This window comes from Lysobacter firmicutimachus, from assembly GCF_037027445.1.
Lineage (GTDB): Bacteria > Pseudomonadota > Gammaproteobacteria > Xanthomonadales > Xanthomonadaceae > Lysobacter > Lysobacter firmicutimachus.
Genome location: NZ_JBANDL010000002.1, coordinates 3899293 through 3955880 on the forward strand (window position 1 = coordinate 3899293; position 56588 = coordinate 3955880).

Annotated in this window: 49 protein-coding genes, 1 pseudogene and 1 riboswitch (1 of these 51 running past the window's edge); of the genes and pseudogenes, 23 read left to right on the forward strand and 27 right to left on the reverse strand. The window is 70.1% G+C overall.

What is annotated here, in order from left to right; all coding sequences use genetic code 11:
* From V2J18_RS16870 to V2J18_RS16895, 6 genes are all read right to left on the reverse strand, one after another.
* Nucleotides 1-549 carry the start of an MFS transporter gene (locus V2J18_RS16870; protein ID WP_336132399.1) on the reverse strand. 627 nt of this gene lie to the left of the window's left edge, so 549 of the gene's 1176 nt are visible here — the first part of the coding sequence; its start codon is at nucleotides 547-549; the stop codon falls past the left edge of the window.
* A 437-nt stretch (nucleotides 550-986) separates the two neighbouring features.
* A complete protein-coding gene (locus V2J18_RS16875) occupies nucleotides 987-1337 on the reverse strand; it encodes a DUF1304 domain-containing protein (RefSeq protein WP_064749793.1) in 351 nt (116 codons plus the stop codon).
* A 112-nt stretch (nucleotides 1338-1449) separates the two neighbouring features.
* Nucleotides 1450-2574 (reverse strand): NAD-dependent epimerase/dehydratase family protein, encoded by a 1125-nt coding sequence (locus tag V2J18_RS16880; RefSeq protein ID WP_336132400.1) that lies wholly within the window; start codon nucleotides 2572-2574, stop codon nucleotides 1450-1452.
* The gene (locus V2J18_RS16885; protein WP_336132401.1) at nucleotides 2571-3923 is read right to left on the reverse strand and encodes an NTP/NDP exchange transporter; all 1353 of its coding nucleotides are present in this window, start codon (nucleotides 3921-3923) and stop codon (nucleotides 2571-2573) included. Before V2J18_RS16885 ends, V2J18_RS16880 begins: the two co-directional genes overlap by 4 nt.
* Nucleotides 3924-4143: 220 nt before the next feature.
* Nucleotides 4144-5079: a metallophosphoesterase gene (locus V2J18_RS16890; RefSeq protein ID WP_336132402.1), complete on the reverse strand. Its 936-nt coding sequence runs from the start codon at nucleotides 5077-5079 to the stop codon at nucleotides 4144-4146.
* On the reverse strand, nucleotides 5076-6458 hold the full coding sequence (locus V2J18_RS16895) for an NTP/NDP exchange transporter (RefSeq protein WP_336132403.1): 1383 nt from the start codon (nucleotides 6456-6458) through the stop codon (nucleotides 5076-5078). Before V2J18_RS16895 ends, V2J18_RS16890 begins: the two co-directional genes overlap by 4 nt.
* Before the next feature lie 284 nt (nucleotides 6459-6742).
* Here V2J18_RS16895 and V2J18_RS16900 point away from each other — a divergent pair, with 284 nt between their 5' ends.
* Both V2J18_RS16900 and V2J18_RS16905 read left to right on the forward strand, forming a co-directional pair.
* A complete protein-coding gene (locus V2J18_RS16900; RefSeq protein WP_064749789.1) occupies nucleotides 6743-8335 on the forward strand; it encodes a GMC family oxidoreductase in 1593 nt (530 codons plus the stop codon).
* 298 nt (nucleotides 8336-8633) lie between these two features.
* Nucleotides 8634-10034, forward strand: a complete 1401-nt coding sequence (locus V2J18_RS16905) for a serine hydrolase domain-containing protein (protein WP_064749788.1) — start codon at nucleotides 8634-8636, stop codon at nucleotides 10032-10034.
* Between the two features lie 77 nt (nucleotides 10035-10111).
* On the opposite strand, the gene V2J18_RS16910 is transcribed toward V2J18_RS16905, so the two are convergent.
* Nucleotides 10112-10645, reverse strand: coding sequence for an SRPBCC family protein (locus tag V2J18_RS16910; RefSeq protein WP_064749787.1), 534 nt, complete (start codon nucleotides 10643-10645; stop codon nucleotides 10112-10114).
* A gap of 480 nt (nucleotides 10646-11125) precedes the next feature.
* Nucleotides 11126-11554: a hypothetical protein gene (locus V2J18_RS16915; RefSeq protein WP_336132404.1), complete on the reverse strand. Its 429-nt coding sequence runs from the start codon at nucleotides 11552-11554 to the stop codon at nucleotides 11126-11128.
* A 177-nt stretch (nucleotides 11555-11731) separates the two neighbouring features.
* Between V2J18_RS16915 and V2J18_RS16920 the strand changes: the two genes are divergently transcribed.
* Complete coding sequence (locus tag V2J18_RS16920; RefSeq protein ID WP_141233601.1) at nucleotides 11732-12019, forward strand: hypothetical protein; 288 nt, start codon at nucleotides 11732-11734, stop codon at nucleotides 12017-12019.
* Between the two features lie 117 nt (nucleotides 12020-12136).
* Nucleotides 12137-12664 (forward strand): hypothetical protein, encoded by a 528-nt coding sequence (locus tag V2J18_RS16925; RefSeq protein ID WP_336132405.1) that lies wholly within the window; start codon nucleotides 12137-12139, stop codon nucleotides 12662-12664.
* A 345-nt stretch (nucleotides 12665-13009) separates the two neighbouring features.
* Here the strand turns inward: V2J18_RS16925 and gcvH are convergent, their stop codons facing one another.
* The 6 genes from gcvH to V2J18_RS16955 form a co-directional block, all read right to left on the reverse strand.
* A complete protein-coding gene (gene gcvH, locus V2J18_RS16930; RefSeq protein ID WP_064749785.1) occupies nucleotides 13010-13405 on the reverse strand; it encodes a glycine cleavage system protein GcvH in 396 nt (131 codons plus the stop codon).
* Between the two features lie 90 nt (nucleotides 13406-13495).
* Nucleotides 13496-14131, reverse strand: a complete 636-nt coding sequence (locus tag V2J18_RS16935) for a 2-hydroxychromene-2-carboxylate isomerase (protein ID WP_064749784.1) — start codon at nucleotides 14129-14131, stop codon at nucleotides 13496-13498.
* Nucleotides 14132-14147: 16 nt separating this feature from the next.
* Nucleotides 14148-15269, reverse strand: a complete 1122-nt coding sequence (gcvT, locus tag V2J18_RS16940; protein ID WP_336132406.1) for a glycine cleavage system aminomethyltransferase GcvT — start codon at nucleotides 15267-15269, stop codon at nucleotides 14148-14150.
* 133 nt (nucleotides 15270-15402) lie between these two features.
* Nucleotides 15403-15981 carry a hypothetical protein gene (locus V2J18_RS16945; RefSeq protein WP_336132407.1) on the reverse strand — a complete coding sequence of 193 codons (579 nt, stop codon included), beginning with the start codon at nucleotides 15979-15981 and terminating at the stop codon, nucleotides 15403-15405.
* Nucleotides 15978-16424 (reverse strand): NfeD family protein, encoded by a 447-nt coding sequence (locus V2J18_RS16950; protein WP_064749781.1) that lies wholly within the window; start codon nucleotides 16422-16424, stop codon nucleotides 15978-15980. The genes V2J18_RS16945 and V2J18_RS16950 overlap by 4 nt, the downstream gene beginning before the upstream one ends.
* Nucleotide 16425: 1 nt before the next feature.
* Nucleotides 16426-17382 carry an SPFH domain-containing protein gene (locus tag V2J18_RS16955; RefSeq protein ID WP_064749779.1) on the reverse strand — a complete coding sequence of 319 codons (957 nt, stop codon included), beginning with the start codon at nucleotides 17380-17382 and terminating at the stop codon, nucleotides 16426-16428.
* Nucleotides 17383-17471: 89 nt separating this feature from the next.
* On the opposite strand from V2J18_RS16955, the gene V2J18_RS16960 reads away from it, so the two are divergent.
* The 3 genes from V2J18_RS16960 to V2J18_RS16970 all read left to right on the forward strand — a co-directional run bounded on the left by V2J18_RS16960 (nucleotide 17472) and on the right by V2J18_RS16970 (nucleotide 20399).
* Nucleotides 17472-18116, forward strand: coding sequence for an RNA polymerase sigma factor (locus V2J18_RS16960; RefSeq protein WP_064749777.1), 645 nt, complete (start codon nucleotides 17472-17474; stop codon nucleotides 18114-18116).
* Nucleotides 18109-19029 (forward strand): hypothetical protein, encoded by a 921-nt coding sequence (locus V2J18_RS16965; RefSeq protein WP_336132408.1) that lies wholly within the window; start codon nucleotides 18109-18111, stop codon nucleotides 19027-19029. The genes V2J18_RS16960 and V2J18_RS16965 overlap by 8 nt, the downstream gene beginning before the upstream one ends.
* A 164-nt stretch (nucleotides 19030-19193) precedes the next feature.
* Nucleotides 19194-20399, forward strand: a complete 1206-nt coding sequence (locus V2J18_RS16970) for a PDZ domain-containing protein (RefSeq protein ID WP_064747718.1) — start codon at nucleotides 19194-19196, stop codon at nucleotides 20397-20399.
* A 106-nt stretch (nucleotides 20400-20505) separates the two neighbouring features.
* On the opposite strand, the gene V2J18_RS16975 is transcribed toward V2J18_RS16970, so the two are convergent.
* From V2J18_RS16975 to V2J18_RS16995, 5 genes are all read right to left on the reverse strand, one after another.
* Nucleotides 20506-21399, reverse strand: a complete 894-nt coding sequence (locus tag V2J18_RS16975; RefSeq protein ID WP_186442571.1) for a DUF6607 family protein — start codon at nucleotides 21397-21399, stop codon at nucleotides 20506-20508.
* Between the two features lie 113 nt (nucleotides 21400-21512).
* Complete coding sequence (locus V2J18_RS16980) at nucleotides 21513-22088, reverse strand: hypothetical protein (RefSeq protein ID WP_064747720.1); 576 nt, start codon at nucleotides 22086-22088, stop codon at nucleotides 21513-21515.
* A gap of 3 nt (nucleotides 22089-22091) precedes the next feature.
* The gene (locus tag V2J18_RS16985) at nucleotides 22092-24389 is read right to left on the reverse strand and encodes a TonB-dependent hemoglobin/transferrin/lactoferrin family receptor (RefSeq protein ID WP_425606047.1); all 2298 of its coding nucleotides are present in this window, start codon (nucleotides 24387-24389) and stop codon (nucleotides 22092-22094) included.
* 380 nt (nucleotides 24390-24769) lie between these two features.
* Nucleotides 24770-25021 carry a hemin uptake protein HemP gene (gene hemP, locus V2J18_RS16990; RefSeq protein ID WP_064747721.1) on the reverse strand — a complete coding sequence of 84 codons (252 nt, stop codon included), beginning with the start codon at nucleotides 25019-25021 and terminating at the stop codon, nucleotides 24770-24772.
* A 153-nt stretch (nucleotides 25022-25174) separates the two neighbouring features.
* Entirely contained in the window at nucleotides 25175-26146 is a 972-nt protein-coding gene (locus tag V2J18_RS16995; RefSeq protein ID WP_064747785.1) for an aldo/keto reductase, read from the reverse strand.
* Nucleotides 26147-26214: 68 nt separating this feature from the next.
* Here V2J18_RS16995 and V2J18_RS17000 point away from each other — a divergent pair, with 68 nt between their 5' ends.
* The 11 genes from V2J18_RS17000 (at nucleotide 26215) to V2J18_RS17050 (ending at nucleotide 38726) form a co-directional block, all read left to right on the forward strand.
* Complete coding sequence (locus V2J18_RS17000; RefSeq protein WP_064747722.1) at nucleotides 26215-27171, forward strand: hypothetical protein; 957 nt, start codon at nucleotides 26215-26217, stop codon at nucleotides 27169-27171.
* A 690-nt stretch (nucleotides 27172-27861) separates the two neighbouring features.
* Nucleotides 27862-28452, forward strand: coding sequence for a TMEM165/GDT1 family protein (locus tag V2J18_RS17005; protein ID WP_064747723.1), 591 nt, complete (start codon nucleotides 27862-27864; stop codon nucleotides 28450-28452).
* Nucleotides 28453-28519: 67 nt separating this feature from the next.
* Complete coding sequence (locus tag V2J18_RS17010) at nucleotides 28520-29656, forward strand: GGDEF domain-containing protein (protein ID WP_064747724.1); 1137 nt, start codon at nucleotides 28520-28522, stop codon at nucleotides 29654-29656.
* 245 nt (nucleotides 29657-29901) lie between these two features.
* Nucleotides 29902-31200 (forward strand): NupC/NupG family nucleoside CNT transporter, encoded by a 1299-nt coding sequence (locus V2J18_RS17015; RefSeq protein ID WP_336132409.1) that lies wholly within the window; start codon nucleotides 29902-29904, stop codon nucleotides 31198-31200.
* Between the two features lie 4 nt (nucleotides 31201-31204).
* Nucleotides 31205-32182, forward strand: coding sequence for a ribokinase (locus tag V2J18_RS17020; RefSeq protein WP_336132410.1), 978 nt, complete (start codon nucleotides 31205-31207; stop codon nucleotides 32180-32182).
* 366 nt (nucleotides 32183-32548) lie between these two features.
* On the forward strand, nucleotides 32549-34669 hold the full coding sequence (locus V2J18_RS17025; protein WP_336132411.1) for a TonB-dependent receptor: 2121 nt from the start codon (nucleotides 32549-32551) through the stop codon (nucleotides 34667-34669).
* Between the two features lie 25 nt (nucleotides 34670-34694).
* Entirely contained in the window at nucleotides 34695-35801 is a 1107-nt protein-coding gene (locus V2J18_RS17030) for a PepSY-associated TM helix domain-containing protein (RefSeq protein WP_336132412.1), read from the forward strand.
* Nucleotides 35802-36041: 240 nt separating this feature from the next.
* Complete coding sequence (locus tag V2J18_RS17035) at nucleotides 36042-36179, forward strand: hypothetical protein (RefSeq protein ID WP_336132413.1); 138 nt, start codon at nucleotides 36042-36044, stop codon at nucleotides 36177-36179.
* Nucleotides 36180-36389: 210 nt separating this feature from the next.
* Nucleotides 36390-36725 carry a YegP family protein gene (locus V2J18_RS17040; RefSeq protein WP_336132414.1) on the forward strand — a complete coding sequence of 112 codons (336 nt, stop codon included), beginning with the start codon at nucleotides 36390-36392 and terminating at the stop codon, nucleotides 36723-36725.
* 161 nt (nucleotides 36726-36886) lie between these two features.
* A complete protein-coding gene (dusB, locus tag V2J18_RS17045; protein ID WP_336132415.1) occupies nucleotides 36887-37885 on the forward strand; it encodes a tRNA dihydrouridine synthase DusB in 999 nt (332 codons plus the stop codon).
* A gap of 7 nt (nucleotides 37886-37892) precedes the next feature.
* Nucleotides 37893-38726 (forward strand): class I SAM-dependent methyltransferase, encoded by an 834-nt coding sequence (locus V2J18_RS17050; protein WP_064747732.1) that lies wholly within the window; start codon nucleotides 37893-37895, stop codon nucleotides 38724-38726.
* A gap of 13 nt (nucleotides 38727-38739) precedes the next feature.
* On the opposite strand, the gene V2J18_RS17055 is transcribed toward V2J18_RS17050, so the two are convergent.
* Complete coding sequence (locus V2J18_RS17055) at nucleotides 38740-39798, reverse strand: metal-dependent hydrolase (protein ID WP_064747733.1); 1059 nt, start codon at nucleotides 39796-39798, stop codon at nucleotides 38740-38742.
* 117 nt (nucleotides 39799-39915) lie between these two features.
* Between V2J18_RS17055 and V2J18_RS17060 the strand changes: the two genes are divergently transcribed.
* Entirely contained in the window at nucleotides 39916-40629 is a 714-nt protein-coding gene (locus V2J18_RS17060) for an aspartate/glutamate racemase family protein (RefSeq protein WP_064747734.1), read from the forward strand.
* 78 nt (nucleotides 40630-40707) lie between these two features.
* On the opposite strand, the gene V2J18_RS17065 is transcribed toward V2J18_RS17060, so the two are convergent.
* Nucleotides 40708-41535, reverse strand: coding sequence for a UDP-2,3-diacylglucosamine diphosphatase (locus tag V2J18_RS17065; RefSeq protein ID WP_064747735.1), 828 nt, complete (start codon nucleotides 41533-41535; stop codon nucleotides 40708-40710).
* Nucleotides 41532-43298 (reverse strand): bifunctional ornithine lipid synthase OlsF, encoded by a 1767-nt coding sequence (olsF, locus tag V2J18_RS17070; RefSeq protein WP_064747736.1) that lies wholly within the window; start codon nucleotides 43296-43298, stop codon nucleotides 41532-41534. Before olsF ends, V2J18_RS17065 begins: the two co-directional genes overlap by 4 nt.
* 279 nt (nucleotides 43299-43577) lie before the next feature.
* Here olsF and metK point away from each other — a divergent pair, with 279 nt between their 5' ends.
* On the forward strand, nucleotides 43578-44804 hold the full coding sequence (gene metK, locus V2J18_RS17075) for a methionine adenosyltransferase (RefSeq protein ID WP_064747737.1): 1227 nt from the start codon (nucleotides 43578-43580) through the stop codon (nucleotides 44802-44804).
* Nucleotides 44805-44883: 79 nt separating this feature from the next.
* Here metK and V2J18_RS17080 read toward each other — a convergent pair whose 3' ends face one another.
* Together V2J18_RS17080 and V2J18_RS17085 are read right to left on the reverse strand one after the other, a co-directional pair.
* The gene (locus V2J18_RS17080) at nucleotides 44884-45807 is read right to left on the reverse strand and encodes an XVIPCD domain-containing protein (RefSeq protein ID WP_336132416.1); all 924 of its coding nucleotides are present in this window, start codon (nucleotides 45805-45807) and stop codon (nucleotides 44884-44886) included.
* A 55-nt stretch (nucleotides 45808-45862) separates the two neighbouring features.
* Nucleotides 45863-46813, reverse strand: a complete 951-nt coding sequence (locus V2J18_RS17085; protein WP_336132417.1) for an XVIPCD domain-containing protein — start codon at nucleotides 46811-46813, stop codon at nucleotides 45863-45865.
* A gap of 197 nt (nucleotides 46814-47010) precedes the next feature.
* Here V2J18_RS17085 and bchE point away from each other — a divergent pair, with 197 nt between their 5' ends.
* The gene (gene bchE / locus V2J18_RS17090) at nucleotides 47011-48558 is read left to right on the forward strand and encodes a magnesium-protoporphyrin IX monomethyl ester anaerobic oxidative cyclase (RefSeq protein ID WP_336132418.1); all 1548 of its coding nucleotides are present in this window, start codon (nucleotides 47011-47013) and stop codon (nucleotides 48556-48558) included.
* A 56-nt stretch (nucleotides 48559-48614) separates the two neighbouring features.
* Here bchE and V2J18_RS17095 read toward each other — a convergent pair whose 3' ends face one another.
* Both V2J18_RS17095 and V2J18_RS17100 read right to left on the reverse strand, forming a co-directional pair.
* The gene (locus tag V2J18_RS17095) at nucleotides 48615-50276 is read right to left on the reverse strand and encodes a LysM peptidoglycan-binding domain-containing protein (RefSeq protein ID WP_336132419.1); all 1662 of its coding nucleotides are present in this window, start codon (nucleotides 50274-50276) and stop codon (nucleotides 48615-48617) included.
* A gap of 413 nt (nucleotides 50277-50689) precedes the next feature.
* Entirely contained in the window at nucleotides 50690-53200 is a 2511-nt protein-coding gene (locus tag V2J18_RS17100; RefSeq protein WP_186442570.1) for a S9 family peptidase, read from the reverse strand.
* A gap of 292 nt (nucleotides 53201-53492) precedes the next feature.
* Nucleotides 53493-53570: riboswitch (S-adenosyl-L-homocysteine riboswitch) on the forward strand.
* Between the two features lie 72 nt (nucleotides 53571-53642).
* On the opposite strand from V2J18_RS17100, the gene ahcY reads away from it, so the two are divergent.
* Nucleotides 53643-55088 carry an adenosylhomocysteinase gene (ahcY, locus tag V2J18_RS17105; RefSeq protein WP_064747742.1) on the forward strand — a complete coding sequence of 482 codons (1446 nt, stop codon included), beginning with the start codon at nucleotides 53643-53645 and terminating at the stop codon, nucleotides 55086-55088.
* Between the two features lie 295 nt (nucleotides 55089-55383).
* A complete protein-coding gene (locus V2J18_RS17110) occupies nucleotides 55384-55776 on the forward strand; it encodes a DUF1801 domain-containing protein (protein ID WP_336132420.1) in 393 nt (130 codons plus the stop codon).
* Nucleotides 55777-55869: 93 nt separating this feature from the next.
* Here V2J18_RS17110 and V2J18_RS17115 read toward each other — a convergent pair.
* Nucleotides 55870-56091: pseudogene (locus tag V2J18_RS17115) on the reverse strand (XVIPCD domain-containing protein); the annotation flags it as partial.
* Between the last annotated feature and the right edge of the window lie 497 nt (nucleotides 56092-56588).

The window sequence follows — 56588 nt, forward strand, 5'->3', positions numbered from 1 at the left end:
GTTGCGGTGGTCGGGCAGGAAGGCGAACAGCATCGCCGCCTTGACCAGCGAGGCGATCGCCAGGGCGACGAAGGCGGCGCGCCAGCCGAAGGCGTCGGCGATCAGGGTGCCGGTCGGCACGCCGATCACGGTCGCGCATATGACCCCGAACGAGATCACCGAGATCGCACGGCCGGCGCGCTCCTGCCCCGCCAGGTCGACCGCGGTCTCGCTGGCCAGGGCCCAGAACACCGGCACGCCGAGCGCGGGAATCAGCCGCGCCAAGGCCATCACGCCCAGGTTGGGCGCCATCGCCGCGATCGCATTGGACGCGGCGAACAGCAACAGCACCACGATGAACAAACGCTTGCGTTCGAAGCGCGAAAAATACGCGGTCAGGAACGGACCGCTGGCGGCGACCGCGAACGCGAACAAGGTCACCAGCAAGCCGGCCTGCGACACGCTGACGCCGAGATCGCGCGCCAGCGGCGGCAGCAGGCCGACCAGGATGAATTCGGTGGTCAGCACCGTGAACCCGGCGGCCGAAAGCAGTAGCAGGGGAAGAAGCACGACAGACTCCGCGAGACGAATACCGGAAGACGAAAGCGCGCGCGACAGCGGCGCAGGGCCGCGACGCGGACGCCAAATCGGGAAGGAGGAGACGGACGCCGCACCGCGAGCCGGTGCATGCGGGTCAATCTAGCGGGCGGCGGCAGGCCGATAAACCGCGTCGCATGCAGCCTCATCGTTCCGCAGCGCGAACGGCGGCCGCCGGCCTTGCGAACTGCGCACTTAGCGCGTTTGCGACGATTCGGGACTGTTTATCCCGCGATGCGGGCTGGTGCCGCCGGCTCGATTCGGTCAGTCTGGCCGATGCCTGCGCGGTCGTGGATCGCGCCCAAGCACCGTATCGACGCAGCGCGCAGCGAAGCCCGGTGCGGACAGCGGGAAAGGTCCGTGGCCGGGGCGATCAGCGCAGTCGCGCCGCACGACGCCCCCGGTGCCGGCTACAGCAGCCACAATGCCGCCAGCGCGGCCAGCGCCGGTACCGCCTGCACGTAGAAGATGCGCCGGCTGACCGTCGCCGCGCCGTAAACGCCGGCGACCACCACGCAGGCCAGGAAGAAGGTCGCCACGTCGGTCCGCGCGCAGGCCAGGCCCCAGACCAGGCCCGCCACCAGGAAGCCGTTGTACAGCCCCTGGTTCGCCGCCAGCACCCGGGTCAGCTCGGCCTTTTCCGGCGTGTTGCGGAACACCTTCATGCCCAGCGGCTTGGTCCACAGAAACATTTCCAGCACCAGGAAGTACAGGTGCAGCAGCGCGACCAGGGCGATCAGGGCGATGGCGATCCAGGGCATGGCGCGGTCCTAGGCGGGAATCCACGCCAGCATAGGGCAGAAGAGAAGAAGGCCGATAGCGGACCGGAAGCGGCGCAGCGGCCGCCGCCCACCGAGCCGCTTTCGCCATCGCCTACGTCGTCCGGGCATGCCAGGCCTTGAGCACCTCGGCCTCGCGCTCGGGCGCGATGCCCGCCTTGGGCTTGGCGCGGCGCTCGGCCGGCAATTGCCGCCAGTAGGCCAACGTATCGCGGACGGTGTCGCGCAAGGGTCGATGACGCAAGCCGGCGGCCTGGGCCTTGGCCACCGAGGTGCGGCCGAAGCCGGCGTATTCGCCGCGCGCCGGAATCCACGCCGGCATGTCCTGCCACGGCGAGACCTTCTGCGCTTCGAGGAAATCCGCCGGCACCCAGGTCAGGCTCGACTTGGCCCCGGCCGCGCGCCGCGACTCGTCCAACACCGCGCCCATGGTCAACGCGCCCGGTGCGGCGTCGGCGTTGTAGATGCCGAAGCGACGGCGCTCGATCGTGGTCAGCAGGAACTCGGCCAGGTCGCGCACATCGATGAACTGGGTCGGGTCCTCGGCGCTGCCGGGCGCGAGGATCTCGCCGCCGCGGTCGGCGCGCGCCGGCCAATAAGTAAACCGATCGGTGCGGTCGCCCGGGCCGACGATGAGGCCAGGGCGGACGATGGTGGTGCGCCCCGGCGCCTCGCGTTCGGCCGCCGCTTCGCACAGCGCCTTGAGCCCGCCGTAGGTCTCGCCGGTCACCTCGCTCACGTTCGGATCGGCGAGCTGGGCCAAGGGCGAATTCTCGTCCGCCGGCAGGTCGTTGCGCGCGTAGACCGAGATCGTCGACACCAGCAGGTACTGGCCGATGCGCGGCGCCAGCAGGCCGGCCGAACGGGTCACGTCGGCCGGCAGATAGGCCGATGTGTCCAACACCGCATCCCAGCGGCGCTCGCCCTCCAGCGCCTTCATGTCGGTCTTGCGGTCGCCGTGCAGTTGTTCGATGTCGCTGAACTCTGCGCCGGCGAATTTCTCCGGCGCGGTCTTGCCGCGATTGAACAAGGTCAGCGTGTGGCCGCGACGGCGCGCCGCCTCGACGAAATGCGGGCCGAGGAAACCGGTGCCGCCGAGCACCAGCAAGCTCAGCGGTTGGGTCTTGGCCTTGATCGCGGCGCGCGCATAAGCCGGCAACGCCAGCAGGCCGGCGGCGGCCGCGCCGGCGGCGAGAAAATCGCGGCGGCGGGTAGTCATGTCTCACCTCGCAAAGGTTGGGCGGAAGTAGGCAGGGCCGAGACGGAGGCCGCCTCGCCGAGACCGCGGCGCGCGCGCAGGATCGCGCAGACGCCGCCGAGCATGCCGGCCGCGGCGATCGCGCCGGCGGCGAACACCGTGGCGGTGCCGGCCGCGGCCACCGCCTTGTGGATCCAGACGAAAGCCAGGTCGGTGCCGCGGAACACCGCGGTGTCGATCACCGCCTTGCCCTGGTAGCGGGAGGGCCGGTCGACCCGGGTGTACAAGGTCTCGCGCGCCGGCTTGGCCAGGGCGAACTCGCCGGCCCGCTGCGCCACCTGCACGATGGCGACCATTACCGGCAACGGCGAGGCCAGCAGCAGGCCGAAGCCGAGCAGCAACACCAGCGCCGGCAACAGCAAGGCCGGCGCCGGCCCGAAACGACCGAGCAGCCAGCGCGTGAGCAGCAATTGGGTCAGGATCGCGAGCAGGTTGACCGCGCTGTCGATGCGGGCGAAGTACGCGGTCGCCGCAGCCGGGTCGGGATAGAACTCGCGCGCGATCGCGGCCTGCTGGTTGTACAGCAGGGTCGCCGCGCCGACGCTGAAGAACAGGGTGATCGCCATCGCCCGCAACAGCGGCCGCTGCCAGACCAGGCGCAGGCCGGCCCAGACCGAGCCGCCCATCGCCGCTTCGCCGCTGGCCAGGCCGTGCCGGCGCTCGCGCCGGATCGCCCAGCCGCGCAGGCGCACGATGCACAACACGCACACCGACAGCAGCGCCGCTGATACCAACAGCAGATGGGCCACGCCGATGACCCCGACCAGGGCCTGGGTCAGCAACGGTCCCAGCACCGCGCCGGCGGTGCCGCCGGCGCCGATATAGCCGTACAGCCGCCGCGCCTGATGCTCGTCGAACACATCGGCCATGTAGCTCCAGAACACGGTCACCGCGAACAGGTTGAACACCGCGATCCAGACGAAGAACAGCATGCCGCGTCCGGACGCCTGGGTTTGGAACGCCCAGTGGAAACCGAGCAGGCAGACGATGAAGAACAGATACACCAGCGGCAGGAACACCCGCCGCGGGAAACGCCCCACCAAGGCGCCGTAGACCGGCTGCAACAGCAGCATGACGGCGAAGGTGCAGGTGAACAAAACCTGCAGCACGAAGTCCTTCAGCGCCCACCCGTGCGCCTGCGCCCAGTCGATCCAGGCCGCGGGAAACACCGCCGTCGCGTCCGCCGACGCGCCCATCGCGTCGCGCACCGGCCGCAGCACGTAGTACCCGCACAGCAGGCAGAAGAAGTACAACAACGCCCACCACAACGGCGAGGCGGAGGTCTCGCGCAGGCGCGCGGACGCGCTCATGCGAACGCATCCTGCGATGGCGAATTCCCGCCGGCGACGTGCGCAGCCGCGCACGCGCGCGGCGCCGCGGCCTCGCGCATTCCGGTCCTCCCGTTACCCTTCGCTCACGCTAGCGCCGGCATCGCGGACGGCCATCTGCGGATGGTCATCCCGACCTTCGGCACGGGGGCGCGACCGCCGCCACGCTTTGTCCGGCGCAACGCCGCCGCCGGACCGGGCGTCAGCGCGCGCCGGGAACGGCGCCGACCGGCGCGGGCCCGGCGCGGCGGGAAGCGCTGATCGGATGCGGCGACCGCGACGCGGCGCGCAAGGTCAGTCGGGAAATCTCCGGCGGCACACCGAAGCGCACCGGCAGGATGCTGGTGCCGATGCCGGTAGTGACGAACAGATGCTTGCCGTGCTCGATCAGATGACCGGCGGCATAGCGCTGATCGGCCGGCAGCACCGGCGTGCCGATCCAGGGCAGTTTGACCTGGCCGCCGTGAGTGTGGCCGGCCAGGGTCAAGGCGGCGCGCGGCGGAATGTCGGGGAAGATGTCCGGATTGTGAGTCAGGGCCAGCGCCGGCGCGTCGTCGCTCACGCCCGAGAAGGCGCGCACCACGTCGTGGCGGGTCTCCCATTTGTCGCCGATCCCGACCACCCACAAGCGGCAGCCGCCGAGTTCGGTGGCGCGCGCCTGGTCCTCCAGCACGATCACCCCGGCCGACTCCAACGCCGCGCGCACCCTGTGCCCGTCCTTCCACCAATCGTGGTTGCCGAGCACCGCATAGACCGGCTTGCGCGCGGTCAACGGCTTGAGGTGCGGCGCCATCTGCTCGGCGGAGACATAGGTGCCGCCGAGCACGCTGAGGATCACGTAGTCGCCGGCCATCAGCACTGCGCGCGAGTCGCTGGCGATGAGGCGGTTCACCAGGCGGTCGAGCCGGTCCAGGCCGTTGTGCGGCGAGCCGGTGTGGATGTCGGCGACCACGTCGACGCGCAACCCGTCGCACTGCGGGCTCCAGTGCGGCAGGCGCAACTCGTAGCCGCGTTCGACCAGTTGCCGCGGCTCCCAGAAGAATCCCCAGCTCAGGCAGCCGACCGCGATCAACACCGTGCCGACGAACAACCGTTGCAGCCACGGCTGGCGCGGCCAGGGCCGCCAACCGCGGTTCATGCGCGCGGCCCGGATTCGGCGGCGGCGCCGCGCTGGACCCAGCGCGCCAGGTTCCAGCCGATCAAGCCGGCGCCGGCGGCGACCGTGGCGCTGATGCCGGCCAACCCGGCGACGCCGACGCCGGCGCTGCGCAAGGCCACCATCGCGGTCGCCACGGCCACGTCGCCGAAGCGCCAGGCCGCGGTGTCGACCGCATTCTTGCCCTTGTAGCGCAGGGTGCGCGCGGCGCTGGCGAACAGGCTTTCGCGCGCCGGGTTGGCCATGCCGTAAGCCAGTCCGCGGCTGACGATCAGGGCCAGCGCCACCGCCGGCATCGAGCCGAGCATCGTCGCCAGCGCCTCCGGCAGCCACGAAAGGGCTGCGCCGAACGCGGGGAAGGCCCGCGCCAGCGGCGCATGAGGATCGGCCGCCAGGGCCACGGTCAGCAGCGCCGCGACCGTGACCAGCGACCAGGCGCCGATCACCGTCGCCGCGCCGCGCCGCGCCAGCAGCCACGGCGTGATCAGCAACTGGGTCGCCAGCGCCAGCAGGTTGGTCATCAGGTCCAGGTCGGCGGCGAAACGGGTGCGCGCGACCGCATCGACGAAGGTCGCCTTGGAGTAGTCCACGACCAGGCCGTAGTTGACCGTGCCGATCCAGTCGCCGAGCAGCAGCAGGATCGCCATCGAGCGCATGAACGGATTGGCGAACACCTGCTTGAGGCCGTCGAACATGCCGCCGCCGATCGCCGCGTCGTGCGCGGCCTCGTGCCGGCGCGCGCCGTGCACGCGCGCCCAGCGCCCGAGCAGGCCGACGAACAGCAAGGACGAAGCCAGCAGCCCCGCCGAGACCAGCAGCAGCGGCGCCACGCCGATGCGCTCGACCAGCACCCGGGTCAGTGCCGGACCGGCCAGCGAACCGACCGTGCCGGCCACCGCGATCAGCGGGAACAGCCGCCGCGCCTGGCCCTCGTTCCAGATGTCGGTCATGAAGCTCCAGAACACCGACACCACGAACAGGTTGAACACGCTGATCCAGACGAAGAACAGCGTACCCAGCGCGCGCGGGCTCAACGGTCCGTGCTCGGCGAACAGCGGCACGAAGCCGAGCAGGCAGGCGATGAAGAAGCCGTACACCAGCGGCACCACGATCCGGCGCGGATAGCGCGAGACCAGGCCGGAGAACACCGGGGTCAGCGCCAGGGTGGCGATCAGGGTCGCGGCGTAGAACCACGGCAGCTGGGTCGAGCCGACCGCAGCGCTGAGTTGGTCGCGCAGCGGCCGGATCACGTAGTACGCGGTCAGCACGCAGAAGAAATACCCCAGCGAGAACGCGACCGCGGTCCATTCTCCGGTGTGGACGCGCCCCGGCCGCAGGCTGGCGTCTTGGACTGCCGACATTCCGTCGCTCCGTGAGGGCGCCGGCTCGCGGCCGGCGCTTCGGGGGTGATCGGCGTGGGTCGGCGCGGCGCAAACCGGGCCGGACCGCATCGCCGTCGGCGGGCCGGTCGCCGCCGGTCCTCCATTGGCCGGCACGGTAGCCGAACGGCTCGAGGACCGCCACCTCCGCGGCTGGCGGCAAGCCTGGCCGCATCGCCCGACGCGCATTGGGAGCATTTGCTCTAGTTTTGCCGCTTACGGTCGCGGCACGGCGCCGCGCACGGCGCACAACGGCCTCAGATCCCGTGTCCCAAGAGTTCGACTACATCGTCATCGGCGCCGGCTCGGCCGGCTGCGTGCTCGCCAACCGGCTCAGCGAAGACCCCGATACACGCGTGCTGCTGATCGAGGCCGGCCCGCGCGACCGCCATCCGTTCCTGCACATGCCCGCCGGCCTGGCCAAACTGGTCGACAAGAAAGGCGTGAACTGGAGCTACGACACCGCGCCGGAGCCGCAGTTGAACGGCCGCAGCTTGTGGTGGCCGCGCGGCAAGGTGCTCGGCGGCTCCAGCTCGATCAACGCCATGTGCTACATCCGCGGCGTGCCCGGCGACTACGACGACTGGGCCGCGGCCGGCGCCGACGGCTGGGACTGGAACGCGGTGCTGCCGTTCTTCCGCCGCAGCGAACGCAACAGCCGCGGCGACGATGCCCTGCACGGCAGCCTCGGCCCGCTGTACGTCTCCGACCTGCGCTACACCAATCCCCTGTCGTCGGTGTTCATCGAAGCCGGCGTCCAGGCCGGCTATGCGCGCAACAAGGACTTCAACGGCCCCGAGCAGCAGGGCTTTGGCTTTTACCAGGTCACCCAGAAGAACGGCGCGCGCTGCTCCAGCGCGGTCGCCTACCTCGACCCGGCGCGCGAGCGGCGCAACCTGCACATCGTCACCGGCGCCCTGGTCAGCCGCATCACCTTCGAACGCGGTCGCGCCACCGGCGTGGTCTACAGCGCCGGCGGCCGCGCCTACCATCAGCGCGCCGCGCGCGAGGTGCTGCTCAGCGGCGGCGCGATCAATTCGCCGCAGTTGCTGATGCTGTCCGGCATCGGCCCGGCGGCGGAGCTGCGCCGGCACGGCATCGAGGTCGTGCACGACGCGCCGCAGGTCGGACAGAACCTGCAGGACCATCTCGACGTCTGCACCCTGCAGCATTCGACCCAGCGCATCACCTACGACCGGGTCAGCGACGTACGCATCGCCTTCGACTACTACCTGCGCGGCCACCGCGGCCCGGGCAGCAGCAACATCGCCGAGGCCGGCGGTTTCGTGCGCTCGGCGCTGGCGCCGGACGCGCGCGCCGACGTGCAATTCCATTTCGTGCCGGCGATGCTCGACGACCACGGCCGCCGCCGCCTCGCCGGCGACGGCTACACCGCCCACGCCTGCTTCCTGCGTCCGCGCAGCCGCGGCGCGATCTCGCTGGCCAGCGCCAGCGCCGGCGACAAACCGCGCATCCAGGCCAACTACCTCAGCGACCCGGAAGGCTTCGACCTGAAGATGATGGTCGAATGCGCCAAGCTCTCGCGCGAGCTGTTCGCACAGAAGGCCTTCGATCCCTACCGCGGCGCGCCGATCTTTCCCAAGCGCAGCGACCTCAGCGACGCCGAGTTGGTCGAGTTCGTGCGCGCCAAGGCCGAAACCGTGTATCACCCGGTCGGCACCTGCCGCATGGGCCGCGACGACGCGGCCGTGGTCGATCCGCAGCTGCGCGTGCGCGGCGTGGAGGGCCTGCGGGTGATCGACGCTTCGGTGATGCCCAGCCTGATCGGCGGCAACACCAACGCGCCGACGATGATGATCGCCGAGCGCGCCTCCGACCTGATCCGCGGGCGCCTGTAAGCCCCCGCGACGAGGATGTCTGCGTGTCGGCGCCCCGCCCGGGCGGGCGCGCCGGCTCCGTTCCGGCGGCTTTCGCGCACCGGCTTTGACGCAGCGCCGCATGCCGGCGCCGTCCGCGTCGTCGGCGCCGCCGCAACGACCCTTCGTCGGCGTTTTTCGCACGTCGGTAAGCGCGCGCGCCGCCGTTCGCCAGCCCGGCCATTAATCCCTGAAAAAACAGAAACCTGAACACGCTTGTTGTTCAACTCCCTTAGATCGGAGCTAGAATCGGCCATCCGATCCATGCAGGCGCCGAGCGATGAAACACGACTCCTCCCGACGCTCATTCACCCCCTGGCGCCTCGGCACCCTCGCCGCCCTGCTCACTCTGACCCTCGGGTCCAGTGCGCAGACCTCGCTGCGCTGGGGCAACGGCCAGGATCCGGCGACCTCGGTCGTGCGCAGCCAAGGCGCCGACGGCACGACTCAACCGGGCCAGTTCTCCGCCGCGCGCAGCGTTGGCAGCGCCCGCGCTCTGCCGCTGGCCGCGGGCTTCGACGTGCAACAGTTCGAATCCATGGCCCAGGCGCTGGTCGCCGACCAACGCATCCCCGGCATGGCGATGGCGATCGTGCACAACGGCCAGATCCTCAGCGCGCGCGGCTACGGCATCACCGATGTGCGCAACGCCGAACCGATCGACGCCCACACCGTGTTCCGCTTGGCCTCGCTGTCGAAGAGCTTCGCCGGCACCCTGACCGGCCTGCTGGTCAACGACGGCACCCTGCGCTGGGACAGCAAGCTGGTCGACTACATGCCCAGCTTCCAGTTGGTCGATCCCAACGCCGCGCGCACCGTCACCGTCGCCGACGTGCTCAGCCACCGCGTCGGCCTGAGCCACAACACCTACGACCGCGACCTCGAGAACTACGCCGACTACCGCAGCCTGACCCAGAAGCTGGCCTATGCGCCGATGACCTGCCAGCCGGGCACTTGCTACGGCTACCAGAACATCGCTTTCAGCCTGATCGGCGACGTGGTCTTCGCCGCCACCGGCGACTTCTACAGCCAGGAAGTGCAGCGCCGCCTGTTCAAGCCGCTGGGCATGAACGACGCCAGCCTCGGCCTGGAAGGCATCACCGCCAGCGCGCGCTGGGCCAAGCCGCACGTGCGCGGCCGAGGCGGCTGGGCGTCGCTGACGCCGAAGCCGACCTATTACCAGTTGCCGCCGGCCGCCGGCGTCAACGCCAGCGCCAGCGATATGGCGCAGTGGCTGATCGCCCAGACCGGCCATCGCCCCGACGTGCTGCCGCTGCCGCTGCTGGCGACCCTGCATCAGCCGCTGGTCGACACCCCGAGCGAGATCCGCGGCTCCAGCTGGCGCCGCCAGCGCATCGGCTCGGCCAGCTACGCGCTGGGCTGGCGCGTGTTCGACTACGCCGGCCACCGGGTGGTGTTCCATGCCGGCGCGGTGCAGGGCTATCGCGGCATGGTCGCGCTGCTGCCCGAACGCGATCTCGGCTTCGCGGTGCTGTGGAACAGCGAAAGCGCGCTGCCCACCGGCCTGCTGCCGACCATGCTCGACCGCGCCATCGGCATGCCGGCGCAGCGCTGGCTCGATGTCGACGGCTTCGACGAAACCCTGCTGTACGCCTCCGAAGGCGCGCCCAAGGACCCCAGCGGCAGCAACGCACAGAAGTCGACCGCCGCGCCGCAGTAACGTCCCGGCGCCCCGTCCGGTCGCCCCACGGGCCGCGGCCATGCCGCGGCCCGTTGCGTTTTCGCCGCCCGCCCGGATCAGTGCGGGCCGTCTTCCAGGGTCTGCTTGAGCTTGAGCAAGCCCTTCTCGTAGTCCTTGCCCACCATCGAATCCATCGCCAGGCCGAACCAGCGCGAGACCAGGTTGTAGCCGTGCTGGCTGTCCAGCGACCAGGTCACCCGAGTGCCGGCGCCCTCCTCTTGCAGGTCGAAACGCGCCGTCGCCTCGGTGCCGCCGAAGTCCAGCGCGTTGACGATCCGGCTCGGCGGGACCGACTCGACGATGCGTTGGCTGCCGCTGCCGACCTTCTCGCCCTGCCACGACATCGCCGCGCCGACGCCGGCCTGCGGGCCGCTGTAGGCGTACTTCGCGGTCGGCTCCAACTCGTACCAGGGCGACCACTCGTTGAAGCGCTGGAAGGAATTGAGCATGGCGTGGACTTCGCCCGGCGGGCGCTCGATCAGGATCGAGCGTTCGACGTGACTGCTGGCGGGCAACAGGAAGCCGCCGGCCACGAACGCCAGACCGAGCAACAGCAGCAGGTACAGCGCTCCCTTCAACAAGGCCTTCATCGCGGCTCCCCCGTGTGGTTGGACTTCGGCCGATCGCGACCGGCGATCCCGACGGCCTCTCGACGACCGATCCTAACCGCTGCCGCGACGAGCCGTCGTCGTCGTCCGGATTCGGCCGACGAGAGGTCGATGGCGACAGGCCGCGCCCTACGCAGCACATTTCCTTCGCAGCCGCCGGCACCGAGATCGGTAGCCGCGTCCCCGGTCCGCCGAACGGCCCCTGCACCGCCGGGCGGCACCACCGATGCGGCGAGCGCCACGGCCGTGGTCGCCGTCGGCCTGGGCGAGGAGGCATGTGCGCGGGTCATCGTCCGGCATGCGTCCGCGGCCGGGAGCCGCAACGCGCCCGGTCCGACGCGAACGCTCACCGAGCCTCACGCGCGATGCGCGGACGTTCGCGTTCGCGGCGCCCATAAAAAAACTCTCCCCCCGCCTGGGCTGCGGGGAGAGAGCTGGATTACGGCGTATCGGGGTTTCTTATTAGATCAGCGGCGCCGGGGTGGCCGGCAGAGCAGCCGAAGACTTCGCCTTGCGGGCGCGCTTGGCGGCCTTCTTCGGGGCCTTCTTGGCGGCCTTCTTAGCCGTCTTCTTGGCGGCCTTCTTGGCGGTCTTCTTGGCGGTCTTCTTGGTCGCCTTCTTAGCCGCCTTCTTGGCGGTCTTCTTGGTCGCCTTCTTAGCCGCCTTCTTGGCGGTCTTCTTGGCAGCCTTCTTGGCCGTCTTCTTGGCGGCCTTCTTGGCGGTCTTCTTGGCGGCGGCCTTGCGGACGGTCTTCTTCACGGCCTTCTTGGCGGCCTTCTTGGCGGTCTTCTTGGTGGCCTTCTTGGCGACCTTCTTCGCGCCAGCCTTCTTGGCGACCTTCTTCGTCGCTTTCTTGGCGGCGGACTTCTTAGCGGCTTTCTTAACGGCCATGGGATGGCTCCTCGTCAGTGGTGATCAGGGATTGATCAGTGGTAGTGCGTTAGGCCCAGTGGAAAGGGACTCTGTGAAGACAGAGCCGCGGGAGTCGGACCCGCGTGCAGCCGCCGACGCGCGATGCGCGCCGGAACGGATCGGGGATCGCGTCCGGCCGCGGGTGCGGCGGGAGCGATGGCGCGTGCGCCGGGACGGCGGACGAAAGCGGCCGCCAGACGGGGCGGCCAAACAAAAACCCGGCCCGCCGAGAGCGAACCGGGTTGCAGGGAGCAGGACGCCAGCGATGTCATCGGGAATGTGGATGTCATCGGCGAAGAGAGTGCGGTCAACATTTCTGCAGAGGAAGCGAACCCTGCGTCCACCGTTTTGATTGTCCGGGCGGAGGTTCGATTTGTGCTGCGTGTTGTCGCGCTGGGTTTTCTCACTCTCGTCTGCAGGAAACGTCTGCTGGGCGAAACCTAATCACGCTTTTTCGCACTGTCAACAACCCCGCCGATTTTTCCTTCCGGCGGTCCCGCCTCGACGCCGTCCCGAACGCGTCGTCGGCGCGCGCGACAAATCCATGCGCGAATCCGGATCGTGCGTGGAAGTTTTTTTTCGATCGCGCTGAAAGCCAAGCCTGGCGCGGGTTTCAGCGCACTCGACGAAATCGCGCCGAAGATTTTCGCAAGCACGCATCGCATCCGTCGCGCACTGCGAAGACGCGTTCGGCGGTCGTCGGAGGAAGAAAAAATTCCTTCCGCTCGCCCGGTCCGATTTCGCGTCGCACAAGCCGATTTGCGCGAAACTGCGCGAACCTTTTTTCTGCCGCTCGGCACCGGCTCGTTCGCCCTCGTGCGAATCGGCCGCGCGACTCGCGCATGCGCGAGCGAGCGCGCGCCGGTCGACGCCGGCGCGCGTGCCGCCGACCCCGCGCGCGGCGGCCGCATTCCCGCGCATCGCGGCCGCACCGGCGGTAACGAAAAAATCCCCGGGAAAAACGTGTTTTCTTCGTGCGCAGGAGCGGACCGCGCGAACCCGACCGGGATGCGGTGCGGTGCCGTCGACGAGGGCCGCGCGGCGCGATCGCCGCGCCGAAGCGAAGACGCGCCGAGGCGGAGCCCGTGAACGCCGCGTGTGCTGCCGCGCGGGCGCGGCCGACGACCGTTCGTCGGCGCGGCGATCGGGCGAGCGGCGAGCGGGTGCGCCGGAACGCACGGCGCACGCGGCGCCGCACACCGGCGCGACGACGCACGCGGCCGCGGACATCGGGCGCAAACGGGATGGGACGGATGCGGAATGCGCGGCGGTGCATGCGCGCCGCACCGGCCGGCGACGGCGAACCCGCCGCTGCGCGGTCCGCCGAGCGGACGCGGCGACCGCAAACGAAACGGGGAGCGCCGTGCCGGCCGCTGGGCGGCCGCAGTGCGCTCCCCGTGATGCCTGGCGTCGCCCGAGGGCGACGGCGGCGGATCAGTGGTCGTCGTCTTCGAGCAGTTCGGCGTAGTCGTCCGGGCCGAGCAGTTCGTTGAGCTGGTCCGGCTCCTCGATCGCGACGGTGAGGATCCAGCCTTCGCCGTAAGCGTCCTCGTTGATGGTCTCGGGCTTGTCGGCCAGCGCCGAGTTGACCGCGGTCACGGTGCCGGTGACCGGCGAGTAGACGTCCGAAGCCGCCTTGACCGACTCGACCACGGCGCAGGCGTTGCCGGCTTCGAGGCGGTCGCCGACATTGGGCAGCTCGACGTAGACCAGGTCGCCGAGCAGGCGCTGGGCGTGGTCGGAGATGCCGATGGTGACTTTGCCGTCGCCTTCGGCGCGGGCCCACTCGTGGGACTTCATGAACTTCAGATCGCCGGGAATTTCACTCATGGCTGGCCTCGAACGTGACGGGAGCGGCTGGTTGATGGCGCGTAGTTTAACGATGCGGAGTCGACATGCGACAGGGGCGGCGCCGGCGCCTCAGCGCGCCCCGCCGGCGAAGTCGCAGCGGAAAGGCGCGCGACCGCTGCGCAGCGCCTCGCCCAGGGCCTCGACGCGATCCTGGCCCCAGAACGGTTCGCCGCGTAGCACATATCCGGGCAGACCCGGCAGGTCGGCGGCGATCGCCGCCTCGGTATTGCGCCGGTACCGTTCGTCGGCCGCCTCGGCGTCCGCGGCGGCGAGCACCGCCGCCGCGTCGTGTCCGTGCGCGCGCAGCAGCGCGGCGACGGTGTCGCGGTCGGCGAGGTCGCGGTCCTCGGCCCAGACCGCGCGGAACGCGGCGTCCATGTAACCGGCCGGATCGGCGCCGGCCTCGCACAGGGCGATCGCGCAGCGATCGGCCAACGACGGGTCGACCGGAAAATGTTTGGGCGCCAGATTCAGCGTCAGCCCGCGCTCGGCCCGCGCGCGCTGCAGCTCGTACAGGCGGTAACGCTGGCGCGCCGGCGCGCGTTGCCCCAGGGGCAGGCCGCCGTTGGCGGCGAACAGTTCGAAGATCCGCACCGGCCGGTAGACCAGGCGCGCGCCATGCTCGCGCGCCACCGCCTGCACCGCGGCATGGCCGAGGTAGGCGTAAGGCGAGAGCAGGCTGAAGTAGTAGTCGATCTCGATCACGTCCGCCGCCTCCGGCTCAGCCGAGCACGCCGTCCTGCGGCTGGCCGTCGCGCACGAACGGGAACTTGACCACCCGCACCGGCACTTCCTTGCCGCGGATGTCGACCCGCAGGTTGCCGGCTGCGCCGAGCGGGATCTCGCCGGCCGGCACGCGGGCGAAGGCGATCGACTTGTTCAGGGTCGGCGAGAAGGTGCCGGAGAGGATCTCGCCCTCGCCGTGCGGGGTCAGCACCTTCTGACCGTGACGCAGCACACCCTTCTCGTCCATCACCAGGCCGATCATCTGCCGCGCCGCGCCGCTGGCCTTGAGCTGCTCCAGCGGCGCGCGGCCGATGAAGTCGCGGCCTTCGTCCAGGACCACGGTCCAGGCCAGCGCGGCTTCGTACGGAGACACCGCGTCGTCCATGTCCTGGCCGTACAGATTCATGCCGGCTTCCAGCCGCAGGGTATCGCGCGCGCCCAGGCCGGCCGGCTTCACGCCGGCGGCGAGCAGCGCATCCCACAGCGCCACCGCGCGGTCTTCCGGCACCACCACTTCGAAGCCATCCTCGCCGGTATAGCCGGTGCGGGCGACGAACAGCTCGATGCCGTCGGCAGTGCGGGCGTTGCCGGCGACGAACTTGCCGAGCTTGCCGATCCGCGCGCGGTCTTCCTCGCGCAGCAGGCCGATCACCTTGTCGCGCGCATTCGGCCCCTGCACCGCGATCATCGCCAGCTCGGGCCGCTCGCTCGCTTCCACGCCGAAGGCCTTGGCCTGTTCGCCGATCCACGCCAGATCCTTCTCGCGGGTGGCCGCATTGACCACCAGGCGGAAATAGCTTTCGTCGAGGAAGTACACGATCAGGTCGTCGATCACCCCGCCCTGCGGATTGAGCATGCAGGTGTACAGGGCCTTGCCCGACTTCTGCAGCTTGTCGACCGAGTTGGCCACCAACCGGCGCAGGAACTCGCGCACGCGCTCGCCGCGCAAGTCGACCACGGTCATGTGGCTGACGTCGAACATGCCGGCATCGCGGCGCACCTGATGGTGTTCCTCGATCTGCGATCCGTAGTTGATCGGCATGTCCCAGCCGCCGAAATCCACCATCTTGGCGCCGAGTGCGCGGTGGGCGTCGTTGAGGATGGTCATCTGGCTCATGGGGCGCGGCCTGCTGGGTCGGGGGGATGGAGCCGCCGATTATCCCAGAAGCGCGCGTCTTGCGCGTTCCCCGCGATTGAGTACGCAGGCGCATGGAACCTGCGATGCGGCGCCGTCCGTCGTGCCGCGCGGCTCACTCGCCGTCGAGGCCCTCGTTGTAGCACTGCACCTGGCGCGGATCGAGATCGACGAAACGGCCGCTGACGCGGTCCAGGCGCACCGCCCAACGCACCGCGGCGAAGGTCTCGCGCGCCTGCGCGTCCTCGACGGCGGTATCGACGATGGCGATCACGCCGGCGTCGGCGGCGCCATCGACGGTGCAGGTCGAAATCGACACCCGCTCGCCGCGCAACAGCTTCGGGTAGGGCACCACGTCGGTGATCTTCCAGCGCGCCTCGTTGCCGTTGTGGCCGGCCAGTTCGGCGGCGTAGAGGCGCACCGAGCGGTCGTCGGCGTCGTCGATGGTGCCGATGCTGCGTGCGCAGATCTGCTCGGCGTTGCTGCCGGAGCCGACGCAACCGCCGGTGTTGGAACGGAAGCCCTCCGGGAACGGCGGCACCACCCGGCCGATCCAGCCCGCCCAGCCGGTCGGGTGGGTCGGCTCGACGCCGCGCGCCGGCGACGGCTTTTGCGGGTCGTGCGGCGCGGCGCCGACGGCGCCGGCCGCCAGACTCAGCAGCGCGGCGACCGCGATGGCGCGCACTGCGTTCATTCGCGGTCCGCCGCCTCGACCTGCAGGGTCATGCCGTCGGTGCCGATTACCCGCACCGGCGTGCCGGCAGCGAGGTCGGGGCCGCTGACGTCCCAGAATGCATCGGCGATCTGCACCCGGCCCACGCCCTGCACGATCGCCCGCTCCAGCGGCACCACCCGCCCGACCAACTGTTCGGCGCGGCGGTTCAACAGCGGCTGGTCGCTGGCGCGCTCGCGGCCGCGGAACCAGGTCCGGTAGACCTGGATCGAGACGAAACTGAGCACCACGAACGCGGCCACCTGGGCCAGCACGGTCAATCCCGGAAACAGCAGCACCAGGCCGAACACCGCGGCCGCGGCGAGGCCGAGCCAGAGCATGAACGCACCGGGCGCCAGCGCTTCGGCCGCGAACAGCAGCAGCGCGATCGCGGCCCAGGCGATGGTCTGCCAACTCCAGGCCATCTCAGCCTCCCGAACGCGGCGGCACGCCGGGGCCGCGCGTCTGCGCCTGCCGGTCCAGCGCGTCCTTGGCCAATTCGGCGATGCCGGCCAGCGAGCCGATCACCCCGGCCGACTCCATCGGCATCATCACGAACTTCTGATTCGGCGCCTCGGCCAGCGACTTGAAGGCCTCGATGTATTTCTGCGCGACGAAATAATTGATCGCCTGCACGTTGCCGCGCGAGATCGCGTCCGAGACCAGCTGGGTCGCCTTGGCCTCGGCCTCGGCCAAGCGCTCGCGCGCCTCGGCCTCGCGGTAGGCGGCCTCGCGCTTGCCCTCGGCGGCCAGGATCGCGGCCTGCTTGTCGCCCTCGGCGCGCAGGATCTCGGATTGGCGGTGGCCTTCGGCTTCGAGGATGTTGGCGCGCTTCTCGCGCTCGGCCTTCATCTGCCGCGCCATCGAATCGACCAGGTCGCGCGGCGGCTGGATGTCCTTGAGCTCGATGCGGTTGACCTTCAGCCCCCAGGGGTGGGTCGCCGCGTCGACCGCGTTGAGCACCTTGGTGTTGATCTCGTCGCGCTTGGACAGCGACTCGTCCAGGTCCATCGAACCGATCGCGGTGCGGATGTTGGTCATCACCAGGTTGAGGATCGCGATCTCCAGCTGGGCGACCTCGTAGGCCGCCTTGGCCGCGTCCTGGACCTGGAAGAACACGATGCCGTCGACCTTGACCACCGCGTTGTCCTTGGTGATCACGTCCTGGCTCGGCACTTCCAGAACCTGCTCCATCATGTTGATCTTGCGGCCGACGCCGTAGATCACCGGGACCAGGAAGTGCAGCCCGGGGTCCATGGTGTGGGTGTAGCGGCCGAAGCGTTCGACCGTCCATTGGTAGCCCTGCGGGACCATGCGCACGGTCTTGAACAGCAGCACCACCCCGGCGAACACCAGCACCATGGCCAGCAGCGTCGTACCCATGGATCCCCTCCTCCCTAGTCCGATGCGCTCAGTATAGGCCCGACGACCGGCTGCGACCCTTCACGCCCCTGCCGCATCCTTGTCCTGGAATGCCGCCCGAATCCCAGCCCACGCCGCTGTCCCCGCCCGAGCCGACGCGCCCGCTGTCGAGCTTCGCGATCGACGTCCCGGAGACGTTGCTGGCCCGTGCCCGCGCCGGCGAAGGCTCCGCCTTCGAGCAGATCTACCGCTGGTTCGAACGGCCGGTGTTCACCCTAGCGATGCGGATCGCCGGCGACCGCGAGGAGGCCACCGAAGTGCTGCAGGAGACGATGCTCAAAGTGCTCACGCGGATCGGCGACTTCCGCGGCCACCGCGACGGCAGCGGCACGCCGTTCTGGGGCTGGCTGCGCCAGATCGCGGTCAACGAGGCGCTGATGCGGCTGCGCAGCCAACGCCGCCACGAGCACTCGGTCGAAGCCGAGGACGAACACCTCGCCGACGACCGCAGTCCGCCGCCGCCCGCGGCGGCCGACGCCGCCGCCCTCGGCCGCGCGCTGGCGCAACTGCCGCCGGCGACCCGCAGCGTGCTGTGGCTGTACCACGCCGAGGGCTATACCCACGAGGAGATCGCGGCGCTGATGGAGCGCACGCCGAGCTTCTCCAAATCGCAACTGGCGCGCGGCGGACGCCGCCTGCGCCAGTTGCTGGAACCGGACATGCAACGCAACGCCCTGGAGCAGGCCCATGCCTGACCATTCCCTTTCTCCGCCGCAGGACTGGTCCGACGCCTTCGCGCGGCTCGGTCCGGAAGCCCCACCGACCGACGGCTGGGCGCGCCTCTCGGCACAGTTGCAGGCGCACGCCGCCGTCTCCGAACCGATCGCTGCGGCGCCGGCGCTGCGACGCCGCGCCGGCCCGGCCCGCCGCTGGGCCTGGGCCGCCGCCGTGGCCGCGGCGTTGCCCTTGGCGGCGCTGTGGTGGATTCAAGGCGAACGCCACGCGCCGACGGCGCCTATCGTCGCGCCGGTCGCCGCGACCGCAGCGCCCACGGCGGGAACGCCCGCGGCCACGCAGTCGACGCCCCCTGCGGCCGGCACGGCGCACGACGCCGGACGCATCGCGACGGCCGAAGCGGCGGCCGCGGACCGGCCCAGCGCCCCCGCCATCGCGGCCGCACCCGCGGCCACCGCGAGAGCCGCACTGTCGGCCGATCGGCAACCGCGCCCGCCGCAGCGCGTCGCGAGCGCGCCGGCGCGCGAGCGCCGCCCGGCCGTGCGCTCCGCGGCCGCCGCCGTCGCGCCGACCGTCGTCGCCAAGGGCCCGGACACGGCCGCCGATGTCGCCAGCGTCGCGGCCGCCGATACCCCCGCCGCCGCACTGGCGCGCCTGCAAGGCGAATCGGCGCAACTCGAATCCCTGGTCGCCCTCGCCCGCGACGATCGCGTCGGCAGCGGCGCGGCGACGGTGATGAGCGCCGAACTCGACCGCGGCATCGCCGCGATCGACGAGGCCCTGTCCGGCACCGGCCTGGCCGAAGCCGAACGCGTGGCGCTGTGGCAACGACGCGTCGATGCCTTGCGCGCCCTGGCCGGCGTCGAGGGCTCGCAGCGCTGGTACGCCGCTCGCGGCGAGCGCTACGAAGACGCGTTGGTCCGGGTCGATTGAGCCCGCCCCGCATGCGCCGCCGGACCGCTCCAGATCGCCCGCTGCCGACCGCCCGCTCCAGACCTTCCATTCCAGATCTTCCGCTCCAGATCGATCGCTCCTCCTTCGACCGCCGTCCGCCCATCCAGCCCCACCGACCATCCAGCATCACCGCGGAGACCGCCATGCAACGCCCGATCCTGATCCCCCTGTTGCTCGCCGCCGCCGTCGCCGGCGCGTTGGCCAGCGTCGCCGCGGCCAGCTCCGCGGCCGAGCCGGCCGCCGCACCGCAAACGCAGCGCAAGACCATCGTCATTGCCCACCCGGACGGCCACCCGGCGCCGATCGCGCAACGGATCAAGCGGCCGTTGCTGGGGGTGATCATCGACGCCGACGACGCGGCCGGCGTGCGCGTGCTCGCGGTCACCCCCGACGGCGCAGCGGCCAAGGCCGGCCTGCGCAGCGGCGATCGCCTGCTGGCGATCGACGGCAGCGCGATCGACGGCGCCGACGAGGACGCGCGCCTGGCCAAGGCCCGCACCCTGCTCGGCAAGCTGCAGACCGAGCGCCCCGCCCAGCTGCGCTATCACCGCGACGGCCGCGACGCCACGCTCGCGGTCGTCCCGCAACTCGGCAACCGGATGGTGGTGCTCGACCGCATCGACGGCGCCGAACCCGGCCTGCGCCGGGAAGTGCGCATCCACCGCATCGGCGACGGCGAGGCCTTCGAATTCGACGGCGCCGACTTCGATTTCGACGCCGCGATCGCACCGGCCGTCGCCGCCGCGGTCGCGCCGCAGGTGCGCAGCGAAGTGATCCGGGTGAGCCGCAAAGACCTGTGCAAGGGCGGCGACTGCAAGTGGCCGGCGATCAGCGAGGCGCTGCGCTGGAACGGCCTCAACCTCGCCTCGGTCGACGCCAAGCTCGGCCGCTACTTCGGCGCTCAGCACGGCGTGCTGGTGCTCAGCACCGGGCCGGAACTGGCCGGCCTGGAAGCCGGCGACGTGATCCAGAGCATCGACGGCCGTCGGGTCGACACCCCGCGGCAGGCGATGGAAGCGCTGCGCGGCAAAGCCGAAGGCAGCCAGGTCGCGGTCGACTATCTGCGCGACCGCCGCAACGCCCAGGCCAAGCTCAAGGTACCGAAGGCGATCAGCTGGACGCCGCCGCGTCCGCCCGCACCGCCCTCGCCGCCCGCACCGCCGTCCGCTCCGGACCTGCCGCCTCCGCCGGCACCGCCCGCGCCGCCATCCGCGTCCGACCTGCCGACGCCGCCCACACCGCCCACACCGCCGCCGAAGCGCAGCGCTCTGGCACGGCCGCCGGCCGTGGCCTTCGCGCCACCGGCGCCGCCGACCTGGACCGGCAACGCGCAGGTCGCGGTGTATTGAAGCGCGCCGTTCGCGGCGCGCATACGATCGAGGCCCGAGCTCGCGCTGCGGCCTCGTGCATTGCGCCGTTCCCCGTTCGGCCGGCGCCGCGAACGCGTCCCTCGCCTCACTCGACTGGCGCGCGCTCGACCCATTTGGCGAACACCGCATCGATCCGGCCCTCGTCGACTGGCTTGCCCTGCTCGCGCTGTCCGGCCTGTTCGAACAGGGGAACGATCATCGCCATGCCGTCGACCTGGGTCTTCAGGCGCACGCCCGGCGCCTGGCCGAGGTAGCGTTCCCAACGCTCGCGCACCTGCGCCCAATAGCCCTTGGTCGCATCCCAGTATGCATAGGCCGGCTTGAAGTCGACTTCGCCGGTCTTCTGGTAATCGTTGAAGCCGAACTCGCGGGCCAGCTCCTGCTGGCTGCCGTCGGGCTTGCGCAGCACCTTGGTGTTGAACTGCTCGTGGGTCCAGCCGTTCGGCGTCAGGGTATGGCGGTTGACCGCGACGATGGCGTTGTAGTCGCTGCGCTTGGTGTATTCGCGCCGCGGCAATGGCCGCCAGCTCGGGTCGCCGGTCCAGGTCGCGGTGCCGTTGGCGTAGTCCCAGCGGCCGGTGCCGCAGTAGCGCGGCGCATCGCTGACTTCGTACACGCACTGGGTCCAGGCGCCGCGATTGAGCTCGACCGGAATCGCACGCACCTGCCACGTCTGGTCGGCGCTGAATTCGAAGCGCTGCGGGGCCTGGAACGTCCAGTCCTGGCGCCAGTGCTTGGTCACGTGTCCGCTCTTCTCGTCGACCAGGATGTGCTGCAGCACGATCTTGCCGGGGCGGTCCTCGACCACGATTACCGTCTCGTTGCCGCCGCTGCGCATCGCCGGCGCGCGCTCGTAGCCGGGCTTGAGCAGCACGGTTTCGTCGAAAGCGAAATCGACGATGTATTCGCCCTGCATCGCCAGGATCGAGGCGCGGTCGCGTTCGGGCGCGGTGGCGGCGACGGCGGCGAACGGGGTCATCAGGCAGATCGCCAGCAGGCTGGCGCGGTGGGACGGTCGGGTCATGGCGAAAACTCGTGGTTCGTCGGAAGAAGCGGAGGGGATCGGGAAGGAAGCAACGGCGATCGCGCGGTTCAGGCCGATGCCGCGGCCGGATCGCGCGCGGCGCGGCGCGAAGCCAGGCAACAACAAGCGTCCGCCTGCGCACGCAGGCGCGCGCCTTCGGCCGCGGCGATGCGCTGCGCGTGCGCCAGGCCCAACGCCGACGGCTCGGCGCGGTCGGCCAGCAGGATGCAGTGGCCGGCATCGTCGGCCAGCACCTGCAGGCGCAGGATCTGTGCCTGCCAACGACCGCGCAGCCGGCGCAACCAGCGCCGGCGCAGGCGCGCCCAGGCGCCGCTGCGGGCTTCGCCGCCGCGGCAGGCGGGCAAGGCCGCGATGGCGTCGTCCCAGGCCAGGAAATCGCTGTCGGGCAACAGGTACAGGCACCAGCAGGCGCGCCCGCCGTCGTCGCGGAACAGCAGGGCCTCGCAGCGGTCCTCGCCGTCGCGGCGCAGCAGGCGCTCGGCGCGCCGGGCATGCAGCCAGCCGTCGAGCGCGTCGCGATGCCGTGGCGGATACGCGCACAACACCGTCGCGACCGCGGCCAGGCGTTCCGGCGCCGGCAAGGCAGCGGAATCGGCGCCGGCCGAACGCAACGGCGCGCGCATGGCTTACCAGCTCACCGAGAGGCTGGCGCCGACATTGCGGCCGGGCGCGGTGTAGCGGTCGAGGACGGCGCTGGACGCGCTCAGGCCCGGCAGGTCGCCGGCCTCCCAGTACGTCTTGTCGGTCAGGTTGAACACGCCGACGTTGAAGCGCGCCCCCGGCGCGAAGTCCCAGCGCGCGAGCAGGTCGAGCGCGCCGTAGCCCGGCGCGGCGAAGCGGCCCGGCACCGGCAGATCGGTCTTGCGGCGGGCGAAACGCCCGGCCAGCTCGACGCCCCAGGCCTCGCGGTCATAGGCGACGCCCAGGCTCGCGGTCAGCGGCGCGATCGACTCCAGCGGCCGGTCCGCGGTCTTGTCCTCGCCCTTGCTGTACGCCGCCGCGCCGCGCAGCGACCAGCCGGCCAGCGCCTCGGACCAGGCGCCGAAGTCGATGCCGCCGCGCAGCTCGACGCCGCGGATCCGCGCCTTGGCCACGTTCTGCGATTGGAACACGATCAACGGCGTCTGCGGCGGCGCGCTGACCTGGCGGTTGGACTCGATGAAGTCCTGGTAGTCGTTGTAGTACGCCGACAGTTGGGCGTAGCCGACCGTATTGCTGAAGCGCAGGCCGACCTCGTAGCCGTCGCTGGTCTCCGGCTTGAGGTCCGGGTTCGGGATCGCGGTGTAGCCGAACTGCAGATTGGTGAAGCCCAGGTTGACGTCGCTGTAGGGCGGCGCGCGGAAGCCGCGCTGATAGCCGCCGTACAACGACCAATCCGCGGCGAAGTGCCAGACCGCGCCGAGCTTGGGCGAGACGCTGGTCTTGCTGAGGTCGCTGACTTGCACCCCAGGGTTGTCGCCGTTCCAGATCGCGTCCTTCTGCGGCCGCAGCTCGTAGCGGTCCACCCGCACCGCCGGGACCAGCCGGAACGCGCCGTCGGCGAAGCGGATTTCGTCTTGTACGAACACGCCGGCGTTGCGGGTCTTGCTGACCGGGAAATCGCGCACCGGAAACACATCGGGCAGGATCGCGTTGCTGACCGCGCCGGTGGTCAGATTGACCGCACGGCCGTCGCGCTTCTGGCGGAACTCGGTGGCTTCGTATTCGAAGCCGTAGGTCAGGGTATGCTCGACCGCGCCGGTGGCGAAGTCCTTGTGCGCGGTGGCTTCGGCGCCGTAGACGCGCTGGTCGAAGTCGAATTCGCGCAGGCGCAGCGTCGGGCTCACTTCGCGGCCGCCGACCACGCTGACCCGGTGTTCGCGGGTGCGTTGGTTGGTTTCGCTGTCCTGGCGGTAGACCTGCCAACGCAGCGAGTCGGTCAGCACACTGTCGAGCGCATCGATCTCGTGCGCGAACGCGAGCCGTACCCGAGTCTGGCGGTCGTCGCCGGTCTGCGAGAGCACCCGCACCGCCGGCGCGCCCGGCATCGACAAGGCGGTGCCGCGCGCGCTGTAGACGTCGGTATCGGTCTGGTCCTCGCTGCCTTCCACGGTCAGGCGGAAACGCTGGTCGTCGCTGGGCGCGTAGACCAGCTTGGTCAGCAGGCTGCGACCGTCGTTGCTCTGCGGGTTGGGCCGGGTGCGGCGCGCGTCCAGCGAGGCGCGCTCGCCCTGGTTGTGGGTTTCCTCGCCCTGATGGTGGTTGAGCACCACCAAACCGGACCAGCGCTCGCCGCCGAACGCCGCGGTGGCGCCGCCGAACAGGCTTTCGTTCTTGCCCTGGTAACCGAGCTTGAGGCCGAAATAGCTGCCGGCGCCGTCCTGCAGATAGTCCTGCGGGTCTTTGGTCACGAACGCGACCACGCCGCCGAGCGCATCGGAACCGTGCAGGGCGCTGCTCGGGCCGCGCACGATCTCGACGTCCTTGACCGTGTCGAGGTCGACGAAGTTGCGCCCGGCGCTGGAAAAACTGCCGATCGAGAAACCGTCGGAGACCGAGATGCCGTCGACCAGCACCCGCACCCGGTTGCCGCCGAGGCCGCGGATGCGGATGTCGCCGAGACCGAAGCGCTCGCGATTGGCGCCGACGTCGATCCCGGGCTCGTAGCGAAACAGGTCCTTGAGGTCGCGCACCAGTTCGCGGTCCATGCGCTCGCGGTCGATCGCGCCGACCGTCGCCGGCACGTCCTGCACGGCGCGTTCGGTGCGGGTCGCGCTGACCACCACGCGCTGCAGTTCGTTGACGTCGCCGGACGCATCGGGCGCGTCGGCGGCGTGGGCCAGCACCGGCAAGGCCAGGCTCAGGGCCAGGGCGAGCGCGCAGCGGGCGGGACGGGAGCGGGCGTGGGAGTTGGCGCAGACGAACGGGGTATGGACGCGGGACATGCTTCGGCTCGGACGATGGAGAGGGAGGGCCGAGGCGAGCTGGCATCCGCTGGGATCGGGCTGGCAGCCTTGGAGAGAGAAGGTGCTGGCGGGTCGGCGAAGCCGACGCAGCGCACCGCACCCGGGTCGGGTGCGGTGCGGGTGGCGCGGGCGATGGCGTTGCGCACCGACGACGCGGTCGCGCTGCGCCGTGCACGGCGCAAAGGACCGACGTGGGGAGAGAGCGTCGTCGGTGCGGACCGACCGAACCGGAAAAGCGGGACTCCGCCGCTCCGGGCTGGGGCGGTGCGCGCCGATCACGGGGTTGTTTGGAGCGAACCGGCCTGGGCGGAAACGGATGTCGCCTTCTCGCGCTTGGCCGGGCCGCGCCGAACGCCGGTTTACTTGGTCAGGATCAGCTTGTCGTTGCGGGTGTGGCGCAGGCGGTAGACCTCGCCGCCGTGGCGGATCAACACTTCGCGCGCGCCGCGCAGCAACGCGGTGCTTTCCACCAGAACGCCCTGGGCCGCGGCGACGACGGCCGAGGTCACGGACGCAGGAGCGACGGCGGCAACGGCCGGGGCCGGCGCGACGACGGACACGGAACGATCAGTACGGGGCTTCAGCTGCAGCACCGGGTTGCGCAGAGACATGGCGGTGACTCGCTCGGGGGGTGGGCTCGGATAAAAATGATAATGATTCTCATTTGAGCGTCAACACCCCGCGCCTCCGATCTGCGACTGAGGTCAAACCAGGCAAAGCCATCGCCTTACCGCGCCGACGCCCAGTCCCGTTCATGTATCCGCTCAGGCCACCGCGTTCTCGATCCGCAGCCAGTCCGCCTCGCCGATCCGCGCGGCCAGGTCCAGCGCCTGCAGGTTCTGCCGCAACTGGTCGCTGCGGCTGGCGCCGAGGATCACGCTGGATACATGCGGATTGCGCAGGCACCAGGCGATCGCCAGCGGCGCCGGCGGCTCGCCGAGCTCGCGCGCGATCGCCACGAAGGCCTCGACCCGCGCCAGCCGGCGCTGCTCCGAGCCGCCGACCACCAGCCGCTGCAGCCAGGCGGTATCGGCCAGGCCGAGCCGGCCCTGGCTGGAAAAACCTTCGCGGTACTTGCCGGTCAGCAGGCCCGAGGCCAGCGGCGACCAGGTGGTGGCGCCCAGGCCGAGTTCGGCGTACAGCGGCGCGTACTCCAACTCGACCCGTTCGCGGTGCAGCAGGTTGTATTGCGGTTGCTCCATGGTCGGCGGATGCAGGTGATGGGCGCGGGCGACCTTGTGCGCCTCGCGGATCGACGCCGCCGGCCACTCCGACGTGCCCCAGTACAGCACCTTGCCTTGCCGGATCAGGCCGTCCATCGCCCATACCGTTTCCTCGATCGGCACGTCCGGATCGGGGCGATGGCAGTAATACAGGTCCAGATGCTCGACCTGCAGCCGGCGCAGGGCATCGTGGCAGGCCTCGACCACGTGCTTGCGCGACAGGCCTCTCTGGGTCGGACGCGGATCGTCGACTGCGCCGAACATGACCTTGCTCGACACGCAGTAGCCGTCGCGCGGCAGGCGCAGTTGCGCCAGGGCCTGGCCCATGACCCGTTCGGCCTCGCCGTTGGCGTAGCCCTCGGCGTTGTCGAAGAAATTGATCCCGTGGTCCCAGGCAGTGGCGATCAGCTCGCGCGCGGCCTCGGCGCCGATTTGCCCGCCGAAGGTGACCCAGGCGCCGAACGACAGCGCCGACAATTGCAGCCCGGACGAACCCAGTCGACGATATTGCATGGCGGCGCTCCGCGGATCGGCGATTGCGGGCATGCTACGCCCACGGACGTAAAGGCGAAGGACAGCGCGTGGCGAAATCGAGTACCCGACTGCTGCCGGCGACGCTGATCGCGATCGCGGTCGCCTTGCTGGGCTGGCAACTGTGGCGCGCAAGGGCGCCGGAACCGTCGCGCCCGCCCGACCCCGCCCCTGCGGCGGACAAGGCGCCTGCCGCCGACGAGATTCCGGACACGGCGGACGCGCCCGCGCAGACCGAGCGCAAGATCGAACCCAGCCGCGGCCCGGCCTACCGCAACCCGCAGTTGGCCGACCTCAAGCAACGCGCCGACAGCGGCGACAGCCGCGCGGCCTGCGAACTCGGCGTCGACCTGCTGCGCTGCGTCGACCTGACCCCGGCCGAACAGGTGCTGGCCAACGCCGAGGCCAATTCGCGCACCCAGATGCCGGCCGAGCAACGCGCCTACCACGAGCGTACTGTCGGCCGTGCGCGGCAGTTGCTGGCCGAATGCCGCAACGCGCCCGAAGACGCCTGGCACCAGGGCAATCATTATCTGCGCCAAGCGGCGCTGGCCGGCGAACCCGAGGCGATGTACCGCTACGCGCGCGGCGATTCGGTGCTGGCCGATTACTCGCGCATGGCCACGCCGGAATTCGACCGTTGGCGCGCCGAGGCCGGCAACATGCTGCAGCTCTCGTTCGAGGCCGGCTATCTGCCTTCGGTGTTCGACCTGATGGTCGCCTACAGCGACAACTCCTCGCCGATCGCCGGGCTGATCCCGAACGACCCGACCAAGGCGCGGGCGATGCGGTTGCTGGTCGGCCGCCTGGCCGGCAAGAACGCCGATCCGCCCGAACCCCGCTACGCCGCGCTGGAACCGGCCGCCGCGGCACTGGCGGCGCAATGGCAGCGCGACTACTTCCCCGCCGTCAAACCGCCGCTGCAACGGCTGCCGCGGATCATGCCCGGCGGCTTCGCGACCCTGTTCGCAGAAGACAACGCCGGCCCGCCGTGTTCGCAGCCCTGAGCGCCGCGATCGCACAGGGGCAGGAGAACGACCCAGGTCGCGACCGCGAACGTCGGCTACGGCATCGCTAGTTGGCGGTCGCGGCGCCTCCGGTCCGGCTCACGCCGCTCCTACCAGAACCGCCCCGTGTAGGAGCGGCGCAAGTCGCGACCGCGCCACCGCAACGACAACGTCGGCCGCGGGGTCCGTCGCGTCCCCGGGTCGCGGCCTACGCAGCGCTTGCGGAAGAAAGCGTCGCGGTCGAAGCCATCGCTGCGCCGCGGGTAACCTGCGTGGCGGCCGTGTTGGCGCGGTCGCGACTTGCGTCGCTTCTAACCCCGCGCTGACCCGCTTCTGGCCCGCGCCTCGCGCGCTTCCACGCGGCGGCGTGCGGCGCGCGGCTTGTCCCGACCCGCCGGTTGCGAAACATTCTCATTCGCTGCGCTGCGCCGCGGCTGGCGTACAATCGCCGCACTTTCCTCCTCCGGGGAGTAGCCCACCCGCCGACGCGAGTCCGCGGGGGCATGCGTCAACACACTTGGCCGGCCGGCCATGGCGCATGAGCGGCAGCCAGCAGGTCCGCGATCCGGCATTCCGGTGCGGCCGCCAGCCACCACGGGCAAGACCGAAGGCAGGCGTTGCGCGTAACCCGGGTTGGGCCGCGCGGCGTCCGCCTTCGCGTCCACGCGAATGCCCGACCCCGGAGTTTCCATGGATCTGTCCTTCCTGCCGGTTTCGGTCGCCACCACCGCGGTTTCGACCGGCACCGTCGCGCTCGCCGAAATCGGCGACAAGACTCAGTTGCTGGCCCTGCTGCTCGCCGCTCGTTTCCGCAAGCCCGGGCCGATCATCGCCGGGATCCTGGTCGCGACCCTGCTCAATCACGCCCTCGCCGCCTGGTTCGGCACTCTGGTCGCGCAATGGCTGCGCCCGGAAGTGCTGCGCTGGGTCGTCGCCGCCAGCTTCCTCGCGGTCGCACTGTGGACCCTCAAGCCCGACCAGCTCGACGACGAGGAACCGCGTTTTTCCGCCCGCGGCGCCTTCCTCGCCACCACCATCGCGTTCTTTTTCGCCGAAATCGGCGACAAGACCCAGGTCGCGACCGTGCTGCTGGCGACCCGCTACGAACCGCTGTGGGGCGTGATCGCCGGCACCACCGTGGGCATGCTGCTGGCCAACGTGCCGGTGGCCCTGCTCGGCAGCCGCTTCGCCGACCGCCTGCCGCTGAAGACCGCGCGCCTGCTGGCTGCGGCGGTGTTCGCCGCACTCGCGATCTGGGTCGCTTTGCGCGGAATCGGCTGATTCCAGGCCCCGGCGGTGGCCGCTCGCGCTATGCTCGCGGCGACCGTAAACGGGGAGTCGGGTAAGGATGCACGGCATCGGCGGGAGGCTGCGCAGCGTGGTGCTGGCGCTACTGGTGCGGCCCGACGAAATCATGCTGGAGATCGGCGCCGGCGGCGAACTGCTGGTGGCGCGGCTACGCGCGCTGCTGGCGGCGATGCTGCTGTTGCTGCCGCTGTTCAACGCGATCGGCGGCGGCAGCGTCAAGGAGACCCTGATCGGCCTGGGCGGCGCGATCTTCGTCAACGTGTTCTCGCAGCTGTGGCTGGCCCTGGCCCGGCGCCAGCGCCGCTATCGCTGGCTGCCCTTCGTCACGGCCGCGTTCGACGTCACCACCACCACCCTGGTGTTGATCGCGCTGGCGATGCAGCACCTGCCGGCCGGGCTCAACAGCCTGATCGTGTGGTGCGGTTATCTGTTCGCGATCCTGCTGACCGCGCTGCGCAGCGACGGCCGGGTGGCGCTGTTCGCCGGCCTGCTGGCGCTGGCCGAGTACGGCCTGCTGATCGTGGGCGTGTTCGCCGCCGCGACCTCGCCGGAAGACCTGCTGTCCAGCGATTACGGCGCGGTCACCGTCGGCAGCCAGACCCAGCGCCTGGTGCTGCTGGCGATGATGACCGTGGCGACCTCGATGGTCGTGTACCGGATGCAACGCCTGATCGAGATGTCCGGCACCGACGGCCTGACCCGGCTGCCGAACCGGACCTGGCTGACCCACCGCATCCCGCGCCTGTTCGACACCGTGCGCCGCGACGGCGGCAGCCTGACCCTGGCGCTGATCGACCTGGACCACTTCAAGCGCATCAACGACGAATTCGGCCACCGTCTCGGCGACCGTAGCCTGCGCCACCTGGTGGCGGTGCTGCGCGAGCAGGCCGAGCCCAGCGAATGGCTGGTCCGGCTCAGCGGCGGCGAGTTCCTGCTGGTCATGCGCAAGCCGCTGGGCACCGCCTTCGAGGAGGTCGATGCGATCCGCCGCACCGTCGCCGAGCGCCCGTTCGAGCCCGGCCGCGGCAGCGAACCGCTGTGGCTGAGCTTCAGCGCCGGCCTGGTGACCTTCCCGCAGGAGGGCGGCGACCTGTCGCGCCTGCTGCGCCGTGCCGACCAGCGCCTTCAGCGGGCCAAGCAGTCCGGGCGCAACCGGGTCGTGGCGCGGGATATCTGAACGAAATCGCCTCGATCGGCGAGGTCGCCGTCGCCGCGGCCGCGCGACCTGGCTCCGCCGCATCCCGGCGCGGCCGCGCCGTGAGCCCATCGTGCGCGGATCCGGCGCCGATCCGGCCCGGATCGGGGCCCCATCCGGCGCTTCCGGCGCCTCAGCGGCTTGCCGCTGGCGCGGCCAGCCACTAGGCTGCGCCGACTATTAGAACGCTGACAAGCCGCCGGGGCTCCGGCGCCGGGGAGAGTGGAGTGGATTCGATCGTACGCGTGGGCTTCGGCCTGTTCGGTTTGGCGGTGCTGGTGGGCATCGCCTGGCTGTTTTCGGTCAACCGTCGTTCGGTGGACTGGAAGCTGGTGGCCACCGGCATCACTCTGCAGGTCGCCTTCGCGGCCGTGGTGCTGCTGGTGCCGGGCGGCAAGGACGTATTCGACGCGATCGGCAAGGGCTTCGTGCACGTGCTCGAGTTCGTCGGCGCCGGCTCGAAGTTCATCTTCGGCGACTTGATGGACGTCAGCAAATTCGGCTTCATCTTCGCCTTTCAGGTGCTGCCGACGATCATCTTCTTCTCCGCCCTGATGGGCGTGCTGTACCACCTGGGGGTGATGCAGGCGGTGGTGCGCGGCATGGCCTGGGCGATCACCAAGGTCATGCGCGTGTCCGGCGCGGAGACCACCAGCGTCTGCGCCAGCGTGTTCATCGGCCAGACCGAGGCGCCGCTGACCGTGCGCCCCTACATCCCCAAGATGACCGAGTCGGAGCTGATCACGATGATGATCGGCGGCATGGCCCACATCGCCGGCGGCGTGCTCGCCGCCTACGTCGGCATGCTCGGCGCCGGCGACGCCGATGCCCAGGCCTTCTACGCCAAGCACCTGCTCGCCGCCTCGATCATGGCCGCGCCGGCGACCCTGGTGATCGCCAAGATCCTGGTGCCGGAAACCGGCGAACCGCTGACCCGCGGCACGGTCAAGATGGAAGTCGAGAAGCACACCGCCAACGTCATCGACGCGGCCGCCGCCGGCGCCGGCGACGGCCTGCGCCTGGCGCTGAACATCGGCGCGATGCTGCTGGCCTTCATCGCCCTGATCGCCCTGGTCAACGCACCGCTGACCTGGCTCGGCGAGCAGACCGGCTTGGCCGCGGCGATCGGCAAGCCGACCGACCTGTCGACCCTGCTCGGCTTCGTGCTGGCGCCGATCGCCTGGGTGATCGGCACCCCGTGGGCCGATGCCAACGTGGTCGGCGGCCTGATCGGCGAGAAGGTCGTGCTCAACGAATTCGTCGCCTATACCCACCTGGCCGACATCGTCAACGGCAAGGTCGCCGGCGTCGCGCTCAGCGACGAAGGCCGCCTGATCGCCACTTATGCGCTGTGCGGCTTCGCCAACTTCAGCTCGATCGCGATCCAGATCGGCGGCATCGGCGGGCTGGCCCCGGAGCGCCGCCAGGACCTGGCCCGGTTCGGCCTGCGCGCGGTGCTCGGCGGCTCGATCGCGACCTTCATGACCGCGACCATCGCCGGCGTGCTGACCCACTTCTCGGCCTAAGCGCATGCGTCAGGAAACCAGCGGCCGTGTCGTCGTGGTCGGCTCGTTCAACGTCGACCACGTCTGGTCGCTGCCGGCGCTGCCGCGCCCGGGCGAGACCCTGGCCGGCACCTACCACACCGGTCCCGGCGGCAAGGGCTTCAACCAGGCCATCGCGGCGGTGCGCGCAGGCGCGCCGACCCGCTTCGTCTGCGCCCTGGGCGAGGACGCCGGCGGCCAGTTGGCGCGCGCGCTCGCCGCCGGCGACGGCCTGGAGCTGCACGATCTGCGCAGCGATCGGCCGACCGGCACCGCCGGCATCTACGTCGACGCCGACGGCCGCAACAGCATCGTCATCGGCGCCGGCGCCAACGCCGAGCTGTCGCCGGCCTGGGTCGAAGCCCAGGCCGACGCGCTCGACGCCGCGCGGGTGGTGTTGAGCCAGTTGGAAACCCCGGCCGAATCGGCTTGCGCCGCATTCGCGCACGGCCGCCGCGCCGGCGCCGTGACCCTGCTCAATCCGGCCCCGGCCGACGCGGTCGCCAGCGACGCGCTGTGGGCCTTGGCCGACGTGATCACTCCGAACGAAACCGAGTTCTGCGCCCAACTGCGTCGGCGCACCGGCGTCGAACTCGATCCCGATGCCCTGGCCGGACTCGACGACGCGGTCCTGCACGGCCATTGCCGCGCCCTGCTGGCCCACGGCAGCGTGGTGGTGACCCTGGGCAAGGCCGGCTGTTTCGTCTCGCACGCCGACGGCGCCCTGCGCGGCGACGCCCAGGCGTATTACCGCTGCCCCGCCGCCGCCGTACACGCCGTCGATACCACCGGCGCCGGCGACGCCTTCAACGGCGCCCTCGCCGCCGCCCTGGCGCGCGATCCGGCGGCGCCGTTCGAGCGCCACATCGCCTACGCCAGCCGCTACGCCGGTTTGTCCACCGAGCGCCCCGGCGCGGCCGCGGCGATGCCGCGCGACGCCGAGGTCCGGGCGCGGTTCGGCTGAGCCGCGGCGCCGGCGGACCGCCGTTCGCAGCGCAGGTTCTGTCGCAGTCGGATTGTCGCGGCCCGCGCCGGAGGTTTCGCCGCAGCGGCGTTGTCGCGGTCGCGGCTTGCACGGCTCCTACAAAGGGGCTCCGGCGCCACGCCCCCTGTAGGAGCGGCGCGCGCCGCGACCGCGGGGCACGCCCGCGACGCAGGCTTCGTCTCCGAATCCGCCCCGGCCGCGTACCGATGTCGCTAAACATCTGAAAAAATTAGATTTCTGTCCTTCGAGGACGCACATCCGCGGCGTTGTCCTCAGTCGAACTTTTATTTGAGAATGGTTCGCATTAACATGCGGACCCTGTCGCAGTTCTCTGGCCCCCTCCGCATGCCCCGCCTCCCGCTCCTCGCCAGCGCCGTGCTGGCCGCTCTCGCCGCGCCCCTCGCCCATGCCGACGCGGCCAAAGACCTCGACCGGGTGACCGTCTCGGCCAGCACCAGCCGCGTGCCGAATTCGGAAGCGGCGCTGGCCAACACCATCACGGTGATCGACCAGGAACAGCTGCGGCAGCAATTGGCGGTGACCCAGGACGTGTCGCAGGTGCTGGCCAACCTGATCCCCTCGTTCTCGCCCTCGCGGCAGAAGCTGACCAACGGCGGCGAAACCCTGCGCGGGCGCAAGCCGCTGTACCTGGTCGACGGCGTGCCGCAGTCCACGCCGCTGCGCGAAGGCGGCCGCGACGGCCACACCATCGACCCGGCGATGATCGAGCGCATCGAGGTCATCCACGGCGCCAACGCGCTGCAGGGCCTGGGCGCGTCCGGCGGCATCATCAACATCATCACCAAGCGCGCGCCGCGCCAGGACGGCGAGCGCTTCCAGGAGCTCAGCCTCGGCGCCAGCACCGCGCTGCCGAACCGCAGCGACAGCGTCGGCTACCGCGGCTCCTACCTGTTCGGCGTCCGCAGTGGCGCGGTCGACTTCGTCGGCGGCGTCAGCTACGCCAGCGAAGGCCTGTACTACGACGGCAACGGCGACGCGATCGCGGTCAACGACATCCAGGGCGACCTGATGGACGCGCGCAGCTACAACCTGTTCGCCAAGACCGGTTGGGACATCGACGCCGACAAGCGCCTGCAGCTGACCGCCAACCGCTACCAGCTGCGCGGCAACAACGACTACATCACCGTCAACGGCGACATCCGCACCGGCAAGCTGGCGACCTCGGCGCCGGGCAGCCGCGAGGGCCGCGGCGCGCAGAACCGCTCGACTTCGCTGACCCTGGACTACAGCGACAAGTCGCTGGCCGGCGGCTACTTCAATGCCCAGTTGTTCTGGGTCGACTTCAAGGGCCTGTACGGCGCCACCGACTGGGAAGACTTCTGGCGCGACGGCCGCGACCGGCACTGGTGGGACCAGTCGCAGAACGTGTCGGAAAAGCTCGGCGCCAAGTTCGGCTGGTCGCGCGACAACCTGTTCGGCCTGCGCCTGCGCGCCACCCTGGGCCTGGACTGGAACCGCGACAAGACCTATCAGGAATTGGTGGTCGCCAAGCTCAAGTGGGTGCCGGAAACGCAGTACGAGTCCTGGTCGCCGTTCGTCCAGGCCGAATGGTGGGTGGCCGACAAGCTGATGCTGACCGCCGGCGTGCGCCACGAGCGCGGCAAGCTGCGGGTGGACGACTTCACCACCATCCCGGCCAACGCCGGCGGCAGCCGCTTCGTCCGCGGCGGCTCGCCCAAGACACGCGAGACCCTGCCCAACTTCGGCGCGGTGTTCGAAGCCAGCGACGCGCTGAAGTTCTACGCCTCCTACTCCGAGGGCTATACCGTCGCCGACATCGGCCGGGTGCTGCGCGGCATCACCGCGCCGAACCAGCGCGTCGACCACCTGGTCGATCTGTCGCCGGTGGTCTCGGACAACCGCGAAGTCGGCGTCGATTTCGACAACGGCCGCTGGCTGGCGCACCTGGCCGCGTACGGGTCCGACTCCGACCTCGGCTCGCGCCTGGCCTTCGACCGCAACACCCAGAGCTACAACGTGGTCCGCGAGCGCACCGAGATCCGCGGCATCGAGGGCAACGTCGCCTTCCAGTTCTCCGACGCCGGCCGGGTCGGCCTGGGCTACGCCCGCGCCAAGGGCCGCTACGACAGCGACGGCGACGACCGCGTCGACAGCGACCTGCCGGGCATCAACATCAGCCCCGACCGCCTGACCGCGTTCTGGGACCATACCTGGAACGACCGCGTCTCGACCCGCCTGCAGGGCAGCCGCGCCTTCGATCGCGATTTCGATTCCAAGGGCGTGCGCGTGGCCAGCACCGACGGCGTCGCTACCGTCGATCTGCAGGCGCGGGTGCAGCTGCCGGTCGGCCAGCTCAATCTCGGCGTGGAAAACCTGTTCGACGAGCAGTACGTGACCTACTACTCGCAGAGCACGCCGCGCAACGACACCTACGTCGCCGGGCGCGGACGGGTGTTCAACGTCAACTGGTCGTATCGTTTCTGAACCGACCGTCGCCGCCGCGCCCAGCATGAGTCCCCGCCAGGCCCCCGCCCCCTTCCGCCAACGCCTGCGCGGTGCGCTGAAGTGGCTGCACCTGTGGCTGGGGCTCAGCGCGGGCGCGGTGTTCGCCGCGGTCGCGCTGTCCGGCACCGTGCTCGCGTTCCAGCGCGAGCTGATGCTGTGGGCCTATCCGCAACTGGCCGGACATGCCCTGCCGTCGCCGGCACAACGTGCGCAAGCGCTGGACCGCATCGTCGGCCACTGGCGGGCGCAGGGCATGAGTTCGCTCGATCTGCCCAGCGCGCAGTTGCCGGTATGGCAGGCGTACTTCCCCAACAACGAGCGGCGCTATTTCGATCCGGCCAGCGGCGAGCTGCTGCTGACCCGCAACACCGGCAACGACCTGCTGCTGTGGCTGCGCGATCTGCATACCCATCTGCTGGCCGGCAAGAACGGCGAGCAGGTGCTCGGCGTCGCCGGCCTGGTCGCCCTGTTTCTGCTGCTCAGCGGCCTGTATCTGTGGTGGCCGCGCTGGTCGGCCTGGCGCGCAAGCCTGCGCTGGTACCGCGGTCCGCCGACCCGACGCTGGTTCAGCTGGCACCGCGGCCTGGGCCTGTGGCTGCTGCCGCTCACCTTGCTGGCCGCGCTGACCGGCACCGCCATGGTCTACGACGAGATCGCCCGCAATGCGCTGCGCGCGGCCTTCGCCGAGGGCAAACCGGCCAAGCCGCCGACGCTGGCGGCGAGCGAAGCTCCGATCGACTGGGCCGGCGTGCTGCGCGCCGCCGATGCCGCGGTGGCACCGGGCGGGGCGATGGCCGGCGCTCGATTGCGCCGCATCGGTCTGCCGAAAGCCGGCAGCGCCCTGGTCTCGATCCGCGCCCGCGCGCCGGGCGAATGGCATCCGGTCGGGCGCTCGCAGGTGTGGATCGATCCGTATCGCGGTGCCGTGCTCGGCACCCTCGATGCGACCCGCCAGGGCCGCGGCTCGCGTCTCTACGAAGCGATCTATCCGTTGCACGGCGGTTTCGTCGGCGGCCGCGCCTGGCAGACCCTCAGCGCGATCGTCGGCCTGGCGCCGCCGTTCCTGCTGATCACCGGCTTCCTGTTCTGGCGCCGCCGCCGCGGCCGCTGAGCGCTATTGCAGGAGCGGCGTGCCGCGGGGATTTCCCTGGTCACGAGCCGCGACGACCGCAGCGATGTGCGCCAGCGACGCGGCTCACAGGCTGCGGCGCCGCATGCATGCAGCGCGTGGTGTGTTTCGCTGCGGGACGCAATGTGGAATCGCATCGCTCCGGTCGTCGCGGCCCGCGCCGCCCCTACCGGAAGCAGGGCACTGACAACGCGCCGCCTCAAGGTGCCGGCCTACGCTCGGATGGACTTGTCGCGGCACTACGAGCTCGGCCGCCTGTACCCGACCCTGTGCGGGCTGAGCCTGCGCCTGAACGCCGGCAACCTGCTCGGCAAGGGCTCCCTGTCCTGCTGCGCCAGCGGCCGGCTGTACCGCTGCTAGGGCGAGCAGGGCAGCCTCAGCGCGACCCTGCGCTACGAGTTCTGATCCCTGTGCCCGGCGGACCGCCGTCCCTCGCGGCGGTCCGCCGCCCGCGCCGGCTTCGCGCCGGGCCGGCCGGATCGCGTTCACATCTTCGTTCTACGCTCGTATAGCAGGATGTCGAACCGCTCATTCCAGGGCGGCGTCCACGATAACGAGGGAAGGACACACATGGCCGGCAAGTACGTCATCAGCAAGCGCAGCAACGGCGAATTCCAGTTCGTGCTCAAGGCCGGCAACGGCCAGACCATCCTCGCCAGCGAGGGTTACGGCGACAAGAGCGGTTGCCGCAACGGCATCGCCTCGGTGCAAAGCAACAGCCCGATCGACGAGCGCTACACGCGCAAGACCTCGAGCAACGCCAAGCCCTATTTCGTGCTGACCGCGGCCAACCACCAGGTCATCGGCACCAGCGAGCTGTACTCCAGCGAGACCGCGCGCGACGACGGCATCGCTTCGGTCAAGCAGAACGGCCCGACCACCACGGTCGAAGACACCACCGCCTGATCGCGGCCGGGGCCGTCGCCCCGCCGCTTGCCGACGGCGCCGCCCCCGCGGCGCCGTCGCCGTATCCGGTCTGCGAACCCGGCCGCGCGCCGCGCCGGGCGCCCGTCGCGGAACGTCCCGCCGTCGCGGCCCCGTCCGGCCCGAGCCGATACAATGCGCGGATGCAGATCGGCCGACATTCCATCGCCCCGCGCGTGATCCTGGCCCCCATGGCCGGGGTCACCGACAAACCTTTTCGGGTGCTGTGCAAGCGCCTGGGGGCCGGTCTGTGCGTGTCGGAGATGACCACCAGCGACCCGCGCTTCTGGACCACGGCCAAGTCGCGCCACCGCATGGACCATGCCGGCGAGCCCGACCCGATCAGCGTGCAGATCGCCGGCACGGTGCCGCAGGTGATGGCCGAGGCGGCGCGCTACAACGTCGACCACGGCGCCCAGATCGTCGACATCAACATGGGCTGCCCGGCCAAGAAGGTCTGCAACGCCTGGGCCGGTTCGGCGCTGATGCGCGACGAGGCGCTGGTCGCGCGCATCCTCGAAGCGGTGGTGAACGCGGTCGAGGTGCCGGTCACCCTGAAGATCCGCACCGGCTGGGACCACGACCAACGCAACGCCCCGAGCATCGCCCGCATCGCCCAGGAATCCGGCATCGCCGCACTGACCGTGCACGGCCGCACCCGCGATCAGCAATACACCGGCCAGGCCGAGTACGACACCATCGCCGCGATCAAGGCCGCGTTGAGCATCCCGGTGATCGCCAACGGCGACATCGATTCGCCGCGCAAGGCCGCGGCGGTGCTGGCCCATACCGGCTGCGACGCGGTCATGGTCGGGCGCGCCGCGCAGGGACGGCCGTGGATCTTCCGCGAGATCGCCCATTACCTGGAGTGCGGCGAAGAGCTGGCCCCGCCCGCGCTGAGCGAGGTGCGCGACTGGCTGCTCGGCCACCTCGAACATTTGCACGCCTTCTACGGCGAAGTCTCCGGCGTGCGCATCGCGCGCAAGCACCTGGGCTGGTACGCCAAGGACCGCCCCGAGAACGCCGCCTTCCGCAGCGTGGTCAACCGCGCCGACAGCGCCGAGCTGCAGTTGCGCCTGACCCGCGATTACTTCGATGCGCTGGTCGCCGGAGTCAGCCCGGCGCTGGCCTCCGCCGCCTGAGGTCCCCATGAGCGAATCCGCCGCGACCACCGATTTTCCCTACCTGCACGGATTCTCGCCGACCGAGCAGGCGCGCCTGGTGAAACAGGCGCGGCTGGCCGAATCGACGATCTTCCACAACATCGACTACGGCAGCGCCCGCCGGCTGCTGGAAGTCGGCAGCGGCGTCGGCGCGCAGACCGAGATCCTGCTGCGTCGCTTCCCCGACCTGCACGTCAGTTGCGTCGACCTCAACGCAGCGCAGCTCGACGCCGCCCGCGACAACCTGGGCCGGATGCCGTGGATGCAGGGCCGCTACTCGCTGCAGCGCGCGGACGCCACCGACCTGCCGTTCGAGCCGCGCAGCTTCGACGCGGCCTTCCTGTGCTGGGTGTTGGAGCATGTGCCCTCGCCGGCGCGGGTGCTGAACGAAGTGCGCCGGGTGCTGTCGCCGGGCTCGCCGGTATACATCACCGAGGTGATGAACTCGTCCTTCCTGCTCGACCCCTATTCGCCCTATGTCTGGCGGTACTGGATGGCGTTCAACGATTTCCAGTACGAAAGCGGCGGCGATCCCTTCGTCGGCGCCAAGCTCGGCAATCTGCTGCTGGCCGGCGGGTTCCGCGACGTCAACACCGAGATCAAGACCTTCTACTTCGACAACCGCGAACCCGCGCGGCGCAAGACCATGATCGCGTTCTGGGAAGAGCTGCTGCTGTCGGCGGCCGACCAGCTGCTAGGCGCCGGCTGCGTCACCCAGGACGTGGTCGACGGCATGCGCCGGGAAATGCATCAGGTGCAGAACGACCCGAACGCCGTGTTCTTCTATTCCTTCGTGCAAGCGCGCGCGACCGTCTACTGAGACGCCGCGGCGTTCAACTTGCGCCGGCGGCCGTCGCCGGCCGCGCCTGCGCCTGAGTCCCGGCCGGCCCGGGTTCGCGCCAGATCCGGGTCCACATCGCCGGCAGTTTGCGCGCCGCGTCCCAGGGCCATTTCAGCTGCTGCGGCGGGACTTCGCGCCAGCCCTCGCCGTCGCGCTGCGCGACTACGAAGCGGAAGCTGTAATCGGGCTCGGCGCCCATGCGCAGATCGGTCAGCACCACCTGGCCGTCGCGTTGCTCGGCCTTCATGAAACCGTGGTTGAACCAGCGCAGCCGGCGCACCGCCGGGTAGTCGGCGACGGCCGCGAACGCCGCCGTGTCGGAAGGATAGAAGCGGAACCGCATCGGCCCGCGATCGGCCGCCAGCGAGCGCTCGCCCTCGACGAAACCGTCCGGTGTCATCGCCACCACCCGCCACAGCAGGATGTTGAACGGCATCGGCACCGAAAAGCGCGGCGCATCACGCAGGCCGAGCTCGGCCAGCGCCGGTTCGGCGGCGCGTTCGACCCGGTGCTTGGCCCACAACGAGCCGCCCAGGTACAGCGTGCTCACGGCCAGGCCCAGCAGCAAGGCCGGCTGGGCGCTGCGCCGCTCGCGCGCGAACCAGGCCCAGAGGCAGGCGATCGCCAGCCACGCGGTGTACAGCGGATCGATGATGAACACGCTCGACCACATCGCCGGCGGCGGTTGCAGCGGCCACCACAGCTGGGTGCCGTAGACGGTGAACGCATCCAGCACCGGATGGGTCAGCAAGGCCGCCTGCATCGCCCAGAACCAGCGCCGTGGCGCCTGCGCGACGCGGCCGCCGCGGCGGCGGAACAACGCCCAGATCAACCAGCCCAGCCACGGCAGCACCAACAACGAATGACTGAGGCTGCGGTGCCAGGTCATGCGCTCGACCGGGTCGGCGGTGAGCAGGTTGACCGGAATCACGTCGAGATCCGGCAGGGTCGCCAGCGCGGCGCCGGCCAGCAGGGCGGCGCGGCGATGTTGCGGCGGGGCGATGGCGGCGCTGAGGGCGGCGCCGAGCACGATCTGGGTCAGGGAATCCATGCGCGGATGCTAACCGCAGCCGCGACCGGCCCGGGTTTGTTTTTCGTTGCCGCGCGGCCCTGCACGGGCGCGCGCCGGCGACGCATACTCGCAGCCCCGTCCCGACCGACCTCGCGCATGACCGACGCCACGCCCTTGCACATCGGTATCGTCGCCTGCTCCGCCGAAGGCGCCGCGCTGTGTTACCGCACGATCTGCACCGAAGCCGCGCCCCTGCTCGGCGCGCACGCGCACCCGACCGTCTCCCTGCACGGCCTGTCGCTGGCCGACTACGTCGAGTGCCTGGACCGCGGCGATATCGCCGGGGTCGGCGAACTGATGCTGAGTTCGGCCCGGGCCCTGGCCCGCGCCGGCGCGCAATTGCTGATCTGCCCGGACAACACCATCCACCAGGCCATGTCCTACGTGCTGCCGCGCTCGCCGCTGCCGTGGCTGCACATCGCCGAGGTGGTGGCGCAGGAAGCCGCCGCGCGCGGCTATCGCCGCCTCGGCCTGACCGGTACGCAATGGCTGGTCGAAAGCGAGGTCTATCCGGACAAGCTCGGTGCCCTCGGCCTGGAGTACCGCCGCCCCGACGCCGGACAGCGCGCGCGGATCGGCCGGCTGATCATGGACGAGTTGGTCTACGGCCGCTTCGAGCCGGCCACGGTCGCCTATTTCCTCGAGGTCATCGCCGGACTGCAGGCGCAGGGCTGCGACGCGGTGGTGCTGGGCTGCACCGAGATTCCGCTGATCGTCGACGACGCCAATTCGCCGCTGCCGACCCTGGACTCGACCCGGCTGCTGGCGCGGGCCGCGCTGCGGCGCGCGATCGGCGGCGCTCCGGCCTGAGCCCGCCCCACGCCGGCCCTCCCTCTCTCCGTCCTGGAAAGAGGGAGGGCCATCGAACTCGTGCTCCGCAGGGCCGGCTCAGGCCGCGTGCGGCACCGCCTCGGGCAGGCGGCGCGGCGCGCGCGCCGGCAACAGCGCCAGGGTCTCGCCGGTGTGGGCGAGCAGACGCAACGTACCGTCGGGGTCCTCGGCCAGCGCGGTCAGGCTTTCGACCCAGTCGCCGTCGTTGGCGTACACGCAGCCCTCGCGCTCGAACAACGCGGCGCGGTGGATGTGGCCGCAGACGATGCCGTCCAGCCCGCGCCGGCGCGCATCGCTCAGGCCGGCCTGGACGAAGCGGGCGATGTACCGTTCGGCCGCGCCGCTCTGGCGCTTGAGGAAGTCGGCCAGCGACCAGTAGCGCAGGCCGAAGCGGCGCCGCACCCGGTTGGTCAGGCGGTTGCCGGTCAGGATGCGCTCGTACAGCCAGTCGCCGAACTTTTCCTGCATGCCGCCGAACTGGGTCGCGGCGTCGTAGTCGTCGCCGTGCACCACCAGCAGGCGGCGACCGTCGGCGGTGAGGTGAATCGCGCGCCGGCGCACCTGCATGCGCGGCAGCGCCAGGCCGCAGAAACGGCGGATCGAGCGGTCGTGGTTGCCCGGCACGTAGATCAGCTCGGTGCCGGCGCGGGTCAGCGCGTGCAACGCCTCGACCACCCGGTACTGGGCGGCGCCCCAGGCGGCCCGGTGCTGCGACATCCACCACAGGTCGACGATGTCGCCGACCAGGTACAGGCGATCGCAACGCAGACCCTGCAGGAAATCGGCGAGCTCCGCGGCATGGCAGTGCTTCGATCCGAGATGCACATCGGACACGAACACCGCCCGCCGGCGCAGCGGCAATTGCGCGATCGATGCAGGACTCATGGCACGGCCTCGCTGGCGACGGACTCGGCGTCGGAACCGATGGCGGGACCGGCGGCCGTCGGCGCGGCGGCGACTGCGCCGAGATAGCGCTCGCGCTTCTTCGGCCGCAGCCGCAGCAGGTCCACTTCGATCAGGCCGTCGACCGCGTCGCTGAACGCCGGATCGACGCCGAACGCGAGGAAGCGCGCGCCGCCGGGTTCGCACAGGTCGGTGTATTGCTTGTACAGCATCGGCAGGGTCGCGCCGAGCGCATCGAGATTGTTCTTGAGCACGCGGAACGCGGTCGCCGCGTCGACGGCGTCGAACTGCGGCGGCGCGGCGCGGTAGACGAAGGGCTGGCGCGAGACCGCATCGGCCTCGGCGGCGCCGTAGTAGCGGGCGTAGTAGGCGACGATCTGCTCGCGCGCGTCGGCCGGCAGCGCGGCGCTGATCGAGACCGGCCCGAACAGGTAGCGCACGCCCGGCTGGCGGATCAGGTACGCGCCGATGCCCTGCCACAGGTAGTCGATGCTGCGGCTGCCCCAGTACTCCGGCACGACGAAGCTGCGCCCCAGCTCCATGCCCTGGGCCAGGCGCGGCACCGCATCGTCGGCGAAGCGGAACAGCGAGGCGGTGTAGAACCCGGCCAGACCGCGCTCGGCCAGCAACCGGCTGCCTCGGCCGATCCGGTAGGCGCCGGCGATACGCTGCGCCGCCGCGTCCCACAGCACGATGTGTTCGTACCAGCCGTCGTACAGATCCACGTCCAGGCGCTGGCCGGTGCCCTCGCCGACCGCGCGGAAGGTCAGCTCGCGCAGGCGGCCGATCTCGCGCAGCAGCGGCGCGCCGGCATCGAGCCGTCCGACCCGGATCTGCTTGCCGTCCAGGGTGTGGCCCAGCGATTCCATCGCTTCGACCCCCGCGCGGACCAGGGCCGGGTCGACGGCCTCGACCAGCGGCTCGGGGCCGACCGGCGCGGCGCGTTCGCGCGGGGTGCCGATCGCGTGCAGTTCGCGCCGCACCTCGCGCAGCAGCTGCTGCGGGTCGCCGTCGGTCGGCAGTTGCAGCGGCCGGCCGATGCGCAGGGCGATGCGGCGGCTGCGGCGGGCGAACATTTCGCGCGCCAGCAGGGCGGTGCCGGCCGGCTTGAACAGGGCCGAGGCGCCGTAGAACAGGGCCGAGTTGCGCGCTTCGATCCGCACCGGCAGCACCGGCGCGCCGGTCTTGCGGGCGAAACTCAGGAAGCCGCGCCGCCAGCGCCCGTCGGCGACGCCGCGCAGGCCCAACCGGGCGACCTCGCCGGCGGGAAACACGATCACGCACTGTTCGGCGCGCAGCGCCGCCTCGATCGCCTGCAAGCTCTCGGCGCTCGGCCGGCCGCCCAGGATCCGCACTGGCAACAGCAGCCCCGACAGCGGCTCCAGCGCCGACAACAGGTCGTTGGCGACGATGCGCACGTCGCGCCGGACCCGTCCGACCGCGTCGAGCAGGGCCAGGGCGTCGAGCGCGCCGGAGGGGTGGTTGGCGACGATCAACAGCCGGCCGCGGGCCGGGACCCGCTCCAGTTCGGCCGGATCGGCCAGGTAGCGGGCCTGGAGGAAATCCAGGGCGCCGCCGACGAAGGCGAAGTCGCGCAGGTGGCCGTTCTCGGCCAGGAAGCGGTCGACCAGGTCGAAGCGCGACCAGCGCCCCAGGGTGCGCAGCAGCGGTCGCGCCAGGCTGGCGCGGCGGCCGCGGAACCATTGCGGGAAGCGCTCTTGCAGTCGGCGTTCGAGAGGCAGCATCGGCGTCGCATCGGCGGCGGTATGCCGCGCAGCCTGCGCCGGCGCGGCGACAGCGCCATGTCGGTTCGGGGACAGAGCGATGACAGCCCGCCGTCCGGCCGGCCCTGGCGCCATTGGGCGAAGATGCGGGGCGTAGGCCGGCGTTGCCTCCCCATTCACCGGCAAATCGGCCGCCGGATTAACCCCCGGCAACCCCCGGAAGCGGCACAATGCGCGTTCGCGGCCGAGCCTGTATCATATTCGGCCATCTTTCTATCCGAATACGAGGATAAAGCCTCGATGTCCAGCAGCTACCTGTTCACCTCCGAATCCGTCTCCGAAGGCCATCCGGACAAGATCGCCGACCAGATCTCCGATGCCGTCCTCGACGCCATCCTGGCCCAGGACAAGCGCGCGCGCGTGGCCTGCGAGACGCTGGTGAAGACCGGTGCCGCCATCGTCGCCGGCGAAGTCACCACCAGCGCCTGGGTCGACATCGAAGCGCTGGCGCGCAAGGTCATCAACGACATCGGCTACAACAACTCGAACGTCGGCTTCGACGGCCACACCTGCGCGATCATCAACATGCTCGGCAAGCAGTCGCCCGACATCGCCGCCGGCGTCGACCGCAAGAAGCCGGAAGAACAGGGCGCGGGCGACCAGGGCCTGATGTTCGGCTACGCCTGCAACGAAGCCCCGGAGTTCATGCCGGCGCCGATCTACTACTCGCACCGCCTGGTCGAGCAGCAGGCCAAGATCCGCAAGCAGAAGAACTCCAAGCTGCCGTGGCTGCGCCCGGACGCCAAGTCGCAGGTCACCCTGCGCTACGACGCCGAGCACAAGGTCGTCGGCCTCGACGCGGTGGTGCTGTCGACCCAGCACGACCCGGGCATCAAGCAGAAGGACCTGGTCGAGGGCGTGTACGAGCACATCCTCAAGCCGGTGCTGCCGAAGGCGTGGCTGGAAAAGCTGCCGAAGAGCAAGGTCCACATCAATCCGACCGGCATCTTCGTGATCGGCGGCCCGGTCGGCGACTGCGGCCTGACCGGCCGCAAGATCATCGTCGACAGCTACGGCGGCATGGCCCGCCACGGCGGCGGCGCGTTCTCGGGCAAGGATCCGTCCAAGGTCGACCGTTCGGCCGCCTACGCCGCCCGCTACGTGGCCAAGAACATCGTCGCCGCCGGCCTGGCCGACAAGTGCGAAGTGCAGGTTTCCTACGCCATCGGCGTGGCCGAGCCGACCTCGATCTCGGTCACCACCTTCGGCACCGGCAAGATCAGCGACGACAAGATCGAGAAGCTGATCCGCAAGCACTTCGACCTGCGCCCGTACGGCATCGTCAAGATGCTCGACCTGATCCACCCGGTCTATCAGCTGACCGCCGCTTACGGCCACTTCGGCCGCAAGCCGAAGGAAGTCAGCTACGTCGACGGCGCCGGCAAGAAGCACACCGCGACCGCATTCTCGTGGGAAAAGACCGACAAGGCCGACGATCTGCGCAAGGACGCCGGGCTGAAGAAGTAAGCCTGCGCCGGCGCGTTATCGCCGAAACGAGTCAAGGGCCGCGAAAGCGGCCCTTTTCTTTTGCCCCGATGGCGGCGGCTTACTGCGTCTGGCTTTTCTGCTGCTGCGCCGGCTGGCCCAAGCCCGGCGGCGGCGCATCCAGGGTGTCCCGGCTGGCGTTGGCCAGGCTCTGCGCGTCGGTCTTGAAGATGTCCACGCCCACGCCGGTGTAAGACGATTCTTGCGGCCCCTTGAACACGAACAGCTCGTCTTCGCGCTCGCCCCGGCCGTACCCGACGGCATCGATCGAATCGTAGATCTGCGCGGCGACGCAACCGCGGGTCAGCTCCGCGGCGACCTGCTCCTGCCAGGGCCGCCTGTCTTTCAGCATGCCCTGATCCTCCATTTCGCCGATCCGCTGCAGGATCGAACGATACAAATCGCCATGAGGGTGCCCGGGCTGGGTCAGCAACGGTCCGTCGCTCGCCGACGGCGACGGCAGCGCGACATCGGCGAAGATCTTGGTCGCCGCTCCGCCGTGTTCCGACAGCAACGCTTGATTTACGCCGTCGCGGCCGTCCGCGCTGGTTTGATAGCCGCGGTCGTAATCCGTGGCCAGATCGTCGTCCTTGAGCAGGTAGTGCGCGCCGGAGCCGCCGGGCGAACCCAGCACCCGGCAGCCTTCGTCCACGCGCAAATCGATCCGCTCCACTCCCTTGTCCTGCAACCATCGGGCCAGCCGCTGCGGCAGGAACTTGCCGGTGTCGTCGACGTCGACGATCACCGCCTTGATCTTCCCGGGCGGGCCCAGCGCGGAGGCGTCGAAGGCCGCATTCAATTGTTTCTCGTACGCCTGCCAACGGGCCTCGTCGTTGCAGGCCGAATACACGTGGCTCAGCGCGATCCGGCCGCCGCCGGCGAGGCCGACCGCCACGCAACCGCGCAGGCCGTCGGTGATCAGATCGGGCCCGCCGGCCTGCACGCTCAACCATTCGTCCGCGCCCACCTTGACCCGGTCGTTCATCGCTCGCTCTCCGTCAATCGCATGTCGTCCAGCCCCTCCCAAGCGCGCCTGCGGATCAGGTCGTCAGCGCACTGCGGTTGTTCTGCGCGTGCGGCGGCGGGGCCGGCGACGGCGCTGCGCCGAACGCCGGCAGCGCCGCATGCAAGCGCCGCGCTTCGGCGCTCAACGCCGGCATCGGCATATCCAAGGCGTCGTCGGTGACCACCGAGGCATGCCGCAAGGATTCGCGCCGGTTGCCCATGATCGCGAACAGCGAAGCATGGTCTTCGCCGCCGGTGATCACGGTATCGACGCGGCCGATGTTCTGTTTCAGACACTCCACCGTCAGCGCCGCCGCGGCCTGGCGCGCGGCGTACAGGCCCGGCAGCTCGCCGGCGTTGTCGGCGCCGACCGCCTCGGGCGGAATCTTGCCGAGGATCTGCCGGTACAACCCGTAAGCCGGATGCCCCTCCTCGGTCAGCACCGCGTCGCCCGCGGCGAAGTCGGCGCGCGGGGAATGCGCCGCGCCGGCCGGCCTGGCCCGATCCGACAGCGAGCCGGCCAGGCTCGCCGCATCGCCGGCATCGCTGGAGACCGCGTAGCCGTAGCGATAATCGTCCTCGCGATCGGCGCGCTTGAGCGTACAGCGCAAGCCGCCATCGCCCGCCGCGATGCGGCAGCCGTTGTCCTGGCGGATCTCGGCCCGGATGCCTTTTCCGTGCAGCCAGTCCTTGAGCCGCCACGGCAACCAGGCGTCGCTGCCGAGCTGACTGTCGCCCTGCGCGCAGACCAGCACCGCCTGCGGCCGTTCGCCCAGCGCCGACGCCGCCAGCGCTCGATCGAGCCCAGTCCGATAGGCCTCCCAGTGGCCGGCATCGCACGCGCAGGACACGTGCGACAGCGCGACCTTGCCGTCGCCGGCCAGACCGACCGCCACGCCGCCGGACAGGCCGTCGGCGATCAGCTCGGTGCGATCGGCATCGGCCACCAGCCATTCGTCCAGGCCGACCTTGACGCGTGCGTTCATCGCTCTCTCCGTGGATGGGGCGCTCGCCGATGCGCGCGCGGCATCGGTGTTTACGCAAAACGTCCGCACAGGCGGCCTGTCGCGCCGACCGCCGTCACAGAACCGACGCAGCGGCCTCACGCCCGCCTCATCCTGAGCCCACCGCCGCCGCCGACAGTGCGCAGCGCGCCGGCACCTCGCCGGCCGGAGCCCTCCGCATGTCCGTCCCCGCCTTGCGCATCCTCCTGCTCAATCCGCCGCACACCGCGATCGGCAGCCGCGTGCCGCGCGAACAACTGCCGCCGCTGGGCCTGCTCAGCATCGGCGGCCCGCTGCTCGACGCCGGCTTCGCGGTCGAGCTGCTCGACGCCGAGTTCGGGCCGATGCCGATCGACGAGGTCGTGCGGCAGGTGGTCGAACGCGCGCCCGATCTGCTGATGGTCGGCCACTCCGGCTCGACCTCGGCGCATCCCACGATCGCCCGCATCGCCGCGCGTGCGAAACAGGCGCTGCCCCGGCTGCGGATCGTCTACGGCGGCGTGTTCCCGACCTATCACTGGCGCGATGTCCTCAGCCGCGAACCGGCGGTGGACTGCATCGTCCGCGGCGAAGGCGAACGCACCGCGGTGCTGCTCGCCCAAGCCCTTGCGCGCGGCGAGGAACCGGCCGGCGTACCCGGCCTGGCCTATCGCCGCAACGGCCGCATCGTCGATACCGGCCCGGCCGAAATGCTGACCGACCTGGACCAGGCCCGGGTCGGCTGGGAGCTGATCGACCACGATCGCTATTCCTACTGGGGCGGCATGAAAGCGGTGGTGGTGCAGTTCTCGCGCGGCTGCCCTTACCTGTGCAGCTACTGCGGCCAGCGCGGATTCTGGACCCGCTGGCGCCATCGCGATCCGGTCGAGTTCGCGCAGGAGCTGGCGCGCCTGTACCGAGAGCACGGCGTGCGTCTGATCAACTTCGCCGACGAGTTGCCGACCGGCTCGCGCAAGGCTTGGAAAGCGTTTCTGGAAGCGTTGATCGCCGAGAACGTCGGGCTGACCCTGGTCGGATCGACCCGCGCCGGCGATATCGTGCGCGACGCCGACATCCTGCATCTGTACAAGCGCGCCGGCGTGATCCGCTTCCTGCTCGGCATCGAGAGCTATTCCGAAGCGACCCTGCAGACCATCCGCAAAGGCGCCAGCGTGCGCGAGGACCAGCAGGCGATCCGCCTGCTGCGCGAGCACGGCATCATTTCGATGGCCACCTACGTGGTCGGCTTCGACGAGGACGGCGACCGCGACTACTGGAACTCGCTGCGCCACCTGCTGCGCTACGACCCGGACCAGATCCAGCTGCTCTACGCCACCCCGCACCGCTGGACGCCGTACTACGACAGCGTCGCCGCACGCAAAGTGATCCAGACCGATCCGCGCAAATGGGACTACAAGCATCAGGTGCTGGCGACCCGCGGCGTGCCGCCGTGGCGGGTGCTGCTGTGGGTCAAGGCGATCGAGGCGATCATGCAGCTGCGTCCGCGCGCCTTGTATCGCAGCCTGCTGCATCCGGACCGCGACGTACTGCGCGGCATGCGCTGGTACGTCCGCATGGGCCGCCGGGTCTGGCTGCGCGAGCTGTTCGAGTTCTTCTTCGCCGGCGGCCGCACCCGTCGCGGCCCCAGCGTCGAAGAGTTCTGGGGCGCCTCGCTGGCCGAACACGAGAACGCGCTGGCCAAGCCGCAGCGGCGACGCATCCCGATCCGCACGCTGCCGCAAGCCTGAACGCGCGACGGTTCGCCGCCCTCGGCAGACCCGACCGGCGCCCCCGCAGCGGGACTTCAGCCGGGAACATGCCGCCGCACGTCCATGTCGAGGCGGACGAAGCCGCGCCCGGCATGGCCGTCGGCCGCATCGGAGATGTCCAGCAGAGTGCCGGCGAAACCGTACTTGTTCTGGTTCATGTTGCGCGCCATGCCGATCGCGAACTGCAGGGTGCTGGCCGAGCGGCCGTCGCCGTCGTCGGTGAAGTGGGCGATCTGCGGCATCGTATCGCCGGCCTTTTCGGCTTTGGCGTTCAAGGACTGCATTTCCGCCTCGGTGAACGTCAGCTTTAGTTTTTGCCCCGGCTGCGCCGGACCGCTCTCGGTAACGCCGCCGCTGAGCACCCAGTTGATCTGCTGCGCCGAATGGTTGCCCTGTCCGCCGGTGTCGACGGTGTATTCGTAGGTACGCTCCGACCGCACTTCGTTGCCGTGCGCGTCGAAGTACTGGGTCACGGTCAGCGGCACGTTGTCGCCGTAGCTGAATTCGCGGGTCAACGCGATCGAACCATCGGGATGGGTCGTCTGGATGACGCTGCCGGCGTTGGCGCCGCCCATGGCGATATCGCCTTCGAGTTCGGCCGCACCGGTGGCCAGGTGGAGCTTGATCCGGCCCTGCGAAGACACATCCAGGCGCTGCACCGTCGCCACGCCCTCCACGCCCGGCTCTCCCTGCTCGGCGCGACCGGTGACGACGAAGCGCTCATAGGCGGCACGGCCTTCGGAACTGTCGAGGTCGAAACGCGCCGTACGCAGCGTCGAATCGCTGACATTGGTCTGCCCGCCGACGCTGATCGACGCCTCCACGCCGTGCTGATTGAAGCGCAGGCCGCCGCCGCTGAACGACTCCAGCGCCGAGCACGGCCCCTTCATCACCGTGACCTGATTGCTGTGCGGGTCGCGGGTGATCACGTAGGCCGACCCGCGCGCATCCTTGACCTGGCTCTCGCCGCCGATGTGCTTGAACGACCCAGCCAGGTCGGTCTGCTCGTACTGCTGTCCGTCCATGATCACCGACGCGCCGGGCGGAATCGTGCTGGGGTCGAAGGGATTGATCTGCGCGACCTGGGCCGGATCGTGGTTCTCTCCCGGCAGGATCACCTTGTAGCGGGCGCGGAAACCGATACCGATGGCACCCTCCGCCTCGAACGGTCCCGCCCGCCCCTCTGCGCGCACCAAGGTGACGTTGGCGCCGACCACGCTGAACTCGGTGCTCCCGTCCTTCTTGGTCCAACCCACTTCCACCGACACTTCGTTGCTGATCTTGAAGATCGAGTCGGCGCCGGTCTCGTTGGTCTGAGTCGCCCGGGTGACGTTGTCGCCGGGGTTGTGCATGACCTTCACCGAGCCCACGGCGCCGGCATACTCGCTCTTGCTGGTACCGTGGCCGGCGTCGTAAGGGCTGTCGATCGACCCTTCGGTCACGCTCATCGGTGCGGCCGGAATGTTGAGCGTGTCGCCGTGGAAGATCGGATCGGCGCGGCCGGCCTGCTGGGCCTCGTCCTGGCGCCACGTGTCCCGGAACAGCTCGGGATTGGCTTCGCGCAAAGCCTGCGGGGTGACGCCGTAGGTATCGGCGATCTGCAGCAGGGTTTCGCCGGGAGCGACCGTGTGCGTGGTCGGGCTCGATTGCGGCGAGAGCATCGGTGCGCCGCCGATGCTGTCTGGGGAAAGATACATGGGGGGCCTCGGGTGCGAGTGGAGGGTCGCGCCGCAGCGCATGCGCAGGCATGCGGTGCGGTACGCGACCAGCCTGCTCCCCCGCCTCAGCCGCGCGTTGTGCGCGGACCGCGCTTCGGCGCCGATCGCGGCGTCGGGACAAGAACGCGCGCATCCGCGCCAAACCCGTGCCGCACCCGGCGCGATCGACGCGATTGAGCCGACGCGAATGGCCCGCACGGCACGGCGCGGATTGGCGCTTGCGCCACCATCTCCACTCCGTTTTTCGCGGACGGCATCGCCGCGCGACGGCAGACCGGACCCTGTGCCGGGCGCGCGAAAAAAACGGAGCGCCTGGCGCTCCGTTTCTTCACACCGCTCGTTCGGCCTCGGCCGTGCGGCATGCTCCGCACGGCGTCGCGACGAGTCGACGCCTATTTCGACGCCGCCGGCTGGGCCACCGCCGACTTGCCCGGGTCGCCGGCCTTGCCGCCCTGCGCCTTGGCGTTCTTGACGTACAGCTCCAGCCAGCGGTTGGTCTCGGCCAGCATGTGCAGGATCGACTCGCGGGCGCGGTAGCCGTGACTCTCGTTCGGCAGCATGACCAGCCGCGCCTTGCCGCCCAGGCCCTTCATCGCCGCGAACAGGCGTTCGCTCTGGATCGGGAAGGTGCCGGAGTTGTTGTCCTGCTCGCCGTGGATCAGCAGCAACGGGTCCTTGATCTTGTCGGCGTAGTTGAACGGCGACATCGCCTGATAGGTCGACTGCGCCTGCCAGTAGTTGCGCTCCTCGGCCTGGAAACCGAACGGGGTCAGGGTGCGGTTGTAGGCGCCGCTGCGGGCGATGCCGGCCTTGAACAGGCGGGTATGCGCGAGCAGGTTGGCGGTCATGAACGCGCCATAGGAATGGCCGCTGACCGCAATCCGCTCGCGGTCGGCGACGCCGCGACGCACCACCTCGTCGACCGCCGCTTCGGCGCTGGCGGTGAGCTGCTCGATGTAGGTGTCGTTGGGCTCGCGCTCGCCCTCCCCGACGATCGGCATCGAAGGATCGTCGAGCACCGCATACCCCATCGCCAGGTACGGCAGCGGTCCCCAGAAGCTGACCAGGTTGAAGCGGTACGGCGAACCGGTGACCTGACTGGCGGCCGCGGCCGACTTGAACTCGCCCGGATAGGCGTACATCAGCATCGGCAACGGACCGTCGCGCTTGGGGTCGTAGCCCGGCGGCAGATAGAGGTTGGCGGTCAGCTCGACCCCGTCCTTGCGCTTGTAGCGGATCTGCTCCTTCTTGATGTCCTTCAGCTGCGGGGTCGGGTGCGGGAAGCGGGTCAGCGGCGCCGGCGCGGCATCGGCGCGCGACAGCTCGCGCAGGAACAGATTGGCCGGCTCGGTCGGCGACTCGCGCAGGGTCAGCAGTCGCTGTCCGGCATCGTCGAGCAGCGCGTACGGCGCTTCGTAATGCGGCGCCTGCGAGTGGAACAGCCGGGTCTTGGCCTTGCCGGCCAGCTCGTAACGGTCGAGGAAGGGACGGTCGCCTTCCGGCGATGCGCCCTCGCCGGCCAGGAACAGGCTGCCGCCGTCGGCGGACACCTGCAGGCGCTCGCGACCGGCGGCGTCGCGCTGCATCAAGGGGTCGCCCGGGTCGTTGTAGCGGTCTTCGCTGAGGCCGCTGTACAGCAGTTCCGGCTCGCGCCCGCCCTCGTCGGGAGCCACGCGCCAGCGCTTGGTCTGGCGGGTCTTCCACCAGAACTCGTCGATCAGCGCCAGATCGCCGCGGCCCCAGCGCGCGCGTGCGAAGCGCGACTGCAGGCGCATCAAGGTTTGCGGCGGAGCGTCGAACGGCGCGGCCTGGGTCAGCACCGCATCGCGGATCTCGGCCGCGCGGTTGGGGTCGCCGCCGTCCTGGGCCTCGGCCCAGACCAGGGTCGCCGGCGCGTCGCTGCGCCAGTCGACGTTGCGCACGCCGGTGGGCACGGCGTCGTTGCCGGTCGGCAGGCCGTCGATCAACGGCAGGCGCGCCACTTCGTGTTCGAACTTGCCGTCCGCGCCCAGCACCTCGATGCGCTGCGGGAACATGCTTGCCGGCACCTGGTAGGAGAACGGCCGCTCGATCTTGGTGACCAGCAGGTGCTTGCCGTCCGGCGAGGGCCGCGCGCCGGTGTACAGCGCCGGCGCCCCGAGCCGCGCGGCCGCACCGGTCAGATCGACCATCGCCAGTTGCGAACGCAGGTAGTACTCGAACTGGCGCGCATCGCTTTCGTTGCGCAACAGGTCCTGGAAGGTGCGGATCTGGCGCACGGTCGCGCTGGCTTCGGTTTCCTGCACCGCCGGGCCGGCCGGTACCGCATCGCCGGCCGGCGCTTCGCCCTCGCCTTCCGCACGCAACTGCACCAGCAGGCGGCGGCTGTCGGGCATCCAGGCGTAGCCGCGTCCTGCGACCGTGTTGAGTCCTGCCGCGATCCGGTGCGCACGGCGCGCGTCGACGTCGACCAACCACAGTTCGTTGGCGCCGCTGCCGGCGTCGACGCGGTTGAACGCGAGCCAGCGCTGGTCCGGCGACCATTCCAGCGTCGCCAGCGACAGCGGCGACGGCAGGCCTTCGATCTTGTGCGGCTTGCCGCCCTCGATCCGCAGCAGGCTCAGATCGCTGCCGAAGCTGAAGCGGCTCTGCGCGCGCACGCGCGGGTGCAGGCGCAGGCCGGCGAGCTTGAGCTCGGTCTGCGCCACCACCTCGATCCCCGGCAGCGAGGGCGTCTGCACCACCGCCATCCAGTCGCGGCGCGGGCTCAAGCTCAACTGCGGCGGACGCGGCGCATCGACGATGGCCTGCAGCGGCTTGGGCGGCAGTTGGTAGCCGGCGGCGGTCGCGGTCTGCGCCGCTGCGCTCAGCGGCAGTACCAGCAGCAAGGCCGACAGCAGCAAAGTCCGCGGCAGGCGGAGCATGGAGGGACGTCGGTCGCAACGTCGCGCAAGAGGTCTCATCGGCGAAAGGTTCCCTGAATGAAAGTGCGTAGGAGCCCTGGCCGTCGTCGCCGACGGCCGCCTGCATGCTGCTAGCGCGCGCTCCCCCGCCCCCAGCTTAGCCGCCGTGGGCCGCGGCGGGCCTATGCCATTCGGTCTGGTTCGCGCCCGTCACCGCGGGGCGCGCCACGGCCGCCGCCGTCCCGTACGCGTTCAGACTCACGCCACGCTGCGATGCGGAGCTCGGGGAGGCCGCGATATAATGGTCGCTCAGCCCGCCGAGGGGCGCTGCGACCGTGAACGTCCACGGCCAGGCTCGGCGAGGCCTCGGTCCCAACGGCGCCCGGTTTGAGCACCGCCGCAACCCGCGGTGGCTCGCCGGACCCGGCATCCGCCGGCTCCCCAAAGAACTGGAGCACCCTCAATGAACGCAGTACCGAAGACCTTCTCGACCGAAGGCGACTACAAGGTCGCCGACATCTCCCTGGCCGACTGGGGCCGCAAGGAGCTGGACATCGCCGAGCACGAAATGCCGGGCCTGATGTCGATCCGCAAGAAGTACGCCGCCGCGCAGTCGCTCAAGGGCGTGCGCGTAACCGGCTCGCTGCACATGACCATCCAGACCGCGGTCCTGATCGAGACCCTGCGCGACCTCGGCGCCGACGTGCGCTGGGCCTCGTGCAACATCTTCTCGACCCAGGACCACGCCGCCGCGGCGATCGCTGCCAGCGGCACCCCGGTGTTCGCCTGGAAGGGCGAGACCCTGGAGGAATACTGGGACTGCACCCTGGCCGCGCTGACCTTCCCGGGCAACGGCACCGACAAGTACCTCGGCCCGGAATTGGTGGTCGACGACGGCGGCGACGTGACCCTGCTGATCCACAAGGGCTATGAGCTCGAGAACGGCGACACCTGGGTCGACACGCCGTCGGGCAACCACGAAGAACAGGTGATCAAGAACCTGCTCAAGCGCGTCCATGCCGAGCGCCCGGGCTTCTGGCACACCGTCGTGCGCGACTGGAAGGGCGTCTCGGAAGAGACCACCACCGGCGTGCACCGCCTGTACCAGCTGGCCGAAGCCGGCAAGCTGCTGGTCCCGGCGATCAACGTCAACGACTCGGTCACCAAGTCCAAGTTCGACAACCTGTACGGCTGCCGCGAATCGCTGGCCGACGGCCTCAAGCGCGCGATGGACGTGATGCTGGCCGGCAAGGTCGCGGTGGTGTGCGGCTACGGCGACGTCGGCAAGGGCTCGGCCCACTCGCTGCGCGCCTACGGCGCCCGCGTCGTGGTCACCGAGATCGACCCGATCAACGCCCTGCAGGCGGCGATGGAAGGCTTCGAGGTCAACACCGTCGAGAGCACCCTCGGCCGCGGCGATATCTACGTCACCACCACCGGCAACAAGGACGTGCTGACCCTGGCCCACATGCAGGGCATGAAGGATCAGGCCATCGTCTGCAACATCGGCCACTTCGACAACGAAATCCAGGTCGACGCGCTCAACGCCTCCGGCGCCAAGCGCCTGAACATCAAGCCGCAGGTCGACAAGTACACCTTCGCCAACGGCAACAGCATCTTCCTGCTGGCCGAAGGCCGCCTGGTCAACCTCGGCTGCGCCACCGGCCACCCGAGCTTCGTGATGTCGAACTCGTTCTCGAACCAGACCCTGGCCCAGATCGACCTGTGGGCGAACAAGGATACCTACGAGCCGAAGGTCTACATCCTGCCGAAGAAGCTCGACGAGGAAGTCGCGCGCCTGCACCTGGAAAAGATCGGCGTGAAGCTGACCAAACTGACCGACGAGCAGGCCGCCTACCTCGGCGTGTCGGTGGAAGGTCCGTACAAGCCGGATCATTACCGCTACTGATCGACGCCGCCTGCGGGCGGTTGCTGCAGACGAAAACGGGCGCCTTCGGGCGCCCGTTTTCTGTGCGCCGCAAAGCAACCGCCGCCCCCTACTTCAGGAAAAAGCAGCAGCCAGCAAGCGGGCATGCTGTGCAGTAGCGAAAGCTTCGCGGCAGGAATGACGCAAACCGCGGCCCCGCATCCGCGCGCGAGACGCCCGCCACGAAGGCGTGCATCCCCCGCCTCCGCCTTGATCGGCCCGATCCCGGCGCCCAGAATCGACCTGCCCGCTCCGGGCATCGCCGGCGAGGCTGCTCATGAAGAAGTCCGTTCCTGCCGCCTCCCCCGACGCCTACGTCGCCGCGCTGGACGGCTGGCACCGCCCCCTGGTCGAAAGCCTACGCCGCGCCACCCTGGCCGCCGGCACGCTCGACGAGCGGATCAAATGGGGTCACCTGGTCTATTTCAGCAACGGCCCCGTGCTGCTGATCCGCGCCGAGGAACAACGCGTGTTGTTCGGTTTCTGGCGCGGCAAGCGCCTGGTCGAACTGGAACCGAGGCTCAAGCCCGGCGGCAAGTACGAACTGGCGACGATGGAGCTGCGGGAAGGCGACAAGATCGCATCGGCGCAGGTCAAGAAGTTGGTCAAGGCGGCGATCGAACTCAATCGCAGCGTCGGCGACCCGACTGCTATTTCAGGCGACGGCTGACGCAGCGACGCTCGCTGATCCGCCCGCTCAACCCAGGCTCGGCCCGCTGCGCTGCTGGCTCTGCGCGAGCGCGCGTTCGCGCTCCTGTTCCTACGCGATGGCCTGGTTGGCCGCGGCGAGCTTCTGGTCGGATTGCTCGACCGGGGTGTTCAGCGCTTGCTCGGCGGACACGCAGACGCGCTTGCTGGCCGGGTCGTCCAGCCGACCCTCGACCGCGAAGACATGGCCGTTGTGGCCCATCGCCACATGGTCCACCCGGGTCAGGGCATTGGCCGACAGCGACACCTCGCGCCCCAGATATGTCTCGCGGTTGTCTTACCCGAAGCAAATTCCGACCAGAGAACTCAGCGAACACGCCAGCGCTGTCGAACCTCATCCCTTGCAACGCGCCTGTACCAACCGAAACACCCAACATGCTGTTTCATCCCAAATACCCGCGTAACTCCAATGGGGGGAGTTGCTCCAGTAGAGTTCAAACGGCTGGGGACTTAGGTTCGTAGGTATCTACTGAACACCAACTCACCCTCCACGGCCCGCGCGACACCAACGTCAACGCGACGCTGACCCACGAAGTCAACGGCGCCTTCAACGCCTACCCCAGGCCAGCCTCAACTTCGGCCACGACGGATTGCAGAGCGTCAACGGCGGCACCGGCCTGCGCTTCGACCAGGACGGCGTGTCGTGGAGCCTGGGCGGGTTTGGGCGGGTGGATTCGCGAACGGGGGATGCGACGGGGGGAGTTCGGTTTGATGCTCGGGTCCGGTTCTGATCGAAGCTGAGGATCGTCCGTTTGAGCGCGAGCTAACGGAGCA

Coding starts and splice junctions, on each gene's coding strand:
- V2J18_RS16895 (WP_336132403.1), bottom strand. CDS start 6,458: ATGTCGGCAGTCCAAGACGCCAGCCTGCGGCCGGGGCGCGTCCACACC.
- gcvT (WP_336132406.1), bottom strand. CDS start 15,269: ATGAGCCAGATGACCATCCTCAACGACGCCCACCGCGCACTCGGCGCC.
- metK (WP_064747737.1), top strand. CDS start 43,578: ATGTCCAGCAGCTACCTGTTCACCTCCGAATCCGTCTCCGAAGGCCAT.
- V2J18_RS17085 (WP_336132417.1), bottom strand. CDS start 46,813: ATGAACGCACGCGTCAAGGTCGGCCTGGACGAATGGCTGGTGGCCGAT.
- V2J18_RS16950 (WP_064749781.1), bottom strand. CDS start 16,424: ATGGCCTGGAGTTGGCAGACCATCGCCTGGGCCGCGATCGCGCTGCTG.
- V2J18_RS17040 (WP_336132414.1), top strand. CDS start 36,390: ATGGCCGGCAAGTACGTCATCAGCAAGCGCAGCAACGGCGAATTCCAG.
- V2J18_RS16920 (WP_141233601.1), top strand. CDS start 11,732: ATGGCGCGTGCGCCGGGACGGCGGACGAAAGCGGCCGCCAGACGGGGC.
- V2J18_RS17095 (WP_336132419.1), bottom strand. CDS start 50,276: ATGTATCTTTCCCCAGACAGCATCGGCGGCGCACCGATGCTCTCGCCG.
- V2J18_RS17110 (WP_336132420.1), top strand. CDS start 55,384: ATGAAGAAGTCCGTTCCTGCCGCCTCCCCCGACGCCTACGTCGCCGCG.
- V2J18_RS16975 (WP_186442571.1), bottom strand. CDS start 21,399: ATGACCCCGTTCGCCGCCGTCGCCGCCACCGCGCCCGAACGCGACCGC.
- V2J18_RS17065 (WP_064747735.1), bottom strand. CDS start 41,535: ATGAGTCCTGCATCGATCGCGCAATTGCCGCTGCGCCGGCGGGCGGTG.
- V2J18_RS17020 (WP_336132410.1), top strand. CDS start 31,205: ATGCGTCAGGAAACCAGCGGCCGTGTCGTCGTGGTCGGCTCGTTCAAC.
- V2J18_RS16905 (WP_064749788.1), top strand. CDS start 8,634: ATGAAACACGACTCCTCCCGACGCTCATTCACCCCCTGGCGCCTCGGC.
- hemP (WP_064747721.1), bottom strand. CDS start 25,021: ATGTCTCTGCGCAACCCGGTGCTGCAGCTGAAGCCCCGTACTGATCGT.
- V2J18_RS16890 (WP_336132402.1), bottom strand. CDS start 5,079: ATGAACCGCGGTTGGCGGCCCTGGCCGCGCCAGCCGTGGCTGCAACGG.
- V2J18_RS16885 (WP_336132401.1), bottom strand. CDS start 3,923: ATGAGCGCGTCCGCGCGCCTGCGCGAGACCTCCGCCTCGCCGTTGTGG.
- V2J18_RS17010 (WP_064747724.1), top strand. CDS start 28,520: ATGCACGGCATCGGCGGGAGGCTGCGCAGCGTGGTGCTGGCGCTACTG.
- olsF (WP_064747736.1), bottom strand. CDS start 43,298: ATGCTGCCTCTCGAACGCCGACTGCAAGAGCGCTTCCCGCAATGGTTC.
- V2J18_RS17005 (WP_064747723.1), top strand. CDS start 27,862: ATGGATCTGTCCTTCCTGCCGGTTTCGGTCGCCACCACCGCGGTTTCG.
- V2J18_RS17035 (WP_336132413.1), top strand. CDS start 36,042: ATGGACTTGTCGCGGCACTACGAGCTCGGCCGCCTGTACCCGACCCTG.
- bchE (WP_336132418.1), top strand. CDS start 47,011: ATGTCCGTCCCCGCCTTGCGCATCCTCCTGCTCAATCCGCCGCACACC.
- V2J18_RS16980 (WP_064747720.1), bottom strand. CDS start 22,088: ATGCGCGCGCCGTTGCGTTCGGCCGGCGCCGATTCCGCTGCCTTGCCG.
- dusB (WP_336132415.1), top strand. CDS start 36,887: ATGCAGATCGGCCGACATTCCATCGCCCCGCGCGTGATCCTGGCCCCC.
- V2J18_RS16965 (WP_336132408.1), top strand. CDS start 18,109: ATGCCTGACCATTCCCTTTCTCCGCCGCAGGACTGGTCCGACGCCTTC.
- V2J18_RS16880 (WP_336132400.1), bottom strand. CDS start 2,574: ATGACTACCCGCCGCCGCGATTTTCTCGCCGCCGGCGCGGCCGCCGCC.
- V2J18_RS17025 (WP_336132411.1), top strand. CDS start 32,549: ATGCCCCGCCTCCCGCTCCTCGCCAGCGCCGTGCTGGCCGCTCTCGCC.
- V2J18_RS16995 (WP_064747785.1), bottom strand. CDS start 26,146: ATGCAATATCGTCGACTGGGTTCGTCCGGGCTGCAATTGTCGGCGCTG.
- V2J18_RS16875 (WP_064749793.1), bottom strand. CDS start 1,337: ATGCCCTGGATCGCCATCGCCCTGATCGCCCTGGTCGCGCTGCTGCAC.
- V2J18_RS16910 (WP_064749787.1), bottom strand. CDS start 10,645: ATGAAGGCCTTGTTGAAGGGAGCGCTGTACCTGCTGCTGTTGCTCGGT.
- V2J18_RS16970 (WP_064747718.1), top strand. CDS start 19,194: ATGCAACGCCCGATCCTGATCCCCCTGTTGCTCGCCGCCGCCGTCGCC.
- V2J18_RS17050 (WP_064747732.1), top strand. CDS start 37,893: ATGAGCGAATCCGCCGCGACCACCGATTTTCCCTACCTGCACGGATTC.
- V2J18_RS17030 (WP_336132412.1), top strand. CDS start 34,695: ATGAGTCCCCGCCAGGCCCCCGCCCCCTTCCGCCAACGCCTGCGCGGT.
- V2J18_RS17055 (WP_064747733.1), bottom strand. CDS start 39,798: ATGGATTCCCTGACCCAGATCGTGCTCGGCGCCGCCCTCAGCGCCGCC.
- V2J18_RS16915 (WP_336132404.1), bottom strand. CDS start 11,554: ATGGCCGTTAAGAAAGCCGCTAAGAAGTCCGCCGCCAAGAAAGCGACG.
- V2J18_RS17080 (WP_336132416.1), bottom strand. CDS start 45,807: ATGAACGACCGGGTCAAGGTGGGCGCGGACGAATGGTTGAGCGTGCAG.
- ahcY (WP_064747742.1), top strand. CDS start 53,643: ATGAACGCAGTACCGAAGACCTTCTCGACCGAAGGCGACTACAAGGTC.
- V2J18_RS16960 (WP_064749777.1), top strand. CDS start 17,472: ATGCCGCCCGAATCCCAGCCCACGCCGCTGTCCCCGCCCGAGCCGACG.
- V2J18_RS16985 (WP_425606047.1), bottom strand. CDS start 24,389: ATGTCCCGCGTCCATACCCCGTTCGTCTGCGCCAACTCCCACGCCCGC.
- V2J18_RS17060 (WP_064747734.1), top strand. CDS start 39,916: ATGACCGACGCCACGCCCTTGCACATCGGTATCGTCGCCTGCTCCGCC.
- V2J18_RS16955 (WP_064749779.1), bottom strand. CDS start 17,382: ATGGGTACGACGCTGCTGGCCATGGTGCTGGTGTTCGCCGGGGTGGTG.
- V2J18_RS16945 (WP_336132407.1), bottom strand. CDS start 15,981: ATGAACGCAGTGCGCGCCATCGCGGTCGCCGCGCTGCTGAGTCTGGCG.
- gcvH (WP_064749785.1), bottom strand. CDS start 13,405: ATGAGTGAAATTCCCGGCGATCTGAAGTTCATGAAGTCCCACGAGTGG.
- V2J18_RS17100 (WP_186442570.1), bottom strand. CDS start 53,200: ATGCTCCGCCTGCCGCGGACTTTGCTGCTGTCGGCCTTGCTGCTGGTA.